Origin of the sequence: Streptomyces virginiae, assembly GCF_040638905.1 — a bacterium.
Lineage (GTDB): Bacteria > Actinomycetota > Actinomycetes > Streptomycetales > Streptomycetaceae > Streptomyces > Streptomyces virginiae_B.
Genome location: NZ_JBEZYV010000003.1, coordinates 1 through 57,671 on the forward strand (window position 1 = coordinate 1; position 57,671 = coordinate 57,671).

Consider the following 57,671-nt stretch of genomic DNA (forward strand, 5'->3'; position numbering starts at 1 on the left):
TCAAAGGAACCTCATCCACCGAAGTGGACGGGGTATCAACTTCTGGCGTTGATTTTTGGCACGCTGTTGAGTTCTCAAGGAACGGACGCTTCCTTTGTACTCACCCTCGCGGGCTTTCCTCCGGGCTTTCGTTCTGCTGTCTTGCGTTTCCGACTCTATCAGACTCTTTCGTGTCCGATTTCCTCGGCGCTTTCCAGGTTCCCGCTTTCGCGTTTCCCTTTCCGGCGGCTCCAACCTTACCAGACCATTTCCGCGTCCTGCTTCTCGAAGGTCGCAGTCGGTTCGGAATTGAATTCGGCGGCCGTTGGAAGGCCTTTCCCTTTCGGGCGGATCAGACTTTATCAGGTCTCCCCGGTCTGATTCCCACCCGCCCGCATGACTCGGCCCGGACACACGTGTGTGCCTGGGTGTCTTGCGGGGTGGAGACGTAAACGTACTGGAGCGGGGCCCCCGGATGCAAATCCGGTTGCCCCGCTCCGGTGACGGCGCTACGGCGAGGGCTGGATCAGACCTCGACGACGACCGGGAGGATCATCGGACGCCGGCGGTAGCTGTCCGAGACCCACTTGCCCATCGTGCGGCGGATGAGCTGCTGGATCTGGTGCGGCTCGGCCACGCCGTCGGCCGCCGCGCGGGCGATGGCTTCCTCGATCTTCGTGATGACCGGGCCGAAGGCCCCGTCGTCGATGCCGGAGCCGCGGGCCTGGATGTTCGGGCCGCTGACCACCTTGCCGGTGGTGCTGTCCACCACGACGTAGACCGAGATGATGCCCTCGTCGCCGAGGATCCGGCGGTCCTTCAGCGAGGACTCCGTGACGTCGCCGACCGAGAGGCCGTCCACGTACACGTAGCCAGCCTGCACCTTGCCGGAGATCCGGGCCTTGCCGTCGATCAGGTCGACGACCACGCCGTCCTCGGCGATGACGATCCGGTCCTTCGGGACGCCCGTCAGGGCGCCGAGTTCGGCGTTGGCGCGCAGGTGGCGCCATTCACCGTGGACCGGCATCAGGTTCCGCGGCTTGCAGATGTTGTAGAAGTACAGCAGCTCGCCGGCCGAGGCGTGGCCCGAGACGTGCACCTTGGCGTTGCCCTTGTGCACGACGTTCGCGCCCCAGCGGGTCAGGCCGTTGATCACGCGGTAGACCGCGTTCTCGTTGCCCGGGATCAGGGACGACGCCAGGATCACGGTGTCGCCGGGGACGATCCGGATCTGGTGGTCGCGGTTGGCCATGCGGGACAGGGCCGCCATCGGCTCGCCCTGCGAGCCCGTGCAGACCAGGACGACCTCGTGGGGCGGCAGGTCGTCGAGCGTCTTGACGTCCACGACGAGTCCGGGCGGGACGCGCAGGTAGCCCAGGTCGCGTGCGATGCCCATGTTGCGGACCATCGAGCGGCCGACGAAGGCGACCCGGCGGCCGTACTCGTGGGCGGCGTCGAGGATCTGCTGGATGCGGTGCACGTGGCTGGCGAAGCTGGCCACGATGATCCGGTGGTGGGCGTTGGCGAAGACGTTCCGCAGGACGCCGGAGATCTCGCGCTCCGGCGGGACGAAGCCCGGGACCTCGGCGTTCGTCGAGTCCGACAGCAGGAGGTCGATGCCCTCCTCGCTCAGACGCGCGAAGGCGTGCAGGTCGGTGAGGCGCCTGTCCAGCGGGAGCTGGTCCATCTTGAAGTCACCGGTGGCGACGACCATGCCCGCGCCGGTGCGGATCGCGACGGCCAGCGCGTCGGGGATGGAGTGGTTGACCGCGATGAACTCGCAGTCGAAGGGGCCCAGGTTCTCGCGCTCGCCCTCCTTCACCTCAAGGGTGTAGGGGCGGATGCGGTGCTCCTGGAGCTTGGCCTCGATGAGGGCCAGCGTCAGCTTGGAACCGATCAGCGGGATGTCCGGCTTCTCCCGCAGGAGGTACGGAACGGCGCCGATGTGGTCCTCGTGACCGTGCGTGAGCACGATGCCCTCGACGTCGTCGAGGCGGTCCCGGATGGACGAGAAGTCCGGCAGGATCAGGTCGATGCCCGGCTGCTCCTCTTCGGGGAAGAGGACGCCGCAGTCGACGATCAGGAGGCGGCCGTCGTACTCGAAGACCGTCATGTTGCGGCCGATCTCACCGAGGCCACCCAGGGGGGTGACCCTGAGGCCGCCCTTGGGCAGCTTCGGCGGCGGACCGAGTTCCGGATGCGGATGGCTCAAAAGTGTCTCCTCACCACGCACGCCACGTACCCGGAAGGCACGTGGCGCGCATGTCATTCGTGCACTTGCTGTTGCTCTGTATTTGTTCGGTCATGCTTATTGAGTTGTGAAGTCTGTTGTCAGAGCTGTACCCCGCCCGCAGCAAGATCGATCTTGAGCTGGGCCGTCTCTTCGTCGGTCAGTTCGATCAGCGGGAGCCGGAGCGGGCCGGCGGGCAGGCCCTGCAGGCCCAGTGCGGCCTTGGTGGTCATCACACCCTGCGTGCGGAACATACCGGTGTAGACGGGCAGCAGCTTCTGATGGATCTCGGCGGCCTTCTGGACGTCCCCGGCGAGGTGGGCCTCCAGCATGGCGCGCAGGTCGGGGCTGACCACGTGGCCCACGACGGAGACGAAACCGACGGCGCCGACCGACAGGAGCGGCAGGTTCAGCATGTCGTCGCCGGAGTACCAGGCAAGGCCGCTGCGCGCGATCGCCCAGCCGGCGCGGCCGAGGTCGCCCTTGGCGTCCTTGTTGGCCACGATACGGGGGTGCTCGGCCAGCCGGACCAGGGTTTCGGTCTCGATCGGGACACCGCTGCGGCCGGGGATGTCGTAGAGCATGACCGGCAGCTCGGTGGCGTCGGCGATCGCCGTGAAGTGCCGGTAGAGGCCCTCCTGCGGCGGCTTGCTGTAGTACGGGGTGACGGCGAGCAGGCCGTGGGCGCCGGTGCGCTCGGCCTCGCGGGCCAGTTCGAGGGTGTGCCGGGTGTCGTTGGTACCGATGCCGGCGACCACGTGGGCGCGGTCTCCGACGGCTTCGAGGACGGCTCGTACGAGGTCGTTTTTCTCCGCGTCGGTGGTGGTGGGCGACTCACCGGTGGTGCCGTTGACGATCAGGCCGTCGTTGCCTGCGTCCACCAGGTGGACGGCGAGCTGCTGCGCGCCATCGAGGTCGAGTGCGCCATCCGCCGTAAACGGCGTGATCATGGCGGTGAGGACCCGCCCGAAGGGGGTCTGCGGAGTCGAGATCGGAGCCATGGGTAACACGCTACTCGCTGCCATGCTCGCGGTGTCCCCTCGGGGGACGTCAACGGGGTGTTGGACGCCGGCACTGCCTGCTCGGGGGTTCAAGCAGTGCCGGGTCCGTTTGATCAGCCTAGATGAAGTTTCCGAAACGCCGCAATACGGACACTTCGGACTTGAGTCCGTACATCTGTACGCCGCGGGTGTAACGGGCCTTACGGGGCAACGCGACCGTTGGCGTTGTAGGCCGCGTACGTCAGCGGCATGAGCTTGGCCCAGTGCTGCTCCATCTTCTCGCCGACCATCTCGATCTCCCGCTGCGGGAAGGAGGGGACGGCCGCGAGCTCGTGCTGGGTGCGCAGGCCCAGGAAGTGCATGAGCGAGCGGGCGTTGCAGGTGGCGTACATCGAGGAGAAAAGGCCCACCGGCAGGACCGAACGGGCCACCTCGCGGGCGACGCCCGCGGCGAGCATCTCCTGGTAGGCCTCGTAGGCCTGCACGTAGGAGTCCTCCATGACGCGGCCGGTCAGCTCCTGCTGCGCGCTGGTGCCCTCGACGAAGACGTACTTGCCGGGGCGGCCCTCCTGGACGAGCTTGCGCTCGGTGTCGGGGACGTAGAAGACCGGTTCGAGCTCCCTGTAGCGGCCCGACTCCTCGTTGTACGACCAGCCCACGCGGTGACGCATGAACTCCCGGAAGACGAAGATCGGGGCGCTGATGAAGAAGGTCATCGAGTTGTGCTCGAACGGGCTGCCGTGCCGGTCCCGCATCAGGTAGTTGATCAGGCCCTTGGAACGCTCCGGGTCCTTCTGGAGCTCGTCCAGGGACTGCTCGCCGGCCGTGGAGACGCGGGCCGCCCACAGTACGTCGGAGTCGGCGGCGGAGTGCTTCACCAGCTCCACCGTCACGTCGCTGCGGAAGCTGGGTTTCAGATCTGAAGCGGCGGTCTCGCTCACCGGGGGTCCTTCCAAAATCGCGTCCTGGGGCGCGCCCACTCTACGGCGCGCCTCGCGGGTCCCCGCGCAAGCCGCCCTGCCGCCCGGGCCTCCGCACGGCTGCCGTGCAGCTGACGCACAGCCATGTTTTTTGGGTAATGTCCCGAAATCCGGCACCGATTGAAGGTCCCGTACGTCCTACAGGACAGAACGCACCCGCATCGAGCCCGAGGAGATTCGCTCTCATGTTTCGCCGGCGCGAACCCGTTCCGTTCGCCTTCGTCGCCGAGGCCGACCGTTTCCGCAGCAACGTCACCCCACCGCCGCGCGAACGGCTGGGCAAAGCCCAGTTGGCCGCCCGTAGTCTGGTCGGGCTGACCGTGGTCGCGGGGCTGGCCGGCTCGCTGCTCTTCGGCATACCGGCGCTGCAGCCGAACAAGGCACCGGAGAAGTCGCAGCAGTCGACTGCGTCCGAGGGGCGGTAGCCTCACGGGCACAGCCCAACCGAACGTGCATGTGAGTGAGGTCCAGCCGTGCCCCTGCCCTTCCTGACGGCCGACGGCGTGTCCGATGCGGATGACGTCGGCGACGAGGTCCTGGCCCATGCCGACGACGACCACGACCGCTGGCGGCGGCCCTACCGGCCCGGCCCCTGGCGCGTGGCCATCTCCGCGGTGCTGCTCCTGCTGTCCGCCTTCATGCTCCTGGCCACGATGATCATCGCCTTCGCCGGCGGGGGCTGGGCCGGAGCGGGCGCCTGCCTGGTCGCCGCTCTCGCCGTCCTCGCGTCGGCGCTGCAGATGCTGCGCGTGGGCGTGTGGGTCAGCCGTACGGGTCTGCGCCGGATCGGGTTCTTCGTAACCCGCACAATCCCGTGGAACGAGGTCACCGAGATCCGCACGGTGCAGCAGCCGGTGCGCTGGCTCGGACTGCCGAGGACCGTGCAGGGGCAGGCGCTGACGGTGTCGGCCCGCGGCGTCGAGGAACCGCCGGTGCTGCTGACCGACCACAACGCCGATTTCCTGTCGCGGGCGGAGGCCTTCGACCGGGCCGCCGACACGGTCGAGGCATGGGCCGAGGAGTACCGGCCCGTGCCCGCCTGACACCGCCCCGGGTCCCGGCGTGTGACGGGACGCGCCACGGTGAGCCCGTACAGGTGTCAGACCTGTACGGGCTTCTTGTCGTGGAGGGCGATCGCCCGCTGCATGGCCTTGCGCGCCCGCGGGGTGTCCCGGGCGTCGTGGTAGGCGACGGCGAGCCGGAACCAGCTGCGCCAGTCCCCCGGCGCGTCCTCGGTCTCGGCCTTGCGGCGTGCGAAGACCTCGTCGGCCGAGTCCCGCAGGATCCGGCCGTACTGGTCGCGCTCCAGCTCGTCCACGGGCAGCCCGCCCTCGGCCTCCAGCTCGCCGGCGAGCTGGTTGGCCTTGGTGACGAACTGCGTGTTCTTCCACAGGAACCAGATGCCGATGAGCGGCAGGATCAGCACGGCCACCCCGAAGGTGACGGTGAGCAGGGTTCCCTGCTGGATCAGCAGCAGGCCCCGGCTGCCGACCAGGACGAAGTAGACGACCAGGACGGCGGCCGTGATGAAGTACGTGATCTTCGCGCGCATCGTGAATCAGTCCGGTCAGCCCAGGTCGAGGAAGTTTTCCAGGCCGAAGGTGAGGCCCGGGGTCTGCGTCACGCGGCGCGCGCCGAGCAGGATGCCCGGCATGAAGCTGCTGTGGTGCAGGGAATCGTGACGGATGGTCAGGGTTTCGCCCTCGCCGCCGAGGAGTACCTCCTGGTGCGCGAGCAGGCCGCGCAGGCGGATGGCGTGGACGGGGACGCCGTCGACGTCCGCGCCGCGCGCGCCGTCCAGCGCGGTGGCGGTGGCGTCGGGCTGCGCGCCGAGGCCGGCCTCGGCGCGGGCGGCCGCGATGAGCTGCGCGGTACGGGTCGCGGTGCCGGAGGGGGCGTCGACCTTGTTGGGGTGGTGCAGCTCGACGACCTCGACGGACTCGAAGTAGCGGGCGGCCTGGGCGGCGAACTTCATGGTGAGGACGGCGCCGATGGAGAAGTTCGGCGCGATGAGCACACCGGTCTGCGGAGAGGCGGCGAGCCAGGAGTCCAGCTGGGCGAGGCGGTCCTCGGTCCAGCCGGTGGTGCCGACCACGCCGTGGATGCCGTGGCGGACGAGGAACTCCAGGTTCTCCATCACCGAGGCGGGGGTGGTCAGCTCGACCGCGACCTGGGCGCCGGACTCGGCCAGCGTCTCCAGCTTGTCGCCGCGGCCGAGCGCCGCGACCAGCTCCATGTCCTCGGCGGCCTCGACCGCCTTGACCGCCTCGGAGCCGATGCGGCCCTGGGCGCCGAGGACTGCCACGCGCAGCTTGCTCATAGTCACTTCCTTACCTACGTACGGAATCAAGGGGTGTCTTGTCGATCAGGCGGATCAGGGAGACACCCCCTAGGCGACGACCTCGTCGAGGCGGGCGGCCTGCTTCTCCTTCAACGGGCCGATCACCGCCAGCGAGGGCCGCTGGGCCAGTACATCCTGTGCGACCGAGCGGACGTCGTCCGGGGTGACCGCGGCGATTTGGGCCAGCATGTCGTCGACCGACATCTGGTCGCCCCAGCACAGCTCGCTCTTGCCGATGCGGTTCATGAGCGCGCCGGTGTCCTCCAGTCCGAGGACGGTGGAGCCGGAGAGCTGGCCGACGGCCCGCTTGATCTCGTCGTCGCCGAGCCCGTCGGTGGCGACCTTTTCGAGCTCGTCGCGGCAGATCCGCAGCACGTCGTGGACCTGGTTGGGGCGGCAGCCCGCGTACACGCCGAAGAGGCCGGTGTCGGCGAAGCCTGAGGTGTACGAGTACACGCTGTAGGCGAGCCCGCGCTTCTCCCGGACCTCCTGGAAGAGGCGGGAGGACATGCCGCCGCCCAGAGCGGTGTTCAGCACGCCGAGCGCCCAGCGGCGCTCGTCGGTGCGGGCGAGGCCGGGCATGCCGAGGACCACGTGGGCCTGCTCGGTCTTGCGGCTCACCAGGTCGACGCGGCCGGAGGTGCGGATGCGGCGGGTGCCGGTGCGCGGGCCGATCGGCTCGGCGTCGGTGTGCGTGAGGGCCCCGGCCTTGTCGAAGGCGGCGCGGACCTGCCGTACGACCTTGTTGTGGTCGACGTTGCCGGCCGCGGCGACCACCAGGTGGCGAGGGTCGTAGTGCTTCTTGTAGAAGCGGCGGATCCGGTCGGCGCCGAGGGCGTTGATCGTGTCGACGGTGCCGAGGACGGGGCGGCCCAGCGGGGTGTCCCCGTACATGGTCTGCGCGAACAGGTCGTGGACCATGTCGCCCGGGTCGTCCTCGGTCATCGCGATCTCTTCGAGGATGACGCCGCGCTCGGCGTCGACGTCCTCCTCGCGGATCAGCGAGCCGGTGAGCATGTCGCAGATCACGTCGATGGCGAGCGGCAGGTCGGTGTCGAGCACCCGGGCGTAGTAGCAGGTGTACTCCTTCGCCGTGAAGGCGTTCATCTCGCCGCCGACCGCGTCGATCGCGGAGGAGATGTCCAGGGCGCTGCGCTTGTGCGTGCCCTTGAAGAGGAGGTGCTCCAGGTAGTGCGTGGCGCCGTTCAGCGTGGGCGTCTCGTCGCGGGAGCCGACGTGTGCCCAGATGCCGAAGGTGGCGGAGCGGACCGAGGGCAGCGTCTCGGTGACGACGCGCAGTCCGCCGGGCAGGACGGTGCGGCGGACGGTGCCGATGCCGTTCTGCCCCTTGAGCAGGGTTTGGGTACGGGCGACGGCCCGCCCCTCCGAAGAGGGGCGGGCCGTCACACGGGAACTACGCGACGTCACTTGTCGGAGTCGTCCTTGTCCGCATCGGCGTCGGCGGTCTCGCCCTCGATCACGGGGACCAGGGAGAGCTTGCCGCGCTGGTCGATCTCGGCGATCTCGACCTGCACCTTGGTGCCGACCGCGAGCACGTCCTCGACGTTCTCCACGCGCTTGCCACCGGCGAGCTTGCGGATCTGCGAGATGTGCAGCAGACCGTCCTTGCCGGGCATGAGGGAGACGAAGGCACCGAAGGTGGTGGTCTTGACGACCGTACCCAGGTAGCGCTCGCCGACCTCCGGCATGGTCGGGTTGGCGATCGAGTTGATCGTCGCACGGGCGGCCTCGGCGGCCGGGCCGTCGGAGGCACCGATGTAGATGGTGCCGTCGTCCTCGATCGTGATCTCGGCGCCGGTGTCCTCCTGGATCTGGTTGATCATCTTGCCCTTGGGGCCGATGACCTCACCGATCTTGTCCACCGGGATCTTGACGGTGATGATCCGCGGGGCGAACGGGGACATCGCGTCCGGCGTGTCGATCGCTTCCATCATCACGTCGAGGATGTGGAGGCGGGCGTCGCGGGCCTGCTTGAGGGCGGCGGCCAGGACGGAGGCCGGGATGCCGTCGAGCTTGGTGTCCAGCTGGAGCGCGGTGACGAACTCCTTGGTGCCGGCGACCTTGAAGTCCATGTCGCCGAAGGCGTCCTCAGCACCGAGGATGTCGGTGAGGGCGACGTAGTGGGTCTTGCCGTCGATCTCCTGGGAGATCAGGCCCATGGCGATACCGGCGACGGGGGCCTTGAGGGGCACACCGGCGTTCAGCAGCGACATGGTGGAGGCGCAGACCGAGCCCATGGACGTCGAACCGTTGGAGCCGAGGGCCTCGGACACCTGGCGGATCGCGTAGGGGAACTCCTCGCGGGTCGGCAGGACCGGCACGATCGCGCGCTCGGCGAGCGCGCCGTGGCCGATCTCGCGGCGCTTCGGCGAACCGACGCGGCCGGTCTCGCCGACGGAGTACGGCGGGAAGTTGTAGTTGTGCATGTAGCGCTTGCGGGTCACCGGGGAGAGGGTGTCCAGCTGCTGCTCCATGCGGAGCATGTTGAGGGTGGTGACGCCCAGGATCTGGGTCTCGCCACGCTCGAACAGCGCCGAGCCGTGCACGCGCGGGATGGCCTCGACCTCGGCGGCGAGGGTACGGATGTCCGTGATCCCGCGGCCGTCGATGCGGACCTTGTCCTTGATGACGCGCTCGCGCACCAGGGCCTTGGTCAGGCTGCGGTAGGCGGCGGAGATCTCCTTCTCGCGGCCTTCGAAGGCCGGGAGGAGCTTCTCGGCGGCGATCTCCTTGACGCGGTCCAGCTCGGCCTCGCGGTCCTGCTTGCCCGCGATGGTCAGCGCCTGGGAGAGCTCGCCCTTGACGGCGGCCGCGAGGGCCTCGTACACGTCGTCCTGGTAGTCCAGGAAGACCGGGAACTCGCCCTCGGGCTTGGCGGCCTTGGCGGCCAGGTCGGCCTGCGCCTTGCAGAGGACCTTGATGAACGGCTTCGCGGCGTCGAGGCCGGCGGCCACGACCTCCTCGGTCGGCGCCTCGGCGCCGCCCTTGACGAGGGCGATGGTCTTCTCGGTGGCCTCGGCCTCGACCATCATGATCGCGACGTCGCCGTCTTCGAGGGTGCGACCCGCGACGACCATGTCGAAGACGGCGTCCTCGAGCTCGGTGTGCGTCGGGAAGGCGACCCACTGGCCGCGGATCAGCGCGACGCGGACGCCGCCGATCGGGCCGGAGAAGGGAAGGCCGGCGAGCTGGGTGGACGCGGACGCGGCGTTGATCGCGATGACGTCGTACAGGTGGTCCGGGTTGAGCGCCATGATCGTGGCGACGACCTGGATCTCGTTGCGCAGGCCCTTCTTGAAGGACGGGCGCAGCGGGCGGTCGATCAGGCGGCAGGTGAGGATCGCGTCCTCGGAGGGACGGCCCTCACGGCGGAAGAAGGAGCCGGGGATCTTGCCGGCCGCGTACTGCCGCTCCTCGACGTCCACCGTCAGGGGGAAGAAGTCGAGCTGGTCCTTGGGCTTCTTCGACGCGGTGGTGGCGGACAGCACCATCGTGTCGTCGTCCAGGTAGGCAACGGCGGAGCCGGCGGCCTGGCGGGCCAGACGGCCCGTCTCGAAGCGGATGGTGCGGGTGCCGAAGGAACCGTTGTCAATGACGGCCTCGGCGTAGTGGGTCTCGTTCTCCACTAGCGTTTTCTCCATTTTCGTCGTCTCCGTCCGCCGCCCGTGTGGCGGAGGACGGTTGCGGAGAAGCGCTCCTGGCGTGCTGGCCGGTCTTCGATCGAAGCACCCGGTTCGTTGCCCGTGCGGGGCATTCCGGGTGCCACTACCGAGGACCGGCGGCGTGGGAGGGCGCTCCTCCTCTTCAGTTGTGCACGTCTCGTCGTCGGACGTACACGTGCGTCCGTTCCAGACTACAAAGGGACCGGTCCGTATCGCACGTACAGCAAAGGGAGCGGCCCCCGGATGTGGGAACCGCTCCCTTCACGGCGTCTTACTTGGCGCCGGCCGCACCGCGGCGGATGCCGAGGCGCTCGACCAGCGTACGGAAGCGCTGGATGTCCTTCTTGGCCAGGTACTGCAGCAGGCGGCGACGCTGGCCGACCAGGATCAGCAGACCACGACGGGAGTGGTGGTCGTGCTTGTGGGTCTTGAGGTGCTCGGTCAGGTCCGAGATGCGGCGGGAGAGCATCGCGACCTGGACCTCGGGGGAGCCGGTGTCGCCCTCCTTGGCACCGAACTCGGTGATGATCTGCTTCTTCGTAGCGGCGTCGAGCGGCACGCGTACTCCTCGTTTTGGTCTTCGTTGCCACCGAGTGCCCCAGGTCTGAGTCTCTGGGGAGCTTCCGTTACTCGGGAGGCGGGGTCCGCTGAGCGCAGTCCACAGACCCTTCGAAGGGATCCGGGGGACGCGTACACAAACGGCCGTCACACAGCGTACCAGGCTGCCGCTCCGCCCCGTCTCAGCTGGTGAGAGCGCGGGCCCGGGCGTAGACGTCGAGCACGGCCAGGGTCAGGGGCACCAGGCTGAGCAGGACCGCCGCCTCGGTGAGGTCGAGCAGCCTTCCCCAGAAGGGTGACAGGCCCTTGCGGGGAATGACAAGCGCAATTCCCGCGAGGAGTGCCGCGCCGGCGGCGACCGCGGCGGTGAGCCAGATCGTACGGAGGTCCAAGCCGCTGCGGTCCTGCTCCAGGACGAGGGCTTCGAGCAGGGCCTGCGGCGGGTGCAGGGAGAGGCCCAGGATCAGCAGCGCGACGGCGGCGAGGCCGGCGGCCAGGGCGCACACCACTTGGGAGGTGTAGCGGAAGAGGCGGGCGCGCAGCAGCATGGCGAGGCCGGTGGCCAGGGCCAGGAGGCGGCCCCAGGTGTTGTCGGAGAAGCCGAGGACGGCGGCGGCTCCGACGGCGACCGCGGCGCAGCCGCCGACCAGGCCGAGCAGCATCTCGTGGCCCCGGCGGGCCTGGGCGGCGATCGCCTCGGCGTCGAGCGGGGCGCCCTGCTCGTTCTGGTCGGCGCCGGGCTGGTCACCGTACGGCTCGGTCTCGTAGCGGTCCGGGGTCTCGTAATCCTCGATGGCGCTCTGCGGGGCGGCGTAGCCGATGGGCAGCCGGGCGAAGCGGGCGGAGAGGCCGGGGAGGAAGGCGACGAGGCCGATCGCGACGGGCGCGCAGACGGCTGCGGTGGAGGTCGCGGAGGCTTCGGCGGCGATCGCGGCGAAGGTGGCGAGGGTGCCGGTGGCGGCGACGAAGGTGGCCGCGACGAAGGGGGCGTCGCCGCTGGGGGTGAGCGCGACCAGGGCGACGGAGGCGACCAGGACGCAGACGCAGCCCAGGAGGAACTGGAGCCGGCCGGGGCCGTCGCCGACGGCGGGGCCGACGATCCCGGATCCGGCGATCAGCAGGTGCGGGAGGGCGCCGAGGCCCAGGGCCACGGCGGAGAGGCGGTCCCGGTAGACGCGGGCGCGCACCCCGGCGACGGCGGTGAGCAGGACGCCGACGGCACCGGCGATGATCCCGGGCAGGCCGTGCATGTCGTGGCGGACGGGGTCGGCGTACCAGAGGACGAAGCCCAGCATGACGAGCAGCACCGCGGCGCCGGCCAGCCCGGCGCCGCGCAGCATGTCGTCGCTCCAGCGGTGCCGGTCGCGGACGACGGCGGAGGCGACGGCGTCGGACACGTCGTCGAAGACGGCCGGCGGCAGGGACTCGGCGAAGGGGCGCAGGCTCAGCACCTCGCCGTCGAGGACCTGCTGGGCGGCGAGGGTGCGGGCCCCGTCGAGGACGGTCCCGGAACGGCGTACGAGGTGGAAGCCGGTCGGGGCGCCGACGGGCTGGGTCTGGCCGGTGAGGCGCAGCAGCTCGGGGTAGACGTCGGCGACCGCGATGTCCTCGGGGAGGGCGACGTCGATGCGGCTGTCGGGGGCCACGACGGTGACCCTGCAGAAACCAGTCGTCCCGGCCGTACTCACCTGCGTGACCCCCTTGGTTGGTGTCCGCGCCCGTGCTCGATTCGCGGATGCGCATGCTGCGCGCGACACCCTACCGGGCGTATGAGCGACAGTCGGCAAGTAGGATCACCGTCGCGTGAGGGATACCCCCTTCGCGCCCGGGACTTGGGGGCGCCGGTTGCGACGTCCCGTCCGTTTTCGAGGGATTGATGCTCCGGTGAGCCAGATCGTCGTCAAACGCCCGCCGCGGTCCCTGCCGCCCGAGGTTCCCTCGGAGGAGCTGAGGCTGGAAGCTCCTCCCGAACTGCCGCGCGGGCAGCAGGAGGGCATGCTGATGCAGCTCCTGCCGATGCTCGGCATGGGCTCTTCCGTCGTCTTCTTCTTCATGCCGGGCGCGGCCCCTTTCATGCGCATCATGGGTGTGCTGATGCTGGCGTCGACGGTGGGCATGGTCGTGGCGCAGCTGGTGCGCTTCCGGCGCGGTACGCAGGGGCAAATGGCCGACGTGCGCCGGGACTACCTCAAATACCTCGCCCAGACGCGCCGTCAGGTGCGGCGGACGGCGCGGGCGCAGCGTGACGCACAGCTGTATCTGCACCCGTCCCCCGAGCAGTTGTGGTCGGTGGTGGCGGACGGTTCGCGGCTGTGGGAGCGGCGGGTCGGCGACCCGGACTTCGGTCAGGCCCGGCTGGGGCTGGGCGCGCAGCGGCTGTCGACCCCGCTGGTGGCGCCGGAGACGGCGCCGGTGGACGAGCTGGAGCCGCTGACGGCTGGTGCGATGCAGCGCTTCCTGAAGGTGCACTCCTCGCTGGACGGGCTGCCGATGGCGGTCTCGATGCGGGCCTTCTACCACGTGGCGGTTTCCGGGGAGCCGGAGTCGGCCCGCGGCGCGGCGCGGGCGCTGGTCGCGCAGCTGGCGACGCTGCACTCCCCCGAGGACCTGATGGTCGCGGTGGTGGCCTCACCGGGTGCGGTGCCCTCGTGGGACTGGACGAAGTGGCTGCCGCACACGCAACTGCCGGGGCAGGTCGACGGGGCCGGTACGAAGCGGCTGTTCGGCGACGACCTCGCCGAGCTGGAGGGGATGCTGGCGTCCCGGCTGGAGGGGCGTCCGCGGTTCAGCCGCGACGTGTCGCCGGTGCTGGACCAGCCGCACCTGGTGGTCGTGCTGGACGGCGGCATGGTGCCCCCGGACTCGGTGTTCGCGGCGGCCGAGGGCCTGCAGGGCGTCACCATCATCGAGGTGGTCGCGGGCGAGCTGGACGAGCCGCGCGGCGGTCTGTCGGTCGTGGTGCGGCCGGGCCGGCTGCGGCTGGAGTCGGGCGGCGGGGTCGCGTACGAGGGTGTGCCGGACACCCTGTCGCTGCCCGCGGCGGAGGCCCTCGCCCGGCAGCTGGCGCCGCTGCGCACGGGCGGCGGGGACGACGACGAGCCGCTGCTGGCGAACCTGGACTTCACGGACCTGCTGAACCTGGGCGACGCGGCCGCGGTCGACGTGGCGCGTACCTGGCGGCCGCGGTCCGCCGGTGAGCGGCTGCGCGTGCCGATCGGCGTCGGCGAGGACGGGGCGCCGGTCATGCTGGACCTCAAGGAGGCCGCGCAGGAGGGCATGGGCCCGCACGGCCTGTGCGTGGGTGCGACCGGTTCCGGCAAGTCGGAGCTGCTGCGCACACTGGTGCTGGGTCTGGCGGTCACGCACACCTCGGAGACGCTGAACTTCGTGCTCGCCGACTTCAAGGGCGGTGCGACCTTCACGGGCATGGGCCAGATGCCGCACGTCGCGGCCGTCATCACCAACCTCGCGGACGACCTCACGCTCGTGGACCGCATGGGCGACTCCATCCGCGGCGAGCTGCAACGCCGCCAGGAGCTGCTGCGTTCGGCGGGCAACTACGCGAACATCCACGACTACGAGAAGGCCCGTGCGGCCGGCGCCCCGCTGGAGCCGCTGGCGTCGCTGGTGCTGGTGATCGACGAGTTCAGCGAGCTGCTGACGGCGAAGCCCGACTTCATCGACATGTTCATCCAGATCGGCCGCATCGGCCGTTCGCTGGGCGTGCACCTGCTGCTGGCCTCGCAGCGGCTGGAGGAGGGCAAGCTGCGCGGGCTGGACACGTACCTGTCCTACCGGATCGGTCTGCGGACCTTCTCGGCGGCGGAGTCGCGGACGGCGATCGGTGTGCCGGACGCCTACCACCTGCCGTCGGTGCCCGGTTCGGGCTACCTGAAGTTCGGTACGGACGAGATGGTGCGCTTCAAGGCGGCGTACGTGTCGGGCACCTACCGTTCGGGCGGGCCGGACCTCTCAGTGGGGCAGTTCCCGGTGGAGCGGCGTCCCGCGCTGTTCACGGCGGCGCCGGTGCCGGTGGTGTACGCGGCCCCGGACCCGGCGTACCTGGCCGCGCGCTCGTCGCGGGAGGACGACGCGCTCGCGGACACCGTGCTGGACGTGATCGTGAGCCGGCTGGAGGGCCAGGGCGTGCCGGCGCACCAGGTGTGGCTGCCGCCGCTCGACCAGGCCCCGCCGCTGGACCAGCTGCTTCCGGCGCTGGCGCCGAGCGCCGAGCGCGGGCTGCACGCGGACGGCTACACGCGTCCGGGCGGGCTGGTCGTGCCGCTCGGTCTCATCGACAAGCCGTTCGAGCAGCGGCGCGAGGTGCTGTACCGCGACTTCTCGGGCGCGGCGGGCCACATGATGGTGGTGGGCGGTCCGCAGTCGGGCAAGTCGACGCTGATGCGGACGCTGATCTCCTCCTTCGCGCTCACGCACACCCCGCGCGAGGTGCAGTTCTACGGGCTGGACTTCGGCGGTGGCAGCCTGTCGGCGGTCTCGGACCTGCCGCACGTGGGCGGTATCGCCTCGCGTCTGGACCCGGAGCGGGTGCGGCGCACGGTCGCGGAGGTCGGCGGGATCCTCAACCGCCGCGAGGAGTTCTTCCGCGCGAACAACATCGACTCGATCGGTACCTACCGGCGCCGGCGGGCGGCGGGCGACCTGCCGCACGAGCCGTGGGGCGACGTGTTCCTGGTCGTCGACGGCTGGGGCAACTTCCGCGGTGAGTACGAGGTCCTGGAGCAGGTCGTCACGGACATCGCCGCGCGGGGTCTGGGCTACGGCATCCACGTGGTGATCACCGCGGGCCGGTACATGGAGGTCCGGGCGGCGCTGAAGGACCAGATGCTCAGCCGGCTGGAGCTGCGGCTGGGCGACACCATGGACTCGGAATTCGACCGGAAGGTCGCGGCGAACGTCCCCACGGGGATGCCGGGCCGCGGCCAGGTCGCGGAGAAGCTGCACTTCCTGGGCGCGCTGCCGCGGATCGACGGCTCGCACGAGGCCGATGACCTGTCGGAGGCCACGGCGTCCTTCGTGGAGGCGGTCCGGCAGAACTGGTCGGGGCCCGCGGCTCCGGGCGTGCGGCTGCTGCCGCGGCTGCTCCACTCCGACCAGCTGCCCAAGGGCGGGGAGTTCCCCCAGCGCGGGATCGCGATCGGCATCGACGAGACCGATCTGGAGCCGGTGTTCGTCGACTTCGAGAGCGACCCCTTCCTGCTGGTCTTCGGCGAGAGCGAGTCGGGCAAGACGAACCTGCTGCGGCTGATCGCCAAGCAGATCGCGGAGCGGTACACGCCGGACCAGGCGCGTCTGGTCGTCGGCGACTACCGGCGGACCCTGCTCGGGGCGCTGCCGGAGGAGCACCTGCTGGAGTACGCGCCGATGGCGAGCTCCCTGCAGATGCACATGGAGGCGCTGGGCGGGGTGTTCTCGCGCAGGCAGCCTCCCGCGGACGTCACTCCGCAGCAGCTGCGCGACCGCAGCTGGTGGACGGGCCCGGACGTGTTCATCATCATCGACGACTTCGACCTGGTGGCGACGAGCCAGGGCAATCCGCTGGCGCCGCTGGTGGAGTACCTGCCCTTCGCCCGCGACACGGGCGTCCGCTTCATCATCGCGCGCAGCTCGGCGGGTGCCTCCCGCTCGATGTACGAGTCGTTCATGCAGCGGATCAAGGAGCTGGGCGCGCAGGGTGTCGTGCTGTCCGGGGATCCGGCGGAGGGCGATCTGGTGGGCACCGTCCGGCCGCGTCCGATGCCGCCGGGCCGGGGTTACTTCGTCACGCGGCGGCGGGGCACGTCGCTGGTCCAGCTCGGCCGGATGCCGGGCGGCGTGTGAGCCGGTGCCGGGGATCACGGACCTGGCCTCGGGCATCGGCCGGAAAACCGTCCCACGTGGCGGCGCAGCCCCGATAATCGGCGGGGAAGACCGCACCACCGAGGGAAAGGCCGCTCATGGGCACCCAGCAGGAGAAGGACGAGCTGTACGCGCTCGACATCAGCGGTGTGGAGTGGGAAGGGCCGCCGGGGACCAGCCCGGACGAGGAGCGGGTGGAGATCGCGCGGCTCCCCGACGGGGCGGTGGCGATGCGGTCCTCGCTGGACCGGGAGACGGTGCTGCGCTACACGGCCGCCGAGTGGGAGGCCTTCGTACTCGGTGCCAGGGACGGTGAGTTCGACTTGGACCGCCACCAGCCCTGAGGGGCGGCAGGAGACGCGGAAGGGGCGCGCCCGGTACGGGTGCGCCCCTTCCGCGTTTCGGGACCCGGGGGACCCGGGTCCCCGCCGGGCTCAGTAGGCCTCGGTGAAGAGGGTCGAGGCCCGCTTGTCGGTGGCGCGGTAGTCGTCCTTGCCGCGCTCGATGAGCTTGGCGACCTTCTCCAGCTCCGCGTGCATGGTGTCGGCCTTGGCCTTGTACTTCTTCTGGAGGTTGACGTACTCCTGGTGCGCCTCACCGTCCCAGGTGTCCGTGACGACCTTCACGGCCTGCTCCATCTGGTCCAGGTCCTTGAGGATGTTCCCGGAGACGACCCGGATGCGGTCCGCCATCTGCTGAACGGTCTCGTACCGGACCCGGGTCCCGTCGTTCGCCGTCATGTTCTTCTCCTTCTCGCTGCGGCCGAAGTGGAAAGGGGCGTCGATCAGACGCCGTCGAGCGCGGAACGGGGGCCGGGAGCCGGGGCCGACGTCGCCTGGACGGCCTGGTTGAACGCGGCGAGCACCTCGTCGTCCTGGGCGTTGGTGAGGTTCTTCGTCTGCGCCACGGCGTTGTGCAGGACGCCGAGCAGCCGGCGGATCTCGTCGTGGCTGTCGTTGAGCGTCGTCTGCGCCTTGACGAAGCCCGAGGCGCCGACACCGGTCCAGCCGGCGCTCACGGTGGCGATGATGTCGGCAAGCTCGCGGGCCTGCCGGGAGACGGCGGCTCCCGTCTCCTGGATCCTGTTCTTCGCCTTGACGACCGGATCGTCCGCAAGTCCGAAGGTGTTCGTGCTCATCGAAGCTCCTCACTTCTCAATTCGCCGGCAGAACCGACGGATTGCGCAGCGGGGCGGGCGTACCTGGCGCGGATGTTGTGCCACGCGCTCCGGGCCGTCCCCCTCCGCTTCACGCGATCCCCCGATCACACTCGTGAAGCCTGGTGTCACTCTAGTCAGTTCGTGAAGCAGTCCCAACACCGGTGGGCCGCTTCCTTAGACGAACTGTGACTGTTCACTGCAAACGACGTCGGCGGCTCCGGGCATCACGGACGACCGTGGCCGTTCCCGCGATGACGGCGATCAGGACGGCGCCGATGCCCAGAGCGTACGTGCCGTAGCGCTCCTGCCGTTCCTGGGCCGTCTCGGTGAGCGCGAGGGGCGCGGCCTGCGGTGCCGTCGCCGGGGGCGGACCCGGGTCCGGGACGGGGGCCCTGGGGGCCTCCTGGTCCTGGCTGATGGCGCGGACCGGGTCGACGACGCCCCAACCGACGTAGTCGTCACGGCCGTTGACGGCGCGCTCGGCCGTGTTCTGGATCTGCCAGACGATCTGCTGCGCGGACCAGTCCCCGTGCTCGGCGCGCAGCAGGGCCGCGAGCCCGGCGACGTAGGGCGCGGAGAAGCTGGTGCCGTTGTCGATGCACTGGCCGAAGCCCGGGACGGTGGAGACCATGTCCACGCCGGGCGCCGCCACTGCGATGAAGTCGCCCGGCTGGGAGAAGACGGCGCGCTCGTTGTTGCGGTCGGAGGCGCCGACGGCCAGGACGCCGGGGAAGGCGGCCGGATAGGTCTTGCGCTTCTGGCCGCTCATGCCGTCGTTGCCCGCCGAGGCCACGACCACGATGTTGGCGGCGACGGCCTTCTGGACGGACTTGCCGAGCTCGGAGTCCGCGGACAGCTGGACGTCGGTGTCCTGCGAGATGTTGATGACCTGGGCGCCCTTGGCCACCGCGTGGTCGATCGCCTGGCTCAGGGTGAGGGCGTTGCCCTTGCCCTGCCCGTCGTTCTGCCGGATGGGGATGACGGTGGCGTCAGGGGCCAGGCCGACGAAGCCGGTGCCCTCCTGGGGGCGGGCCGCGATCAGCCCGGCGACCTTGGTGCCGTGCCCGACGGTGTCGGTCGTGCCGTCGCCGCCCTTGGGGTCGACGAAGTCCTTGCCCGCGCCGACGTCGAGGGCGCCGCTGAGCTGGGGGTTCGTCCGGTCCACACCGGTGTCGATGACGGCGACCCGGACGCTCGCGCCGTTCTTGTCCTTGCCCTTGGTCTGCGCCCACAGCTCGTCGAGCAGGAGGCGCTGGAGGGCCCAGGGGCGGTCCGCGATCTGCTTCTTCATGGGGAAGGTGCACTCCCCCGCCCCGTCGAGGCGCAGGGCGTACGGGGCGTGCGGCGCGGCGGCGGCAGCGGAGCCCGTACCGGCCGCGCCCGCGGCGGTCAGCGTGAGGGCGAAGGCGGCGGCCAGGAGTGCGCGCCGGGGTTCGCGGTAGGGGGACATCGGCGGCCTCCTCACGAACCCTGGGGCTGACGCGCGGAGTTGGTGTCCAGCCGGGGGCCCTTGGAGAGGAACTCCGACCACGCGATGGGCACCATGGCCGGGGCGACGCCGCCGTAGCCGAGCCTGACCTGCGCCTGGCTGGCCTCGGGCCGGCCGTCCCCACCCGTCTTGGACTGGTCGGGGGCGCCGATCTTGGACTGCTCGCTGTCGCTGTCGCCGTTGGCCTGGACCGCGTAGCGCAGGCCGGTGTCGGTGACCAGGAAGAGGGAACCGCCGGCCGTGGTCTGCTTGCCCTGCACCTGGGTGTAGAGCAGGCCGGAGCCCGGGGTGACGTACGCGCTCGTGCCGCTGGCGGTGATGTCGACGGGGTAGCCGGTGCCGGCCCACGTGCTCAGCGTCTGGTTGCCCTGGCCGTCGACCGAGCGCAGGACGTTGCAGACGGTGTCGCGGTTGTGGGAGCCGCTCGCCCCGGTGCCGGCGGGCGGAGTCGTCTGGTTGATCCGCTCGGTCTTCTTCTGCGGCCACTTGACCTCGCCGGCGAACGGGGTGGCGTCCGGGTCGAGCGACTGGAGGTCGACCTCGCGGGCCTTGCCGTGCATGTTGAGGCCGTCGGTCGCGGGCGCCGAGATCAGAAGCCAGGCGACGAAGTCGGAGACCGGCGCCACCTTGCCGGGGAGGACCACGTAGTGCTGCGTGCCGGAGCCGGTCTGGGCCTTGAGCACCATGCCGACCTTGTTGTCGGCGGTGGACAGGCCCTTGACGTCGGCGTTGGCGCCGGCCTTGCCGGGGATCGCCGGGAAGGACAGGTCGTCGCCGGAGTTGAGGGTTCCGAGCCATTGCGGGCCGACCTGCTGCGCAGTGGCCCCGGTGCCGACCAGGGCGTTGGTCATCGTTCCGGCGGCCGGGGTGCCCTCGGGGAACTTGTACTTGGTGCCGGTCGCGTCGACCAGATAGCGCTCCTTGCCCGGCCCGGTGCTCTCCACGTAGAGCGCCTGGGTGTCGGTGAGCCTGCGGGCGTCGTCCGTCACGGACGCCTCGCGGTCCGCGAGGACGAAGGTGGCGCTCTGCACGCCGCGGCCGTTGCCGCCCGGCTGCTGGCAGACCGCCCAGCGCTTGGCCTTGGCCGCCTCGGCCTTGGAGGGGAGCCGGTCGGGGGCGTACGGGATGCCGATGATGGGGCCGCGCGGCGGCTTGCCCGCGTCGAGGACCTTGTCCTCGACCTGTACGACCTTGAACTTCTGCGGATCCAGGAGGAGTCGGGCGGAGGCGAGGTTCAACACCGGGTGCAGGCGCGTCTGGTCCTTGCCGCCCACCTTCGTCGTCAGGACCACGTAGCGGGTCGTCGACTCCTTGCCGACGATGACCTTCGTACCGGGCTCGTCCCAGCCCTTGGGGGCGGTGGGCTTGAACATGCCCCAGGCACCGAACCCGGCGAGCACGAGGGCTCCCACGACCACCCCCGGGAGGACCGCGCGCAGCGGGCGGGGCGCGCCCTCTTCGGTACCCGTGGCGGAGGGCTGGAGGAACGCGGCCACCGTCCGCCGCTTCGCAAAGGTGTACGCGTTGAGCTCATCACGTCGTGATGCCATGACCGTCTGCTTCTCCCCGCACGGCCCGGCCGGTGAGTACGGTCCCCGGGCCTCGATTGTCGGACCGGGCACCTACTATGCCTCTTGACGAACGGTATGCAGGGGCCGGGTAGGGTGAGGCAGCCGCTCAGGGCCTTCCACACCGGGGTAATCAGGGCTTGTTGGGGTGGATTGGGGAGATTCCGGGGTCCCGCGACGGGTGTCGCGCAGCGCCGGAACTCAGGAGGTCTGACCCTGGAGAGGGGAAGTGCGCGAGTGATGGCCACGGCGACGGAGCCGCAGACCGGCGCGCCCGCACCCGCACGCGGCGGGGTGACGCCGCACCCGAAGTCGAGCCCGGGCCGCTTCGGTCCGTTCCGACTGCAACAACTCGTACTGCTCCAGGTCGCGGCGGCCGGGCTGCTCGTGGCGTGGGTGGTCGAGCCGCTGCTCCTGGTCCCCGTCGGCGTGCTCGCGCTCGTCCTGGTGGTCCTCGCGGTCGTACGCCGCCACCAGCGCTCCCTGCCGGAGTGGATCGGCAGCGCGCTGTCGTTGCGCGCACGGCGCCGCCGGGCCGCCTCCGGCGCCGTGCCCGCGGGCACCGAACCGGGGCTCGCGCCGCTGGTCGAGGCCGATCCGGCCCTGCGCACCCTGACCTTCAGCGACCGCGACCGGCGCCCCGTCGGAATGGTCGGCGACGGGACCTTCCTGACCGCGGTGGTCCAGGTGGACACGGACGCCACCGCGCTGCGGCCCGACCGGGCGGCGCGGCCGCTGCCGCTCGGCGTCGTACGGGACATCCTCGAAGTGGACGGCATCCGGCTGGAGTCCGCGCAGCTGGTGCAGCACACGCAGCCGGCGCCGGCGCCGCACCTGCCGGAACGGGCGATGGCCGCGCGCAACTACGCCCCGCTGCAGGCCCGTACGGGCACGCCCGCGGTGCGGCTGACCTGGATCGCGCTCAAGCTGGACCCGGAGCTGTGCCCCGAGGCGGTCACTGCCCGCGGCGGAGGGCTGGCGGGCGCGCAGCGGTGCGTGGTGCGCGCCGCGGACCAGCTGGCGAGCCGGCTGACCGGCGCCGGGTTCAAGGCCACCGTGCTCACCGAGCAGGAGCTGACGGCGGCGCTGGCCACGTCCTCGTGCGCGAACCCGATGGCGATCACCCAGGCCGGCCGGTCGGCCAGCACCGGGCGGCGCACCGAGGAGACCTCGCGGACCTGGCGCTGCGACGACCGCCGGCACACGACGTACTGGATAGGCCGCTGGCCGCAGCTGGGCGGCGCCGGGGCGGCGGCGCTGCCGCAGTTCGTGGCCCTGCTGACCTCCCTGCCCGCCCTCGCCACCAACTTCAGCCTGACGATGGCCCCTGCGGAGCGGCAGGGCGTGACCCTGACCGGACACGTACGGGTGACGGGCCGCAGCGACGAGGAACTGGTCGCGGCACGGCGGGAGTTGGAGAGGACGGCGCGGGGCGTCAAGACCGGGCTGGTCCGGCTCGACCGCGAACAGGTTCCGGGGCTGCTGGCTTCGCTGCCGCTGGGAGGTGCGCGATGAGGGGCGGATTCGGGCTGGTCGGCCCGCGGCGGGAGCGGCACGTGGTGCCCGCGGCGGACCTGGACGCGCTGGCGGTGCCCGTCGGGGACGACGGGGTCGTCATCGGCGTGGACGCCGAGGGCCGCTCGGCGGTGCTCGGCATCAACCGGCCGACGCCGTACGAGGTGACGCTGATCGGCGGCCTGTGGACGGCGCAGGTGCTTGCGCTGCGCGCGGCGGCCACGGGTGCGCGGGTCGCGGTGGAGACCGGGCGCGGGCAGGTGTGGTCCGGGCTGGCCCAGGCCGCGGGCGGCGGGCAGCAGTGCGTGACCCTGCACGAGGTGGGTCGGATACCGCCGCAGGGCGCGTCCGCGGGCAGCCCGGTACTGGTGATCCGCGACTGCGGCATGCGGCCGCCGCGCGGTCGCGTGGTGGCCGGGCCGTGGCAGTCGGTGCTGACCCTGCTGCCGTATCTGAGCCCCACGGCGCCGCGGTTGCTCCAGCAGTCGTCGCTGGTGGGCGTTCAGCGCGTGTCCCCGGACGAGGCGGAGCAGATCGGCCGCCTGATGCGGCTGCCGCGTCAGGCCGTGGGCTCGCTACCGACCCTGGGCGACGGGGTGACCTTGTGGTGCACCCCGCGGGACCGGCAGTTCGTGATGACCCAGGGGACCGAGGCGGAGACCGGCCTGCTGGGCGCGGCGCGCCGCATCGACTGACGCGCCGCGCGCCCTCCCCGTGGAACGGGACGCGGCGGACAGGGGCGACGCGCCCCGATTAGGCTGGACGTCGGCGCGGCGTGGGTGGGCGCCGGAGCAGTGTTCGACATACCAGGAGGACCAGTGAACGGCGATCGGAACGAGAGGCGCGGCGGGACGTGGGACGTCCCGACGGACGATCAGTCCGACGCGGAGCCCGAGATGACGGGCGAGTTCACCATCGACTACACACCGCCGGCCTGGTACACGCAGAGTGCGCCGCCGGCCGCGGCCGCGCAGGTGCCGGGGCTGCCGGAGGGGAGCGGCTTCGAGCCGCACCGCCCGTCGGACCTGGAGTCGCCCTCGACGATGCGGATCGCTCCGCCGGCGCCGCGGACCCCGTCCGACGGTGCGGGCACGGCCCCGCCGTTCCCGCTCGCGGCCACGCCCGACACGGCCCTCCCGGCCCCCGCTCCGTCCCCCGAGCCGCCGTACGCGGCTCCGGCCCCGACGCCGACCGCCGAGCCGATCGTGGCCCCCGAGCTGCCGTACGCGGCCGTCGCCCCTGCCCCGGCTCCGGCCGACGAGCCGCCGCAGGCAGCACCCGAGCCGATCGCGGCGCCCGAGCTCCCGTACGCGGCTGCTGCTCCTGCCCAGGCGCCGGCTCCGGCTCCGTTCGAGCCCGCCCCTGCGGCGCCCGAGGCGTCGGCGCCGGTCGGGGCTCCCGAGCTGCCGTACGCCCCTGCGGTCCCGGCTGCGGCTCCCGCGCCCGCTCCTGCCGACGCGGCCCCTGCGGCGGCCTCGCCCGAGCCCGCCCCGTTCGACGCCGTACCCCCGGCTCCCGATGCGCCGGCGCCGGTCGCGTCGTTCACGGCGGCCGCCGAGGCTGCCGCCCCCGAGCCGGCCGACGCCGCGCCCGCACCGTTCGCGGACCTGCCGCCCGCTCCCGAGCCGCTCCCCGCCACTCCCCCGGCCGAGGCCGAGGCCTCCTCCGCCGGTTGGGCGGGCCCGCGGGCCACCCCCGCCGAGGGGGTCCCCGTGCCGCCCGCCGCCGAGCAGCCGGTGGCTCCGGCCTCGACGGAGAGCCCGTTCGGGGCGCCTCCCGGTGAACTTCCGCCGCTGCCGCCCGCGTTCGCCAACCAGGGCTACGGCTTCCCGCCGCCGGCTCCCGCGCCCGCCCCGCAGCAGTCCCAGCCTCCGCAGCCGCAGCCGCAGTACGACCCGCGCGCCGGCGGGCAGTGGGGCGCGGGCCCCGGTCAGCAGCAGCCTCCCCAGCCCCAACCGCAGCCGCAGCCGCAGCCGCACGACCCCCGGTACGCGGCCGCGCCCACCGGCGCAGGCGCGCCGCTCGGCTACACCGCCGCCGTCGAGCTGTCCTCTGACCGGCTGCTGCGCAACAAGCAGAAGCCCAAGAGCAACAACAACGGCGCGGGCGGCGGCCTCTTCCGCTTCGGCGGCAAGGCGGCCGACGCCGAACGCCGCCGCAAGCTGGAGCTGATCCGCACCCCGGTGATGTCCTGCTACCGCATCGCCGTCATCAGCCTCAAGGGCGGCGTCGGCAAGACCACGACCACGACCGCCCTCGGCGCCACCCTCGCCACCGAGCGCCAGGACAAGATCCTGGCCATCGACGCGAACCCGGACGCCGGCACCCTCGGCCGCCGCGTCCGCCGCGAGACCGGCGCGACGATCCGGGACCTGGTCCAGGCGATCCCGTACCTGAACTCGTACATGGACATCCGCCGGTTCACCTCGCAGGCACCCTCCGGCCTGGAGATCATCGCCAACGACGTGGACCCCGCGGTCTCCACGACCTTCAACGACGAGGACTACCGCCGCGTCATCGAGACGCTGGGCCGCCAGTACCCGATCATCCTCACCGACTCGGGCACCGGTCTCCTCTACTCCGCCATGCGCGGCGTCCTCGACCTCGCCGATCAGCTGATCATCATCTCGACCCCGTCGGTGGACGGTGCCAGCAGCGCCAGTACCACCCTCGACTGGCTCTCCGCCCACGGCTACGCGGACCTGGTCTCCCGTTCCCTCACCGTCATCTCGGGGGTGCGCGAAACGGCCAAGATGATCAAGATCGAGGACATCGTGCAGCACTTCGAGACCCGCTGCCGCGGTGTGGTCGTGGTGCCCTTCGACGAGCACCTCGCGGCCGGCGCCGAAGTCGACCTCGACATGATGCGGCCCAAGACCCGCGAGGCGTACTTCAACCTCTCCGCCCTGGTGGCCGAGGACTTCCTGCGGGCCCAGCAGCAGGCCCCGCAGAACCACTGGGGAGCACCGCAGCAGCCGCACCAGCCCCACCAGCCGCAGCACCACCAGCCGCAGCCCCAGCCCCAGGCGTACGGTCAGCCGCAGGGCCCGCCCCCGTACCAGCAGCCTCCGCAGCAGCCGGGACCCTACGGGCAGCCCTACCCCCAGCCGGGCCAGCCCTGGCAGCAGCCGCCGGCCGCCCCGCCGCAGCAGCCCCAGCAGCCGCCGCGCGACCCGCGCCTCGGCTGACGGCCGCCGCACCGAGCAGCACAACGGGCGAGGGCCCGTACCACCCGCGGGTCCGATCCGGATCCGGGGCGGTACGGGCCCTCGCCCGTACTCGCGTCAGCGCTTGGCGTCGTACGTGTCGGTCAGCACCCGCGCCCGCTTCACGTCGTCCGCGATGGCCTCCAGCAGCCCGTCCAGCGATTCGAACTTCGCCATCCCGCGCACGTACGCGAGGAAGTCGACGGCCACGTGCTTTCCGTACAGGTCCAGCCCGAGCCGATCGATCGCGTACGCCTCCACCGTCCGCTCGGTCGCGTCGAACTGCACGTTCGTCCCCACCGAGATGGCCGCGGGCATCCGCTCGCCGTCCGCCGTCAGCCAGCCCGCGTAGACCCCGTCGGCCGGGATCGCCGTGTGCGGAGGCGTCTCGACGTTCGCCGTCGGGTAGCCGAGCTCACGTCCGCGCTGCGCTCCGCGCACCACCACGCCTTCGACGCGGTGCGGGCGGCCCAGGACCTCGGCGGCACCCTCCATGTCGCCCTCGGCGACCAGCCGACGCGCCAGCGTCGAGGAGAACGGCACGCCGCCGCCCGCCGTGCCGCGCTCCACCAGGTCCACGACCTCGACCTGGTAGTCGTACGTGGAGCCCAGCTCGCGCAGGAAGTCGACGTTCCCCGCGGCCCGGTGGCCGAAGCGGAAGTTCGGGCCCTCGATGACGGCCCGGGCGTGCAGCTTGTCGACGAGCACCTTCACGATGAAGTCGGCCGGGGACAGCTGCGAGAACTCGGCGGTGAACGGCAGGATCAGCAGCGCGTCCACGCCCAGCCCGGCCATCAGCTCGGCGCGCCGGTCGTACGGAGCCAGGATCGGCGGGTGGCTGCCGGGGCGGACGACCTCGCTCGGATGCGGGTCGAAGGTGACGACGACGGACGGGACGCCGAGCTCGCGTGCCGTGGCCACGGCCCGTCCGATGATCAGCTGATGTCCCCGGTGCACGCCGTCGTAGGAGCCGATGGTGACGACGCTGCGTCCCCAGTCCTGGGGGATGTCCTCCAAGCCACGCCAGCGCTGCACTGTGACCGCTCCTCGCCCGAACCCGCTTGGTCCTTGAACTGATTGCCGATTGCAGGTCTAAGACTGCCATGCCGGAGGCCGGTGCCACGCATCGGCATCCGGGCCGGAGGGGCCCGCCGGGCCGCCAGCGCGGATCTTCAGGCCACTTCCGCGGCGGCCCTGCTGAGGGTCTCCACCGTCCGCCGCTCGAAGACCGCCGGGCCGCCGGGGGCCCGCGGCCGCTGCCGCCCGGTGCGGCGCAGCGGCTCCCGCGTACGGCCCTCCGGGCGCGTCGATGCCCCCGCCGCGACCGCCCCGAGGAACGCGTCCGGCACCAGCGGATCGGTCTCCTCGCGCAGCAGCACCTCGGCCGGATCACCGCGCAGCGCGTAGGAGGGCTCCCCGGCCGGCGCGCCCAGTACGGCGGCGAGCTCGGCCCGTACCCCGGCCGGCGCGGTCCGCATCAGGTCCAGCACCAGCGGGCGCAGCGCGGCAACCCGCGGCCGGCCCCTGCTCCAGCCGCCGGTCCACGAAGGCGGCGCCGTGCGGCGCGCCCCCGGGGCGCGTGCGAGGTGCTCGCGTACGAACCCGGCCGCGCGCCGGGCCGGCTCCGGCGTCGTCGGTGCGGCCAGGGCGCGGAGCACCTCCCCGTCGGCTCGGGCCCGCAGGGCGGCGAACACCGCGTCCTGGTACGGGAGTACGGGCAGGGTCGCAACCAGCGCCGCGGCGGGCAGCCGGGATCGGAATCGGGATCGGCGAAGGACGCGAGGGCGTCGGGGAGGTAGCGGGCTGGGTGACGTCCGCGGGCCGGGCGAGCAGCTCCCGGTCGGCGGCGGTGCGTACGCGCGGGGCGGTGGCGAGACCGTAGGCGGCGGCCGCGACCCGGCGCCCGGGCCGTTCGTCGTGGGCCCAGCGGTCCACGGCACGGCACGGGGCGGAGGGCTCCTCCTCGGCGAGTACGGCGAGCAGCTCGTCGGCGCGGGGGTGCGCGGCGATGGCGCCGGGGCGGCCGCCCAGCCGGCGGCCGGAGCCGAACCAGGCGCAGAGCAGCGGCTGCGCAGTCGTACGTAGGTCCCCGGTTCGATCGCCTCGCGCTGCGCCACCGGCGTCGCACCCCGAGCCTGTCCGTGCGGACGAGGGCCAGCGCCGGATGAGCCAGTGCGCCAGCACCCGGGCCAGGCCGACGACGGCCTCGTGACCGGTGACTGCTGACTGGTGACTGGTGACGACCGTTGCGTGGTCGTCCGCGACGAAGCCGCTGCCGCGCCCCCGCCCGACCGGATCGCAGATCCTGACGAATTCCCGAGAAGCACATGCGGCGAACGCGCCCCCTTACGCTCCCTCCATTCACTCCGAGCGCCTGCTCGGACGGGTGAAAAGCGGGGTCCGGGTGGATAGAGACCTATCCGAGGGGGGTCGTGGAGCGGTGAGCGGCACGGCAGGTGCGCTCACCGCTCCACGTCAACGGTCAGACGAAGACCGCGAGGGACTTCGCCTTCCCGTTCTTGCTCTCGACGAGCCCGAGCAGCTGGCCCTGCGGCCCGAAGACCGCGACCGTGCGGCCGTCCCCGTACTCCTCCGGCATGTCGATCCGCACGCCGTTGGCGAGCAGCGAGGCCCTCCGGGCGTCCAGGTCCCAGCGAGGGAAGGCCGCGGCCGCCGCCTCGCCGATCGGCATGACGGTCAGCTCCTCCTGGAGCTGGTCCAGGGTCCGCGCGCGGTCGAGCTTGTACGGGCCCACCCGCGTGCGGCGCAGCGCCGTCAGGTGTCCGCCGACGCCGAGGTCGGCGCCCAGGTCGCGGGCGAGGGCTCGGATGTAGGTACCGCTGGAGCAGACGACGGAGACGACGAGGTCGACGACCTTGGTGCCGTCCTCGGCCTCCGCCTCCCGCATGTCGTACACCTGGAAGGACGAGACGGTCACCGGCCGGGCCGGGATGTCGAAGTCCTCGCCGTCCCGTGCGCGCTTGTAGGAGCGCACTCCCTTGATCTTGATGGCGCTGACCTTGGACGGGACCTGCATGATCTCGCCCGACAGCTTGGCGACGCCCGCGTCCACGGCTTCCCGGGTGACCCCGGTGGCGTCCGTGGACGAGGTGATCTCGCCTTCGGCGTCGTCCGTCAGGGTGTTCTGGCCCAGACGGATCGTGCCGAGGTACTCCTTCTCTGTGAGCGCGAGGTGGCCGAGGAGCTTGGTGGCCTTCTCCACTCCGAGGACGAGCACGCCCGTCGCCATCGGGTCGAGGGTGCCGGCGTGGCCGACGCGGCGGGTCTTGGCGATCCCGCGCATCTTGGCGACCACGTCGTGCGAAGTGAAGCCGGACGGCTTGTCGACGATGACAAGGCCGTCCGGAGTCTTCCCTGCGTTGGTGCTCATTCCGCGGCTGCGTCCTCGTCGTCGTCCTCACCGGGCTTCTTGTACGGGTCGGCGTCGCCGGCGTACTGGGCACCGGAGGAGACCTCGCGGACCTGGGCGTCGGAGGTCCGCGCCTTCTCGAGGAGGTCCTCGATGGTCTTGGCGTTCTCCGGGAGGGCGTCCGCGACGAAGGTCAGGGTGGGCGTGAACTTGGTGCCCGCCGCCCGGCCGACCGCGGAGCGCAGGACGCCCTTGGCGCTCTCCAGGCCCGCTGCCGCGCTGGCGCGGTCCTCGTCGTCGCCGTAGACCGTGTAGAAGACCGTGGCCTCCCGCAGGTCGCCGGTGACCCGGGTGTCCGTGATGGTCACGTGCGTACCGAGGCGGGGGTCCTTGACACCGCGCTGCAGCTTCTCCGCCACCACCTCCCGGATGAGGTCCGCCAGCTTCTTCGCCCGCGCATTGTCGGCCACTGGTCCGTCTCCTTCTTTTCTTGCAGACAAGCAATCAGTCTTCATCACCGTGGAGGCGCCGTCGTACGGACAGCAGCTCCACTTCCGGACGTGCCGCGACCAGCCGCTCGCAGCGGTCCAGTACGTCCGAGAGGAACCCCGGGTCCCCACTCACCAGCGCGACCCCTATGCGGGTCCTGCGGTGCAGATCCTGGTCGCCCACCTCTGCCGCGCTCACGGAGAACTTTCGCTGGAGCTCGGCGACGATGGGCCGGACGACGGAGCGTTTCTCCTTCAGCGAGTGGACGTCGCCGAGGAGCAGGTCGAAGGACAGAGTCCCCACGTACATGCAGTTCCGGATATCCCGCCGGTGCGGGTTCGGTGGCCTGCCGGGCCGTCGCCCGGCAGGATCACCCGGCGCTCGCGCGGCCGGGTCACCAGAACCGTACACGCAACGGCCGGGGCCGATCGACGGATATTCCGCCGACCGGCCCCGGTGTTACGAGTTACGACACGGTGCGAACCGCCTCGCGCTTACGCGCGGGGCTTCTCGCGCATCTCGTACGTCGCGATGACGTCGTCGATCTTGATGTCGTTGAAGGAGCCGAGGTTGATACCACCCTCGAAGCCCTCGCGGATCTCGGTGACGTCGTCCTTGAAGCGGCGCAGACCGGAGATGGTGAGGTTCTCCGCGATGACCTTGCCATCGCGCAGCAGGCGCGCCTTGGTGTTGCGCTTGACCTCGCCGGACCGGATGAGGACACCGGCGATGTTGCCCAGCTTGGACGAGCGGAAGATCTCGCGGACCTCCGCCGTACCGAGCTCGACCTCTTCGTACTCCGGCTTGAGGAGACCCTTCAGGGCCGCCTCGATCTCCTCGATGGCCTGGTAGATCACCGAGTAGTAGCGGACGTCGACGCCCTCGCGGTCCGCCATCTGCGCGGCGCGGCCGGCAGCACGGACGTTGTAGCCGATGACGATGGCGTCGGAGCCCATCGCCAGGGCGATGTCGGACTCGGTGACCGCACCCACACCGCGGTGCAGGACCCGGATGTCGACCTCTTCACCGACGTCGAGCTGGAGCAGCGAGGACTCGAGAGCCTCGACCGCACCGGACGCGTCGCCCTTGATGATGAGGTTGAGTTCCTGGACCAGACCGGCCTTGAGCACGGAGTCGAGGTCCTCGAGGGACACGCGACGGACGCGCTTGGCGAAGTTGGCGTTGCGCTCACGCGCAGCACGCTTCTCGGCGATCTGGCGGGCCGTGCGGTCCTCGTCGACGACGAGGAAGTTGTCGCCGGCGCCGGGGACGTTGGTGAGACCCAGGACCAGGACGGGGGTCGAGGGACCCGCTTCCTCGACGTTGTTGCCCTTGTCGTCGAGCATGGCGCGCACTCGGCCGTAGGCGTCGCCCACGACCATCGTGTCGCCGACGCGGAGGGTACCGCGCTGGACGAGGACGGTGGCGACGGCACCGCGGCCGCGGTCGAGGTGGGACTCGATCGCAATACCCTGAGCGTCCTGCTCCGGGTTGGCGCGCAGGTCGAGGGAGGCGTCGGCGGTGAGGACGACGGCCTCCAGCAGGGAGTCGATGTGCAGACCCTGCTTCGCGGAGATGTCGACGAACATCGTGTCGCCGCCGTACTCCTCGGCGACCAGACCGAACTCGGTCAGCTGACCGCGGACCTTGGTCGGGTCAGCACCCTCGACGTCGATCTTGTTGACCGCGACGACGATCGGGACGCCGGCGGCCTTGGCGTGGTTGAGCGCCTCGATCGTCTGCGGCATGACGCCGTCGTTGGCCGCGACCACGAGGATCGCGATGTCGGTCGACTTGGCACCACGGGCACGCATGGCGGTGAACGCCTCGTGACCGGGGGTGTCGATGAAGGTGATGCGACGCTCTTCGTCGTTGACCTCGGTGGAGACCTGGTACGCACCGATGTGCTGCGTGATGCCGCCGGCCTCGCCCGCGACGACGTTCGTCTTGCGGATGGCGTCGAGCAGTCGGGTCTTACCGTGGTCGACGTGACCCATGACGGTTACGACCGGCGGACGCGGCAGCAGGTACTCCTCGCCGCCCTCGTCCTCGCCGAACTCGATGTCGAAGGTCTCGAGGAGCTCGCGGTCCTCCTCCTCCGGGCTGACGATCTGAACCTGGTAGTTCATCTCGCCGGCGAGGAGCTGGAGGGTCTCGTCGGAGACGGACTGCGTGGCAGTGACCATCTCGCCGAGGTTCATCATGACCGCGACCAGCGACGCCGGGTTGGCGTTGATCTTCTCCGCGAAGTCGGTGAGGGACGCACCGCGCGACAGGCGAACGGTCTCGCCGTTGCCGCGGGGCAGCATCACGCCGCCCACGGACGGGGCCTGCATGGCCTCGTACTCCTGGCGCCTCTGACGCTTCGACTTGCGGCCGCGACGGGCCGGACCGCCGGGACGGCCGAAGGCACCCTGCGTACCGCCACGGGCACCGGGACCGCCGGGACGGCCACCGAAACCGGGACGACCGCCGCCACCGGCGCCGGCCGGGCCGCCGCCGAAGCCGCCGCCACCCGGACGGGGACCGCCGAAGCCGCCGCCGCCCGCGGGACGCGAGCCGGGACCGGCCGGACGGCCGGCGAAGCCGCCGCCGCCGGGACGACCGGCACCACCGGGACGGGGACCACCCGCACCGGGACCACGGCCACCGGGGCCGCCGCCGGGACGGGGACCGGGACCACCGGCAGCGGGACGCTGCGGCATCATGCCCGGGTTGGGACGGTTACCGCCGGGAGCACCACCGGGACGCGGGGCACCGCCCTGCGGACGGGGCATGCCGCCCGGGGTCGGACGGGCGCCGCCGGGACCCTGCGGACGCGGAGCGCCGCCGGGGCCGCCCTGCGGACGGGGAGCACCCTGGCCGCCGCCGGCGCCGGGGGCACCGGGACGCGGGGCGCCGGCCGGACGGGGCGCCTGCGGGCGCGCCATGCCGGTGGAGCCACCAGAGGTGAAGGGGTTGTTGCCCGGACGGGGACCGGCCGGACGGGCGCCCTGCGGACGCGGGGCCGCGCCACCGGGGCGCGGGGCCTGGGCACCGGGAGTGGCGCCGGCCGGACGCGGTGCGCCGGGACGGGCGCCGGCCTGGCCACCCTGGGCCGCCGGACGCTGCTGCGCCGGACGGGGGCCGGGAGCCGCGGCGGGACGCTCGGTGCGCGCCGGGGCGGCCGGAGCCGCCGGAGGCGCGGAGAACTCGGTCGCCACAGGCGCCGCCGGAGCGGGCTTCGGGGCGGCCGGAGCCTTCGGGCCGGGACGCGGGCCGGGGGCGGCCGGCGTCACGGGTGCTGCGGCCGGGGCCTCGGCAGCGGCCGGCTTGGGGGCCGGTGCGCCGGGCTTCGGGGCAGCAGGACGTGCCGCAGCGGCCGGGGACGGCGCTGCGGGCTTGGCGGGCGCGGCCTTGCGGGGCGCGCCGGGCTTTGCAGCGGACTTGCCGGCGTTGCCGCCGGGCCCCTGCAGTGCGTCAGTCAACTTGCGTACAACCGGCGCCTCGATCGTCGAGGACGCCGAACGGACGAATTCACCGAGTTCTTGGAGCTTGGCCATGACGACCTTGCTCTCCACCCCGAACTCCTTGGCGAGTTCGTATACCCGGACCTTAGCCACTTCGCTCCTTTTAGGTCCGGGTTACGCCGGACCGTCGCTACTTCATGGGCGTACTCATCGCGTACTCATCGAGTGCTCATCGCAATCTCGACCTACTTCCAACTCGCGAGGTACCTGACCGCACGGGGTATCCGTGCCGTACTACTTCTTTACGCTGTGGTCCCGGCTTTCCCGGCCACGGCTTTGCGCAGGTTCGCCGTGTCGAGCGCTCCGGCGGACCTGAGGGCCCGGGGGAACGCCCGGCGGCGGACCGCCTGGTCGAGGCAGACCACGGCGGGGTGCACGTACGCACCCCGGCCGGGCAGCGTACCGCGAGGATCGGGGACGCATTCGTCCTCGATCGCCACGATCCGCAGCAGATCGCTCTTGGCCGCTCGCTCCCGACACCCCACACAGGTGCGTTCGGGGCATGCGCGGGCTTGCGTCCGGCCAGACACGCCTAAGTCTACCTCCCCGTACCGACCTCTCCCCCGACGAGTGCCGGAGTAAAGATCGAACGGCTGCTGTGTTGTCTTGATCCGCTGCCCTCGGCAGCGGCCGTGTGGATCCTGTCTACCGTCGGGGTAGCCCCGGCCGGTACCGGTTTATTCCCCGTCCCGGTCCCGGTCCGCGTCCGGGGACGCCTCGGTGTCGGGACGGATGTCGATGCGCCAGCCGGTGAGCCGCGCGGCGAGGCGGGCGTTCTGGCCCTCCTTGCCGATGGCCAGGGACAGCTGGTAGTCGGGCACGGTCACCCGGGCGGAGCGGGAGTCCCAGTCGACGACGTCGACCTTGCTCACCCGGGCGGGTGACAGCGCGTTCGCGACCATCTCCGCCGGGTCGTCCGACCAGTCGACGATGTCGATCTTCTCGCCGTGCAGTTCGGCCATCACGTTGCGCACACGGCTGCCCATCGGGCCGATGCAGGCGCCCTTGGGGTTCAGACCCGAACGGGTGGACCGGACGGCGATCTTGGTGCGGTGACCAGCCTCACGTGCGATCGCCGAGATCTCGACGCTGCCGTCGGCGATCTCCGGGACCTCCAGCGAGAACAGCTTCTTCACCAGGTTCGGGTGGGTGCGCGAGAGGGTCACGGACGGGCCGCGGACGCCCTTCGCCACACGCACGACGTACGCCTTCAGGCGCAGACCGTGCGGGTAGTCCTCACCGGGGACCTGCTCCTGCACCGGCAGGATGGCCTCCAGCTTGCCGATGTCGACGAGGACGTTCTTGGGGTCCTTGCCCTGCTGCACGACGCCGGTGATGACGTCGCCCTCACGGCCGGCGAACTCGCCGAAGGTCAGGTCGTCCTCGGCGTCGCGCAGACGCTGGAGGATCACCTGCTTGGCAGTCGTCGCGGCGATCCGGCCGAAGTCCGACGGCGTGTCGTCGAACTCCTTGGGCTCCTGGCCCTCTTCGAGATCCCTCGGGTCTTCCGTCGCCCACACGACCACGTGACCGTTGGTGCGGTCCAGCACGACGCGGGCGCGGCGGAAGCTCCCCTCGGTCCGGTGGTACGCGATGAGGAGGGCCGACTCGATCGCCTCGACGAGCAGGTCGAAGGAGATCTCCTTCTCCCGGACCAGACCCCGCAGGGCACTCATGTCGATGTCCACGGCTACGCCTCCTCTTCCTTCTTGTCCTTGCGGTTGAACTCGATCTCGACACGCGCCTTGGCGATGTCGGTGAAAGCAATGCGGCGGGCGGTGGCCTTGCGGCCCTTCACGCCCGGTACTTCGAGGTCCATGCCCTCGTCGTCGACGTCGAGGATGCGGGCGACCAGTTCCTCGGCGCCCTTGCCGTCCTCGGCGGACAGCTGGAACTTCACGAGACGGCCGATGGCCCGTACGAAGTGACGGTGCTCGGACAGCGGGCGGTCGGCGCCCGGGGAGCTCACCTCGAGGACGTACTCGTCCTCGCCCATCACATCGGATTCGTCGAGCTTGTCGGAGACCTCACGGCTCAGCTCGGCACACGCGTCCAGCTCCACGCCCTCGTCGGAGTCCACGATGATCCGCAGCATCCGGCGCTTGCCCGCCCGCGACAGCTCGATCTCTTCGAGGTCCAGGCCCTTGGCGGCGACGAGCGGCTCCAGCAGTCCGCGCAGCCTGTCGCTCTGGGTCGTGCTCATCCGGGTGACTCCTCGGCCGCGTGTGCTGTTGTGGTTTCCGTCGCGTGTCAGGTCAAAGGGTATCCGGTGTCAGGGGGTGTTGCCGTCCGCCCTCCGAGCAGGGCCCCGGGTACCGTGATCACACCCTGCCCCGCCCCACACCCCCTAGGACGACGCCGTGCCCTGGACTCCGCCTTCGAGACCTTCGCGCAGGAGCCTGCTCGCCGGGGCCGCCGGCGCGGCCGGTGCCGCGCTGCTCACCGGGTGCACCGACGACCGTTCAGCGGCCTCCGACCCGGCGATTTCACTCGAACGGCGGATGCGGGAGGCGGCCGTTCGTGACAGTGCGCGGCTGCTGGAACGTTACGACGCCACGGCCGCCGCCCATCCGGACCTGGCCGCGCGGCTCGCTCCCCTGCGCGCCGCCGTCGCCGCGCACACGGCGGCCCTGTCCCCCGCCGCCGCGTCGGGCTCGCCCTCCCCCGCCGCGTCGCCGTCCGGCGGTACGGGGGCCGCGGCGCCCGCGGCCAGCGGCGAGCCGGTGTCCGCCAATCCCGCCGAAGCCCTCACCGCCCTCGCCGACGCAGAGCGGAGCCTGTCCGAGGCCCGGACCATCGACCTGGCCGGGGCGCCGGGGGAACTGGCCCGGATGCTGGCCTCGGTGGCCGCCTGCGGCGCCGTGCACGTGTACCTGCTGACCTCGACTCCCGGAGCCAAGCCGTGAAGCCCGACCCCTCCCCCGCCGGACGGGCCCTGGAGGCCGCCCAGGCGGCCCTCGCCGCCGAGCACGCGGCCGCGTACGGGTACGGGGTGATCGGCGCGCGCAGCACCGGCGCCCGCGCCACGGAGGCCCGGGAGGCGTACGGCAGCCACCTCGCCCGGCGTGACGCGCTGGCCCGGACCGTGCGCGAGCTGGGCGGCGCGCCCCGGCCCTCTGAGGCCGCGTACGCCCTGCCGTTCGAGGTGCGCAGCCCCGCCGACGCCGAGCGGCTGGCCGCGGTGGTCGAGGACCGGGTGGCCGGTGCGTACTCCGATCTGGTGCGGGCGGCGGAGGGCCCGCTGCGCCGCGAGGCGGCCGACGCGCTGAGCGCCGCGGCCGTGCGCGCGGCACGCTGGCGCGGTGTCGGCGTAGCCTTCCCAGGGCTCACGGAACGCGCATAGCGAGCCCTCACCAGCTGAAAGGGACCACGCACGCATGGCTTTCGAACCGCCGCAGCGGCTTGTACGGGCGCTCGGCGAGATGCCGGGAACGGCGCAGGACACGGACTGGCTGGGGCAGTTGCCCGGGCTCACCGAGGCCGCGCTCTCCCGGCGGGGCCTACGGGCCCAGCGGGTGCAGGCCCCGGGCGGCCGCAGCAGTCTGGTCGTCCTCGTCACCTACGCGGACGGGACCCCGGCCGCTCTGAAACTCGCGCCCCCGCACGCCCGGCCCGACCGGGAGCTGGCCGCGCTCGCTCACTGGGGCGGCTTCGGCGCCGTACGGGTACTCGACACCCGCCACCACGAGGACGACGGGGCCCTGCTGCTGGAGCGGCTGCACCCGGAGGTGTCGCTGCGGTCCCTGCCGGAGGCGAAGGCGCTGCTGGAGGCGAGCGGCACGCTGCGCCGGCTGTGGGTGGCGCCGCCCGCCGGGCACGGGTGGGAGACGGTGGCGGAGCGCACCGGCGCCCAGTCGGCGGCGCTGAAGGCTGCCCCGGCGGAGGTGCGGACGCTGGCCGACACGGCCCTGGCGGCGCGCGAGGAGCTGGTGGCGGCGCCGCCGGAGGACCTGCTGCTGCACGGGAACTTCCGCCAGGGCAAGGTGCTGGCGGGCGAGCGGGCACCGTGGCTGACGGTGGGACCGGACCCCCTGGTCGGCGAGCGGGCGTATGACCTGGCGCGGCTGGTCCGGGACCGGCTGGAGGACCAGATGGCCTCCTCGGCGGGGGCGGCGGGCGCCCGGCGCCGGGTGAACAAGCTGGCGGACGCACTGGAGGTCGACCGGGACCGGCTGCGGGGCTGGACCCTCTTCCGGGCGGTGGAATCGGGCAACCGCGCCCTGGCCGCGGGGCGCCGCCGGGACGCGGAGCTCCTGCTGGAGTTCGCGGCCTGGCTGTAGGCGGCCTGATCGACCGGACCCTCCCGTGGGCATACCGTAAAGAGGTAGGTATGTCCGGCAGGGGGCCGTCATGGTCGAGGAACTGCTGACAGCAGTGGTCGCCGCAGGCGTGGGCGTCGCGGTCTACATGGGCGCCGCCGCCCGGGTGGTGAAGCAGTACGAGCGGGGCGTGGTCTTCCGCTTCGGCAGGCTGCGGGAGGAGATCCGGCCTCCCGGCTTCACGGTGATCGTTCCCGTGATCGACCGGCTCCGCAAGGTCAACATGCAGATCGTGACGCTGCCGGTACCCGCGCAGGAGGGCATCACCCGGGACAACGTCACGGTGCGGGTCGACGCGGTCGTGTACTTCAAGGTCGTCGACCCGGCGAACGCGGTCGTGGCGGTGGAGGACTACCGCTTCGCCGTCTCGCAGATGGCGCAGACCTCGCTCAGGTCGATCATCGGAAAGTCCGACCTGGACGATCTGCTGTCCAACCGGGAGATGCTCAACCAGGGCCTGGAGCTGATGATCGACAGCCCGGCGGTGGGCTGGGGCGTGCAGATCGACCGGGTCGAGATCAAGGACGTGTCGCTGCCGGAGACGATGAAGCGGTCGATGGCGCGGCAGGCGGAGGCCGACCGCGAGCGCCGGGCCCGCGTGATCAACGCGGACGCGGAGCTGCAGGCCTCGCACAAGCTCGCCGAGGCGGCGGAGGTCATGTCCGAGCAGCCCGCCGCGCTTCAGCTGCGCCTGCTGCACACGGTCGTGGCCGTCGCCGCCGAGAAGAACTCCACGCTGGTGCTGCCGTTTCCGGTGGAGCTGCTGCGTTTCCTGGAACGCGCCGCCCCACCGCCTCCGGCGGCTGCCGCGCGGGAGGAACCGGCCTCGGCCGGCCCGGCTTCCGAAGGCCCCGGGCCGGCCGAGGTCGACGCCGCGGAGGCGCCGGCCGCCGTCGACACCGCGCAGGCGCCGGCCGAGGTCGACGCCGCAGGGTCGGACGGCGGGCCTTCGGCCCTCGACCGGGCGGCGGAGGAGCGAGCCCTCGGGGCCGCCGAGCCGCCGCCGTACCCGGACGAGTCCCCGCCGTAGCCGCTGCGCGGGGCCTTCTCCCCGCCCCGCCCCTTTCACCGTTTCCCCAGGGCTCCGCCCTTGGCCCCGCGCCTCAAACGCCGGCGGGGCTGAGGGAGCCGGGCTCCGCCCGGACGCGCGCCTCAGGCGCCGGCGGGGCTGAAATGGCCAGGCTCCCCGCGCCTCGAACCCGGCGGGGCTGAGGGGAAGTCGGGGCGGTTACGGGCTGCGTGCCTCAGGCGCCGGCGGGGGCGGCTTCGCGCAAGCGGGCGAGGGCTTCGGTCAGGGGGAGTTCCTCGCGGGTGCCCGTGGCGCGGTTCTGGAGTTCGACGACCTCGTCGGCCGAGCGGCGGCCCGCCACCAGGATCCACGGCACGCCGATCAGCTCCGCGTCCGTGAGCTTCACGCCCGGGGAGAGGCCCGGCCGGTCGTCCAGCAGGACCCGGAGCCCCGACGCGGCCAGGGCCGTCGCCGCCTGCTCGGCCAGAGCCAGGGGTACCGCCTTGCCCGCCGCGACGACGTGGACGTCGGCCGGGGCGACCGCCGCGGGCCAGCACAGGCCGCGCTCGTCCGCCGTCTGCTCGGCGAGTGCGGCCACCGCGCGGGAGACGCCGATGCCGTAGGAGCCCATCGTGACCCGCACCGGCTTGCCGTCGCGGCCCAGCACGTCCAGCCCGAAGGCGTCCGCGTACTTGCGGCCGAGCTGGAAGATGTGCCCGATCTCGATCGCGCGGTCGAGCCGCAGCCCGGCGCCGCATGAGGGGCAGGGGTCGCCCGGCTCCACGACCACCACGTCCAGGTACCGGTCCACCTCGAAGTCACGGCCGCAGACCACGTTGCGGGCGTGCGTGTCGGGCTTGTTGGCGCCCGTCACCCAGGCGGTGCCCGGAGCGACCCGCGGGTCGGCCAGGTAGCGGACCTTCTCCAGGCCCTGCGGGCCCACGTACCCGCGGACGAGGTCGGGCCGGTCGGTGAAGTCCTCGGCGGTGACGAGCTCGACGACCGCGGGGGCCAGGTGCTCGCCCAGCTTGCCGAGGTCCACCTCCCGGTCCCCGGGCACGCCCACGGCGACGATCTCGCCGTCGACCTTCACCAGGAGGTTCTTCAGCGTCGCCGAGGCGGGGACCCCCAGGTGCGCGGCGAGGGTCTCGATCGTCGGGGTGTCGGGGGTGTCCACCTCCTCCAGGGGCGGGTGCTCCGCGGACACGGGGGCCGCCGGTGCGAAGGTCACGGCCTCGGTGTTGGCCGCGTAGTCGCAGGAGGGGCAGTCCACAAAGGTGTCCTCACCGGCCCCGGCCGGGGCCAGGAACTCCTCGGACGCCGACCCGCCCATCGCCCCCGACACCGCCGAGACGATGCGGTGGTCCAGGCCCAGCCGCTCGAAGATGCGGACGTAGGCCTCGCGGTGGAGCCGGTAGGACTCCTCCAGCCCCTCGTCGGACACGTCGAAGGAGTACGAGTCCTTCATCTGGAACTCGCGGCCGCGCAGCACGCCCGACCGGGGCCGGGCCTCGTCGCGGTACTTGGTCTGGATCTGGTACAGCATGACCGGCAGGTCCTTGTACGAGGTGCACTGGTCCTTCACCACCAGGGTGAAGATCTCCTCGTGGGTGGGGCCGAGCAGGTAGTCCGCGCCCTTGCGGTCCTTGAGCCGGAACAGCAGGTCGCCGTATTCCGACCAGCGGCCGCTCACCTCGTACGGCTCCTTCGGCAGCAGGGCCGGGAGCAGCACCTCCTGGGCGCCGATGGCGTCCATCTCCTCGCGGACCACGCGGCTGACGTTGTCCAGGACCCGCTTGCCGAGCGGCAGCCACGCCCACACACCGGCGGAGCTGCGCCGGACGTATCCGGCCCTGACCAGGAGCCGGTGGCTGAGGGTTTCGGCGTCGGCCGGGTCCTCGCGGAGGGTCTTGGCCATGAGGCGGGACATGCGCTGTACGTGATGTGTGGACATGCCCGGGAGGTTACCGGGGGCCCGTGGACCCCGAAAACCATTTCAGGCCCTGGTCAGCGGCAGTGGGGCGCCCATGACGGCGTACGGGAGGCTCGCGCTCGGGAAGTGGACCTGGCGCGCAAGGTCGACGTAGCCGAGGGCACGGTAGAGCCCGCGGGCGGGGCTCTCGGTGTCGATGGCGGAGAGGATCGAGCGGGGCTCGGCGGCGGCGTCGGTGATGGTGGTGATCAGGGCGCGGCCGACGCCGTGGCCCTGGAAGCCGGGGTGGACGTGCAGTTCGGTGATGACGAAGGAGTCGTCCAGCCAGTCCTCGTGCCCGCCGGACCGCAGGTACGGCTCGACGATGGTGGACCACCAGTGGGTGCGGTCGTTGGGCATCCCGTACACGAATCCGGTGAGCGCGCCGTCCTCGGCGAAGGCCCCGAGGGCGCGGGCGCCCCTGCAGGTCATGTGGCGCTTGACGATGTAGCGCCGGATGCCGACCTCCTCCTCGCTGAGGCCGAAGGCGACGGCCTGCACGCGCAGGGCCTCGTCCACGCGGGCGGCGAGGTCGAGGGGGCCGATACGGACTCCGGAAGGCAGCATGCGGCGACCTTACTTCGGGGTCAGGGTGTGCCGGAATGCCGCGTCCGAGTCGTCCGGCGGTTCAGAACAGCACGCTCATGAACGCGCCGACCTCACGGAAGCCCACCCGGCGGTAGGCGGCCCGCGCCGCGGTGTTGAAGTCGTTCACGTAGAGGCTGACCACGGGCGCCACGTCGCGCAGCGCGTACTCGACGACGGCGGCCATCCCGGTCTCCGAGTGGCCGCGGCCGCGGAACTCGGGGGCCACCCAGACGCCCTGGATCTGGCAGGCGCGGGGGGTGGCGGCGCCGATCTCCGCCTTGAAGACGATCTTGCCGTCCTCGACGCGGGCGAAGGAGCGGCCGCCCGCGACGAGCTCGGCGACGCGGGCCTGGTACAGCAGTCCGCCGTCTCCGGCCATCGGCGAGACGCCGACCTCCTCGGTGAACATGGCCACGCAGGCGGGCATGATCAGGTCCATCTCGGTCTTGCGGATCCGGCGGACCAGCGGGTCCGCCTCGACCGTGGTGGAGGGACGGTCGATGACCATGAGGGGCTGGTGGGCGCGGACCTCGCGGGCCGGGCCCCAGCTGGGTTCCAGGAGCTGCCACAGCCGCCGGGTGGGCTCGGCGGGGCCGACGATGGAGGAGCAGCGGCGGCCGGTGCGGCGGGCCCGGTCGGCGAAGGCCCGTACGGCGTCGGGCTCGGCGCAGACGGGCACGAGGTTGGCTCCGGCGTAGCAGAGTGAGCGGAGCTCGCCGCCGGCGTACCAGCCCCACATCTCGCCGCCCAGGCGCCAGGGGTCGAGTCCGGCGACTTGGACCCGGGAGGTGACGAAGGCGTTCTCGACCGGCTCGCGTCCGAGGATGTCGAGCGCGGCGTCGAGATCACTGGGCTCAAGGACCCGGGTGGTGGTCTGCGTCAACACTGGGGCCTCACCATGCAAGTCTGCTGATCTCCGCACTGTACCCGGCGGCGCCGGGCGATGCCGCGTCCACAGGTCACGAAAAAGCCCCGGCCCCGCTCCCGAACTGCGGGAACGGGGCCGGGGCCGAGTGCCGGTGGCCGGATGGCTCAGACGCCGATGGCGACGGTCGGCTCGCCGCTGGTGATGCCGTCGGCCTCCATCTGCGCCGCGATCTTCATCGCCTCTTCGATGAGGGTCTCGACGATCTTCGACTCGGGGACGGTCTTGATGACCTCGCCCTTCACGAAGATCTGGCCCTTGCCGTTGCCGGAGGCCACGCCGAGGTCGGCCTCGCGGGCCTCGCCCGGGCCGTTGACGACGCAGCCCATGACGGCGACGCGCAGCGGGACCTCCATGCCCTCCAGGCCCGCCGTGACCTCTTCGGCCAGCTTGTAGACGTCGACCTGGGCGCGGCCGCAGGAGGGGCAGGAGACGATCTCCAGGCGGCGCGGCTTGAGGTTCAGCGACTCCAGGATCTGGATGCCGACCTTGACCTCCTCCGCCGGCGGTGCGGAGAGGGAGACGCGGATGGTGTCGCCGATGCCCTCGGAGAGCAGGGCGCCGAAGGCGACGGCGGACTTGATGGTTCCCTGGAAGGCGGGCCCGGCCTCGGTGACGCCCAGGTGCAGCGGGTAGTCGCAGGCGGCGGCCAGCTGGCGGTAGGCGTTGACCATGACGACCGGGTCGTTGTGCTTGACCGAGATCTTGATGTCGCCGAAGCCGTGCTCCTCGAAGAGGGAGGCCTCCCACAGCGCGGACTCGACGAGGGCCTCGGGGGTGGCCTTGCCGTACTTCTTCAGCAGTCGGGCGTCGAGGGAGCCGGCGTTCACACCGATGCGGATCGGCGTGCGCGTCTCGTTCGCGGCCTTCGCGATCTCCTTGACCTTGTCGTCGAACTGCTTGATGTTGCCCGGGTTCACGCGGACCGCGGCGCAGCCGGCGTCGATCGCGGCGAACACGTACTTCGGCTGGAAGTGGATGTCGGCGATGACCGGGATCTGCGACTTCTTGGCGATCACGGCGAGCGCGTCGGCGTCGTCCTGCGTCGGGCACGCCACGCGGACGATGTCGCAGCCGGAGGCGGTGAGCTCGGCGATCTGCTGGAGCGTCGCCCCGATGTCGGAGGTCCTGGTGGTGGTCATCGACTGCACGGAGATCTGTGAGTCGCCACCGACGGCCACCTTGCCGACCTGGATCTTGCGGCTGACCCTGCGGTCGGCAAGCTTCGTCGGCACGGCCGGCATTCCGAGAGAGATGGCAGTCATCTGCTGTGCAACCCCAAGGTGTGGATCAAGGTCCCGAGATCGGCGGGCTCCAGGCTTCGAGATTACGCCAACCCAGGGGCGGGCCGTGCATCCGAGGGGGTGCGCCACCCGAACGTAGGGAGCCGGGCACGATCCGTGCCCGGCTCCGGTACGTCTGGGATACGGCCCCGCAAACTAGGTGATCTTGATGGGGTTCACCACGTCGGCCACCATCACCAGCAGGGTGAAGCAGATGAACAGGCCCGCGACGACGTACGCGACGGGCATCAGCTTCGCCACGTCGAACGGGCCGGGGTCGGGGCGGCGGAAGATCCGTGCCACGCCCCGCCGGAGCGACTCCCAGAGGGCGCCGGCGATGTGCCCGCCGTCGAGGGGGAGCAGCGGCAGCATGTTGAAGAGGAACAGCGAGAGGTTGAAGCCGGCCAGCAGGTTCAGGAAGAACACCAGCTGGTGCTGGGCGGGGATGTCGAGGGTGAAGATCTCACCGCTGACGCGGGCCGCGCCGACGACGCCCATCGGGCTGTCCTGCTTGCGCTCGGCCCCGTTGAAGGCCGCGTTCCACAGGTCCGGGACCTTGGACGGCAGGGCGACCAGCGACTGCACGCCGGCCTCCATCATCTCGCCCATGCGCTCGGCGGACTGGCCGAAGGACTGCGGTACGTAGCCGGAGGCGGGTGCGAAGCCGAGGAAGCCGGCGGTGACGTACTCGTCCTTGACGTATGTGCCGCTGCCGTCCGTCTTGGCGACCTTGTTCTCGATCAGGTTCGCCTTGAGGTCGAGGCGCTCGCCGGCCCGGACCACGGTGATCGTGGCGGGGCCGACGGTGGCGCGGATGTCCTTCTGGAGGGCGGACCAGTCGTCGACCTGGCGGCCGTTGAAGGCGACGATCTTGTCGCCGGCCTTGAGGCCCGCCGCCCTCGCGGGTGCGGCCGGGTCGCCGGGCCGGCACTTGTCGCGCTTCTCGCTCTGCTGGATGACGCAGTCCGAGACGGTGGCGACCGAGGTGGTCTGGGTGTTCAGCCCGAAGGTCATCAGGGTGGTGAGGAAGATCGCCACGGCCAGGACCAGGTTCATGAACGGGCCGGCGAACATCACGATCACGCGCTTCCACGGCTTGCGCGTGTAGAAGAGCCGGGTCTCGTCGCCGGGCCGGAGCTCCTCGTACGCCGCCGAGCGCGCGTCCTCGATCATCGACCGGAACGGCGAGGTGGACCGGGCGGTGACCTTGCCGTCCTGGCCGGGCGGGAACATCCCGATCATGCGGATGTAGCCGCCCATGGGGATGGCCTTGATCCCGTACTCGGTCTCGCCCCTCCTGCGCGACCAGACGGTCGGGCCGAAGCCGACCATGTACTGCGGCACGCGGATGCCGAAGAGCTTGGCCGTGGAGAGGTGCCCCAGCTCGTGCCACGCGATGGAGACCAGCAGGCCGACCGCGAAGATCACGATTCCGAGCACCGTCATCAGAAGTGTCATGCGCGCGCCTCCGCGGCGGCCCGAGCCGCCATCTCCCGCGCCCGGGCCCTGGCCCAGGCCTCTGCTTCAAGGACGTCCTGGACGGTCAGGGAGGTTCCCGACTCCGGCGTCCCGTGCTCATCGACCACGGCAGAGACCGTATCCATGATTGCTGTGAACGGCAGCCGACCGGCCAGGAACGCCTCGACGCACTCCTCGTTCGCCGCGTTGAACACGGCGGGGGCGGTGCCGCCGAGGGCGCCCACGTGCCGGGCGATGCCGACGGCGGGGAAGGCCTCGGTGTCCAGCGGGAAGAACTCCCAGGTGGACGCCTTGGTCCAGTCGAAGGCGGGGGCCGCGTCCGCGATCCGCTGGGGCCAGCCGAGGCCGATCGCGATGGGGCCGCGCATGTCCGGCGGGGTGGCCTGGGCGAGGGTGGAGCCGTCGGTGAACTCCACCATCGAATGCACGTACGACTGCGGGTGGACCACGACCTCGATCTGCTCGAACGGGATGTCGTAGAGCAGGTGCGCCTCAATGACCTCCAGGCCCTTGTTGACCAGGGTCGCCGAGTTGACGGTGATCACCGGGCCCATGGCCCAGGTCGGGTGCGCGAGCGCGTCCTCGACGGTGACGCGTGCCAGCTCGGCGCGGGTGCGGCCGCGGAAGGGGCCGCCGGAGGCGGTCACCACGAGCTTGCGCACATCGGCGCGGGTGCCGGCGGCCAGCGCCTGGAAGAGCGCGGCGTGCTCGGAGTCCACGGGGATGATCTGGCCGGGCTTCGCGAGGGCCTTGACCAGCGGGCCGCCGACGATCAGCGACTCCTTGTTGGCCAGGGCCAGGGTGCGGCCGGCCCGCAGCGCGGCGAGGGTCGGCGCGAGGCCGATGGATCCGGTGATGCCGTTGAGGACGGTGTGGCACTCGGAGGCGGCGAGTTCGGTCGCTGCCTCCGGCCCGGCCAGGATCTCGGGCAGCGCCTCACCCGGCCCGTACTCGGCGCCGAGCGCCTCCTTCAGGGCCGGTACGACGTCTTCGCGGGCGACGGCCACCTTCTCGACCCGCAGCAGCCGGGCCTGCTCGGCCAGCAGCGCCACCCGGCCGCCGGCGGCGGACAGTGCGGTGACCCGGAAGCGGTCCGGGTTGCGCAGGGCGAGGTCGATGGCCTGGGTGCCGATGGAGCCGGTGGACCCGAGGATCACGATGTCCCGGCGGCCGGCCGCGGCGTCGAAGAGGAGGTGCGGGTCGGCGAGGGGGGCTGGACGGTCGCTCATGCCCCCCATTGTTGCCGCAAGTCAGGGGCGGCCCGACACGGAGCCCCCTTCCGTGACCCGCAGGAGGAGGTGCGGGAGCGTTCCGGCGAAGTCGGGGAGCGTGCGGGCGGTCCGCCACCAGGCCTCCGGGTCCTCGCCGAGGGCCACGGTGAGCAGCCGGTACGCCTCCGCGTGGGCGGCGAGGACGGCGCCTGCGTGGTCGTGCCGGTCGGGGTGGTCGACGTCGCCGAGCCAGTGGTCCTCGTCGAGGGCCCAGCAGGCCGGCAGCTTGTGCCGGATCACGTCGATGCCGGTGAGCAGGCCGCGGTCGAGGCAGTCGCGCACCCAGCGGATGTCCTCGTCGACGCTCTCCATGGGCACGGCGAGGCTCGCGAGGGCCAGTTCGCGCTCGACGTCGCCGGTCGGCTCGGCGGCGGTCGGGGCCAGGTGGCGCACGGCCCGGGTGAGCTCGGGGTCCGCCTCCCCCCCGCCGTCCGGTTCGGGCAGGGTCCCGTCGACGACGCCCGCAACCAGTGCGGGCAGCGGCCCCGGGTGGCGGGCGGCGTGCCGCAACAGCTCCGCCCACAGCCGCGGGTCGTCCCCCAGGGGGCGCAGGGCCCGCATCACGGCGGTCTGCATGCCGGCCTGCTCGGGCAGGGTCCAGCGCAGGGAGCGGCGGGCGGGAAGGTGGCCGAGGAGCAGGGTGTGGCGGGCGGGGGCGACGTGGGTGACGAGTTCCTCGTGGGTGAGTCGGCCCATGCGGACGGCGCGGACGGCCGGCCGGTGCCAGGAGTGGGCGGCCGCCGGCGCCGCGGCGGTGGCGAGCAGCCCGCCGACGGTCTCCCGGGGCAGGTCGGCGACGAGCAGCAGGGCCTCGACGGAGCCGGCCGGCAGAGGCAGGCGGGAGTGCTCGGCGATCAGCTGCTCCGGGGCGAGCTCGTGGGGCAGCGCCAGGATGTCCAGGGGGACCCGCGGTCCGCGCCGGCCGTGCCGGCGCAGCAGGCCGAGCGTCTCGGCGGTGGTGAGGGGTTCCGCGCCGGGGTCGCGGCCCAGCTCGGCGCGGAGCACGGGCAGGAGTTCCGGCGGCGTGCGGCGGCGGGCGTAGCGGGCGGGCCCGGGCAGGCCGGGCAGGGGCCGTCCCACGACGCGGGGGTTGCGGGCTATGTAGCCCCGGTCGGCCGCGCCCGCGTGGCGCAGCAGCAGGGTGACGGTGGAGGCCGCCAGCCATTCGTCCCGGCAGAGGTATTTGAGGGTCGGCCCGTCGAGCCGGCGGGTCAGGTCGACGACGACGTGGTCCGGTGCGTGGCGCAGCAGGTGCGCCACGCACCAGGCCAGCCGTCGGCTGGTGCGGTCTTGCTCGGCCGTCGGCATCGTTCTCGTCCGCCTCGTGCTGTGCTCGTACGCGTACCGGTTCCGTACGCGTACTCATCCTCGTACGTCTGTCCGACGTGCGGCGATGATCGCAGGTCAGCGGATGGGGCGGTGCACGTTTTTCCGGGTCGAGGCGCCGGGGGCGGCGTCCGCGATCCAGGGGCCGTCGCCCGACGGGTCGAGGACGCCCTCCTCCAGCCAGGCGTAGGTCCCGGACAGGACGCCCGCGACCACCTTGCGGTCGAGGTCGTCGGTGTTGGACCAGAGCCGGCCGAAGAGCTCCTCCACGCGCAGCCGGGACTGCTCGCAGAAGGCGTCGGCCAGCTGGTAGGCCTCGCGGCCGTGCTGTCCCGAGGCGCGCAGGTGCTCGGCGCGGACGCAGGCCGCACTCATCGCGAAGAGTTCGGCGCCGATGTCGACGATCCGGCCGAGGAAGCCCTGCTTGGTCTCCATGCGGCCCTGCCAGCGCGACATCGCGTAGAAGGTGGACCGGGCGAGTTTGCGGGCGCTGCGCTCCACATAGCGCAGGTGGGTGGAGAGGTCGGGGTGGCCGCCGGGGTGGAAGGCCCGGTAGGTGCCGGGGACGTGGCCGGGGCCGGTGGCCAGCTTGGGCAGCCAGCGGGCGTAGAACCCGGCGGCGCGGGCGCCGGCCCTGGCCTTGTCGCCGAGGTCCTTGTCGGGGTCGATGAGGTCGCCGGCCACCGACAGGTGGGCGTCCACGGCCTCGCGGGCGATCAGGAGGTGCATGATCTCGGTCGAGCCCTCGAAGATCCTGTTGATGCGCAGGTCGCGGAGCATCTGCTCGGCGGGAACGGCGCGCTCGCCGCGGGCGGCCAGGGACTCGGCGGTCTCGAAACCCCGTCCGCCGCGGATCTGGACCAGTTCGTCGGCCATCAGGCAGGCCATCTCGGAGCCGTAGAGCTTGGCGAGGGCTGCTTCGATGCGGATGTCGTTGCGGTCCTCGTCGGCCATCTGGGAGGCGAGGTCGACGACCGCTTCGAGGGCGAAGGTGGTGGCGGCGATGAAGGAGATCTTGGCGCCGACCGCCTCGTGCCGGGCGACCGGCCGGCCCCACTGCTCGCGCACGCCGGACCACTCGCGGGCGATCTTCAGGCACCACTTGCCGGCGCCGACGCACATGGCGGGCAGGGAGAGCCGGCCGGTGTTGAGCGTGGTGAGGGCGATCTTGAGGCCGGCGCCCTCGGCGCCGATGCGCTGGTCGGCGGGCACCCGCACCTGGTGGAAGCGGGTGACGCCGTTCTCCAGGCCGCGCAGGCCCATGAAGGCGTTGCGGTGCTCGACGGTGATGCCGGGCGAGTCGGCCTCGACGACGAAGGCGGTGATCCCGCCGCGGTGGTTCTCCGACTTCGGCACCCGGGCCATGACCACGAGCAGGTCGGCGACGACCCCGTTGGTGGTCCACAGCTTCACCCCGTCGAGGACGTAGGCGTCGTCGCCGTCCGGGACGGCGGTGGTGGCCAGGCGGGCCGGGTCGGAGCCCACGTCGGGTTCGGTGAGCAGGAAGGCGCTGATGGCGGTGGTGGCGCAGCGCGGCAGGTAGGCGTCCTTCTGGGCCTGCGTGCCGAACATCTTCAGCGGCTGGGGCACGCCGATCGACTGGTGGGCGGAGAGCAGGGCCCCGATGGCCGGGCTGACCGAGCCGACGAGGGCGAGCGCCTTGTTGTAGTAGACCTGGGTGAGGCCGAGGCCCCCGTACTTGGGGTCGATCTTCATCCCGAGGGCGCCGAGCTCCTTGAGCCCGCGCACGGTCTCGTCGGGGATCTTCGCCTCGCGCTCGATGAGGGCGCCGTCGATACGGGTCTCGCAGAACTCGCGCAGCCGGGCGAGGAAGGCCTCGCCCCGGCGGACGTGCTCGTCGGCGGGGAGCGGGTGGGGATGGATCAGGTCGAGCCTGAACCGTCCCAGGAAGAGCTCCTTGGCGAAGCTGGGTTTGCGCCAGTCCTGTTCCCGGGCCGCTTCAGCGACCTGTCGTGCCTCGCGCTCGGTCACCTTGGGCTGTGTGCCGCTGGGCTGTACGGGCTGTGTTGCGGACATGCGGGGACTCACCTCGCCGCCGGAGTCGGTGGTGCCGGCCCACTGGCCGGTGCTACCTGTGAGTCGTACCCCGCCCGGCCGCGCGGGAAAAGCCGGGGCGGACCAGTCGGGGGAACCGCCCGGCCCGGGGGCCGGACCCGGCCCGGAAAAGGGGGACGGCCGGAGCCCCCGCACAGTGGGCTCCGGCCGTCGGCTCTTCGGCCGTACGAGATCAGATGTCGAGGCCGGTCAAAACCAGGACCCGCTCGTACGTGTAGTCGTCCATCGCGTAGCGGACGCCCTCGCGGCCGACACCGGACTGCTTGACGCCGCCGTACGGCATCTGGTCGGCGCGGTAGGACGGCGCGTCGCCGATGATCACGCCGCCGACCTCGAGCTCGCGGTGGGCACGGAACGCGGTCTGGACGTTGCGGGTGAAGACGCCGGCCTGCAGGCCGAACTTCGAGTCGTTCACCGCGGCGAAGGCCTCGTCGGTGTTCTCGACCCGCAGCAGGGTGAGGACCGGGCCGAAGACCTCCTCGGTGGCGAGCTTGACGCCTTCGGGTACGTTCGCCAGGACGGTCGGCTCGTACGAGGCACCCTCGCGCTTGCCGCCGGTGAGCAGCTTGGCGCCGGCGGACACGGCCTCGTCGACCCACGACTCGACGCGCTCGGCGGCGGCCTGGGAGACCAGGGGGCCGACGTCGGTGGCGTCGTCGTTCGGGTCGCCGGTGACCTGCGCCTGGACCTTCGCGACGACCTTCTCGACGAGACGGTCGTAGACGGAGGCGTCGGCGATCACGCGCTGCACGGAGATGCAGGACTGGCCGGCCTGGTAGTTCGAGAAGGTCGCGATGCGGGTCGCGGCCCAGTCGAGGTCGGCCTCGGAGGACCAGTCGTCCAGGACCACGGCCGCGGCGTTGCCGCCGAGCTCCAGGGTGCAGTGCTTGTGGGGCACCGACTGCTGGATGGCGTAGCCGACGGTGTCGGAGCCGGTGAAGGAGATGACGGGCAGGCGCTCGTCCTTGACCAGGGCGGGCATCTTGTCGTTCGCGACCGGCAGGACCGACCAGGAGCCGGCCGGGAGGTCGGTCTCGGCGAGCAGCTCGCCCAGGATCAGGCCGGACAGCGGGGTGGCCGGGGCCGGCTTGAGGATGATCGGCGCGCCGACGGCGATGGCCGGGGCCACCTTGTGGGCGCACAGGTTCAGCGGGAAGTTGAACGGCGCGATGCCGAGGACCGGACCCTTGACGAAGCGGCGGGTCAGCGCGAGACGGCCGACACCGCCGGCGTCGGTGTCGAGGCGCTGGGCCTCACCGCCGTTGAAGCGGCGGGCCTCCTCCGCTGCGAAGCGGAACACGGACACCGCACGGCCGACCTCACCGCGGGCCCACTTGACGGGCTTGCCGTTCTCGGCGGAGATCAGCTGGGCGATCTCCTCGGTGCGCTCGACGAGCCGCTTGGACACGTGGTCCAGGGCCGCGGCCCGTACGTGGGCGGGGGTCGCGGAGAACTCCGCCGTCACGGCGTACGCCGCGGCCACGGCCTCTTCGACCTGCTCGTCGGTGGGCACGCTGACCGTGCCGACCAGGCGGCCGTCCCACGGGGAGTGGACGTCGAAGCTGTCCTCGCCGGTGGCCTGGCGGCCGGCGAGCCAGAAGGCGTGGGTGGAAGTCATGCGAATCCCGGCCCTTCGGAAGTGTGCGGTGGGTCCTGACCCCTCCACCGTAGGACTCCCCGGGGGATTCGGCGTTTATCCGGGGTGTAGTACCTGCCGTCGGGGTCGCGCCGGTTTGTCACTGTCGCAGCCGGGCGGGCCCCTCGCGGCTCACTGGCCGGCGGCGGAGGTGGCCTTGAGGGCGAGCCACAGCTCCATGCGGACGTCGGGGTCCTCCAGGGAGCGTCCGAGGATCTCCTCGACCCGCTTCATCCGGTAGCGCAGGGTGTGCCGGTGCACGCCGAGGTCGGCGGCGGCCGCGTCCCACTGGCCGTGGCGGGAGAGCCAGGCCTGCAGGGAGGCGACGAGGTCGCCGCGGCCCGTCGCGTCGTGCTCCCGCAGGGCGCGCAGGGTGCCGTCCGCGAAGGCCCGTACCGCGTCGTCGGCCAGCAGCGGCAGGACCGAGCCCGCCGCCATGTCCTCGTGCTCCACCATCGGGCGGCCGCGCCGGCGGGCCACGGCGAGGGCCTGGTCGGCCTGCTTGAGTGCCGCCGCGACGCCGCCGGGTCCGGCGGGCGCGGACAGCCCGACCACCAGTTCGTCCGGCTCGGGGCCGGCCGCGTCCCGGCCGCGCCGGGCCTCCAGGGCTTCCGCGTGGTCCGTGCACGCCTGTACGGCCGAGCCGGCGTCGGAGGCGAGGACCACGAGCCGTCCCGGCTCCGGGACCACCAGCAGCGCCTCCCCGGTGCGGGCGGCCGCCGACTCCACGGTGTCGGTCAGCAGCGCCAGCCCCTCCGGCTGCGCGGTTCCCGCCAGCGCCGGCTCGGCCACGATCAGCCGGAACGGCGCGTCCAGCAGGGACCCGTACAGGTCCCCGGCCACGGCCCGGGCGTGGTCGGGCTCCCCCGCCAGCAGCATCCGCAGCACCGCCGCCCCCAGCCGGGACTCGGCGTCGTGCAGCGAGCGCGACCGCTCGGTGGTGAGCGTCAGCAGCGCGACCGCGGAGTGCACGGCGTAGCGCTCGGCCGTGCCCAGCGGGGCGCCGGTACCGACGGCGAGCGCGCCCCGCGCCCGCCGGCCGGTGCCCAGGGACTGCAGCTCGACGCGGTCCTCGGAACCTCCTACCACGGCGCTCGCGGGCGCCGGCCGCTCCCGCAGCCGCTCCACGTCCGGGGTCAGCCGGGCGGCGCGGCGCGCGGCCCATTCGGGGGCGGCCGCCACGACCGCGCCGGAGGTGTCGTAGAGCGCCGCCCAGCCGTGCACGTGCGCCGCGAGCTTCGCCAGCAGCTCGGCGGGCCCGTCGGCGGAGAGCGCGGCGCGCGTCAGTTCCCGCTGCGCCTCGAAACCGGCGGTCACCGCCCGGTACTGGTCCGCCGCGAGCGCCGCGGAGACGGCCTTGCTGATCGCCAGGAAGGGCGTCCGGCGCGGCACCTCCAGCAGCGGCATGTCCTCGCTCCGCGCGGCGTCGACGAGCGCGTCGGGGATCGCTTCGTAGTTGACGCCGATCGCGAAGCCGATGCCGACCACCCCGGCCGCGGCGAGGCGGCGTACGTAGCGGCGCATCTCCTCGGGGTCGTCGGCGTCCAGCTTCATCGCGGTGATCAGGAGCAGTTCCCCGCCCTCCATATAGGGGACGGGGTCGGCCAGCTCGCTGACGTGGGCCCAGCGCACGGGGGTGTCCAGGCGGCTCTCCCCCGCCCGGACGCTGAGCTTGAGCGCCGAATGCTGGACGAGTGAGGCGAGGGTCAGCGGCATCGGTTACCAGGGGCCTTAGCGGGAGGGAGCGGGAGGGGAAGCGGGGAGGAGCCGCCGACGCTTTTCGCCGTGTCGTACGAACGACTCCCCTCGATTCTGCCACCTCGTACGGGTCGGGGCGCGGGTCAGGCCGTTCCGGCCAGGCGGACCAGCAGCGGGGCCGCCCGTTCCCCGCTGACGGAGGTCAGCGACAGCACCGCGTGCCCGGGCGGCACGGCGTGCGCCAGGTCCGAGGCGGACCACCGCTCCCGTTCCACCTGCCGCACCGTCACCGCGTCCGTGGTGACCGCCTTGCCGGTGACGAGCTTGCGGAAGGCGTGGATCGCCCGGGTCAGCGGCTGGTCGGCGAAGACCGTGCGGTGGGTGACGTCGCGCGTCTCCACCCATTCGGTTCCCCAGGCCTCCGCGAAGCGCTTGCCGTCCCAGGTGGTGACCCCGGCGAAGGCCATCCGGCAGCCGACCGCCCCCAGCAGGGGCGTGCGCAGTGCCTCCGGTACGTCGTCCAGCGTGCGCAGCGTGAGCAGTACGCCGGCGTGCGCCGAGCGCAGCCGCTGGACGCCGCGCACGGTCTCCGCGGTCAGGGTGTGGGAGGCGTCGTCGAAGGCGAGGAAGGCGAAGAGGGAACGGTCGACGCGGGCGGTCGCGGCGGCGTTGAACTGGGCGAGCAGCAGCCGGGCCAGCATCCGGGAGGCGTCGGCGTGCCCCCGCTCGGGGAGGTCGACGCGGACCCGGATGGGGTGCTCCAGGGCGCGCAGCGAGAAGGGCCGGCCCTGGCCGGTGGTGTCGAAGAACCCGGCGAAGGCGGGCCGGTCCAGCAGAGCCACCCGGTCGGCGAGGGCCGGTCCGGGGTCCCCGTGCGCCCCGTGCTGGCGGGTGCGGGCGTCGAGTTCGCGCAGCATGGCGTGCCGCGCGGCGCCGTCGGCGGCGAGCTCGCGGCGCAGGGCGTCGAAGGCGGCCGGGACCTGGTCGAGCAGCTCGCGCAGCTCGGGCACGGCGGGGAAGCGGCCGTACGCGGCCCGGAACGGCCCGAGGAGCTGGGCGAGGGCGGTCGCCGCACGGCGTACGTCGATCCCGGGGACGTCTCCGACGAAGGCTTCGGCGAGCAGGGTCGCGGCCTCGTCGGGGTCGGTGGCCCCTCCGTAGAGGTCGAGGTCGTAGACGGAGGCGGGGTCGCCGATGCGGACCACGACGTCGTAGGCGGCGTCCGGCCCGAGCTGGGCCCCGGCGGCGCCGACGGCGACGACGGCGGCCTGCCCGGCGAGCGCCTGGAGGGCGAGGGACTCCACGACGGGCCGCACCAGGCGCTGCGTCTTGCCGGTGCCGGATGGGCCGACGGCGAGCAGGGAGGTGCCGAGCACGTCGGGGTCGAGCGCGAGGGATGTGCCGCGGCGGGCGTACGGGTTGCGGACGCCGTCCTCGACGGTGCCGAGGAGCACCTGTCGGGCCAGGAGGTCGTGCCGGGCGGCCCGCACGGGCAGGTCCCGGTCCCCGGAGGGGTGCACGCAGGCCCCGGCGCCCTTGTCGCGGACGGAGTCGGCGAAGGCGCGCATGCGGGAGGGGTCGACGCGCACGGATTCCCAGGCGCGGCGGATGCGCGCGTAGTCCACGTCGTTCATCCGCCCGCCCCCGGCCTCCCCTTCGAGCCGATCGGCCGCCTCCACCAGCCCGGCCCCCCGCAACTGCGGCCACCGCACGGGATCGTCGGCGCCCCCCGCCTCGGGGCGGGGCGGTGCGGCGGAGTGCAGCGGACGTGCGGCCCGGCCTCGTAGCAGCCGGACCAGCAGCTCGGGCCACCGGCCGAGGCGCCCGAAGCCGACGATCAGGATGGTGGCGACGATGGCGTACCAGATGTACGAGGCCGCGACGGAGGGGAAGGTCCCCGCCCAGGAGTCGGGCGTGAACATGTAGAGGGGCCACAGCCAGAAGCCGCCGAGGTAGCCGTTCCACAGCAGGGACCAGAGCAGCAGGCCTGCCAGCAGTGCGATCAGGGCTCCGCTGACCAGCTGGCGGGTGGGGGTCACCTCGGGCTCCTCCGCGGCCCGCGGCACGTGTCCGTACGTCCACACGCCCGGCCCGTCGGAGGAGCGTGGGAAGCGCAGCCAGTCCCCCAGTGCCGGCCCGGCCGTCGGCGCGTGGGTCGGCTTCGGCGGGGTGGCCGGTCTCGGAATGTGCCCCGTACGGCCCGTGCGCGTCTCGTGCGTGCCGTCGGTGTCCATGAAACCCCTGCCCCCTGACCGTGCCTGCGGTGCTGCGTCGCTCAATGTAGTGGTCGCCGGCGCCCGGTGGGTGTACCCAAGTCGTGTTCGCGGCAGCGGTCATGACACTCAGTCGGGACCGCGGCAGGCACGGGGGCTTTCGAGGACGGGATGATCACCCGGTGACCTTGCGGAACCGGGCGCGATCAAGGGCTGCCGGCCCGGTGTGCGGCCTGGAGCGTCCTTGCGCGGGCCGCGCCGAGGAAGGTGGACGACGGAGCTCTATGGCCGTGGCGGACAAGGACACGCTGAGATCACTACCGAACGGAGCATGCAGGACCCCCGCTCCCGGGCCTAGCCTGCGGACAAAGACACAAGTGCGTCCGAAAACACCCCCCAGGAGCCCTCTATGACCGCTGTCCCGCAGGAGCGCAAGATCGTCACCGCGATCCCCGGCCCCAAGTCGCAGGAGCTGCAGGCCCGGCGCCTGCAGACCGTGGCCGGCGGCGTGGGCTCCGTGCTGCCCGTCTTCACGGCCCGCGCGGGTGGCGGCATCATCGAGGACGTCGACGGCAACCAGCTGATCGACTTCGGCTCCGGCATCGCCGTGACCTCCGTCGGCGCCTCCGCCGAGGCCGTCGTGCGCCGCGCCTCCGCGCAGCTCGCGGACTTCACCCACACCTGCTTCATGGTCACCCCCTACGAGGGCTACGTCGAGGTGTGCGAGGCCCTCGCCGAGCTGACCCCGGGTGACCACGCCAAGAAGTCGGCGCTGTTCAACTCCGGTGCCGAGGCCGTCGAGAACGCCGTCAAGATCGCCCGCTCGTACACCAAGCGCCAGGCCGTCGTCGTCTTCGACCACGGCTACCACGGCCGTACGAACCTCACGATGGCGCTGACCGCGAAGAACATGCCGTACAAGCAGGGCTTCGGCCCGTTCGCCCCCGAGGTCTACCGCGTCCCGGTCGCCTACGGCTACCGCTGGCCCACCGGCGCCGAGAACTGCGGCCCCGAGGCCGCCGCCCAGGCGATCGACCAGATCACCAAGCAGATCGGCGCCGAGAACGTCGCCGCGATCATCATCGAGCCGGTCCTCGGCGAGGGCGGCTTCATCGAGCCGGCCAAGGGCTTCCTGCCGGCGATCGTGCAGTTCGCCAACGACAACGGCATCGTCTTCGTCGCCGACGAGATCCAGTCCGGCTTCTGCCGCACCGGCCAGTGGTTCGCGTGCGAGGACGAGGGCATCGTCCCGGACCTGATCACCACCGCCAAGGGCATCGCGGGCGGTCTGCCGCTCGCCGCCGTGACCGGCCGCGCCGAGATCATGGACGCCGCTCACGCGGGCGGTCTGGGCGGCACCTACGGCGGCAACCCGGTGGCGTGCGCCGGTGCGCTCGGCTCCATCGAGACCATGAAGGAGCTCGACCTCAACGCCAAGGCGAAGAAGATCGAGTCCATCATGAAGGCCCGCCTGACGGCCATGCAGGAGAAGTACGAGATCATCGGCGACATCCGCGGCCGCGGCGCCATGATCGCGATCGAGCTGGTCAAGGACCCGGTCTCCAAGACCCCGTTCCCGGAGGCGGCCGGCGCGCTCGCCAAGGCCTGCCACGCCGAGGGCCTGCTCGTCCTCACCTGTGGCACCTACGGCAACGTGCTGCGCTTCCTCCCGCCGATCGTGATCGGCGAGCACCTCCTGAACGAGGGCCTGGACCTGATCGAGGCGGCGTTCGCGGCCATCGGCACGGAGATCTGAGCCACGCCGGTACGACACCCGCTCGAACGACTAGAACGTCCGAGCGCAGTGCCCGCCCCCCGTACCGACGGTAACGGGCGGGCACTGTGAAGAAGCTGTGGGGGGCCGATGGCGGGAGCGCGTTCCTGCTGTCGGTCCCCCTTCCGCTGCCGTACGGTTTCTGCAGATGAGTGAAACAGCCCGCTCCGGGGAAACCGGGGGCGATACCAGTACCGGGCTTCCCCAGCGCCGTACTGGGCATGCGTTCGCGCACACTCCTCACCGATCGGACGGCCGACCGCCCCAAACCCCCCGGGGCGTCCGGCAACCCGGTCCGGGCGGCCGTCCCGGAACCATCCCCCCTGTTCCGGGACGGCCGGCCACCCCTTACGGCGAACTCGCCGCCTGCGCGCTCTGCGCGCTCCTCTTCGCCCTGATCACCTGGCAGGTCCTGGTGCGGGGCCCTCTGCTGTCCTGGGACGCCCGGCTGAGCGGCGCGCTGGTGCGCACCGTCCCCGACCCGGCCACCGAGGGCCTCTCCGACCTCGGGAACATCCCGGTCGCCCTGCCCGTGCTGCTCCTCGCCGCCGCGTACGCCGCCCTGCGCGGGAACCGCCGCGGCGCCGTGGCCGCGGTCGCGGCGATGGCCCTGGTGCCGGCCCTGGTCGTCCCGCTGAAGGAGTGGACCGCCCGCCCCGGCCCGCTGGAGCCGTGGGCCGCGGGCTATTTCCCCTCGGGCCACACCGCGACGGCCTTCGTGGCGTACGCGGGCGCGGCCCTGCTGCTGCGGCCGCACCTGGGCCGGTGGTGGCCGGCGGCCGCCGCCCTCGTGCTCACGGGGGCGACAGCCGTCGGGCTGGTGCTGCGGGGGTTCCACTGGCCGCTGGACGTGCTGGCCAGCCTGCTGATGTGTACGCCGCTGCTGCTGGCGGTCAGGCGGTCCTGCCGCAGCACGCCTCGAAGTTCCGGCTGAACTCCCGGCCGCCGAAGCGGTCCCCTTGTCAAGGGCTCCGGCACTCCCCGACCAGCGCGCGTGCGGCGGCCTCGTGCATGGCCAGCTCCAGCAGGACCGGGTCCGTGAGGGTCCCCTCCCCGTCCGGGAGCACCGTCCAGCGCACTCCGGCGGTCGCCCGGCCCGGGTACGGGACCTCGATCCATGCCCCGCGCCCGGCCCCCCGTACGCCGGTGCCGATCCAGTGGGAGGC

Annotated in this window: 46 protein-coding genes and 1 pseudogene (1 of these 47 running past the window's edge); 13 read left to right on the forward strand and 34 right to left on the reverse strand. The window is 72.1% G+C overall.

All coding sequences use genetic code 11. From position 1 onward, the window contains the following. Positions 1-505: 505 nt before the first annotated feature. The 3 genes from AB0F82_RS05885 to thyX form a co-directional block, all read right to left on the reverse strand. Entirely contained in the window at positions 506-2,191 is a 1,686-nt protein-coding gene (locus AB0F82_RS05885; RefSeq protein ID WP_362624446.1) for a ribonuclease J, read from the reverse strand. Between the two features lie 119 nt (positions 2,192-2,310). Next, the gene (gene dapA / locus AB0F82_RS05890; RefSeq protein ID WP_356814327.1) at positions 2,311-3,210 is read right to left on the reverse strand and encodes a 4-hydroxy-tetrahydrodipicolinate synthase; all 900 of its coding nucleotides are present in this window, start codon (positions 3,208-3,210) and stop codon (positions 2,311-2,313) included. Positions 3,211-3,410: 200 nt separating this feature from the next. Next, positions 3,411-4,151, reverse strand: a complete 741-nt coding sequence (gene thyX / locus AB0F82_RS05895) for an FAD-dependent thymidylate synthase (protein ID WP_362624449.1) — start codon at positions 4,149-4,151, stop codon at positions 3,411-3,413. A 224-nt stretch (positions 4,152-4,375) separates the two neighbouring features. Here thyX and AB0F82_RS05900 point away from each other — a divergent pair, with 224 nt between their 5' ends. Further along, positions 4,376-4,615 (forward strand): hypothetical protein, encoded by a 240-nt coding sequence (locus AB0F82_RS05900; RefSeq protein ID WP_030651221.1) that lies wholly within the window; start codon positions 4,376-4,378, stop codon positions 4,613-4,615. Positions 4,616-4,663: 48 nt separating this feature from the next. Further along, positions 4,664-5,233 (forward strand): hypothetical protein, encoded by a 570-nt coding sequence (locus AB0F82_RS05905; RefSeq protein ID WP_356814330.1) that lies wholly within the window; start codon positions 4,664-4,666, stop codon positions 5,231-5,233. A 56-nt stretch (positions 5,234-5,289) separates the two neighbouring features. Here AB0F82_RS05905 and AB0F82_RS05910 read toward each other — a convergent pair whose 3' ends face one another. The 6 genes from AB0F82_RS05910 to eccD all read right to left on the reverse strand — a co-directional run bounded on the left by AB0F82_RS05910 (position 5,290) and on the right by eccD (position 12,460). Further along, on the reverse strand, positions 5,290-5,742 hold the full coding sequence (locus AB0F82_RS05910) for a hypothetical protein (protein WP_362624451.1): 453 nt from the start codon (positions 5,740-5,742) through the stop codon (positions 5,290-5,292). A 15-nt stretch (positions 5,743-5,757) separates the two neighbouring features. Beyond that, positions 5,758-6,510: a 4-hydroxy-tetrahydrodipicolinate reductase gene (dapB, locus tag AB0F82_RS05915; RefSeq protein WP_356814334.1), complete on the reverse strand. Its 753-nt coding sequence runs from the start codon at positions 6,508-6,510 to the stop codon at positions 5,758-5,760. 69 nt (positions 6,511-6,579) lie between these two features. After that, a complete protein-coding gene (locus AB0F82_RS05920; RefSeq protein WP_362624453.1) occupies positions 6,580-7,959 on the reverse strand; it encodes a M16 family metallopeptidase in 1,380 nt (459 codons plus the stop codon). Further along, positions 7,956-10,178, reverse strand: coding sequence for a polyribonucleotide nucleotidyltransferase (locus AB0F82_RS05925; RefSeq protein WP_356814368.1), 2,223 nt, complete (start codon positions 10,176-10,178; stop codon positions 7,956-7,958). The genes AB0F82_RS05920 and AB0F82_RS05925 overlap by 4 nt, the downstream gene beginning before the upstream one ends. A gap of 307 nt (positions 10,179-10,485) precedes the next feature. Beyond that, the gene (gene rpsO, locus AB0F82_RS05930; RefSeq protein WP_030011220.1) at positions 10,486-10,773 is read right to left on the reverse strand and encodes a 30S ribosomal protein S15; all 288 of its coding nucleotides are present in this window, start codon (positions 10,771-10,773) and stop codon (positions 10,486-10,488) included. Positions 10,774-10,954: 181 nt separating this feature from the next. Then, positions 10,955-12,460 carry a type VII secretion integral membrane protein EccD gene (gene eccD / locus AB0F82_RS05935; protein ID WP_362624455.1) on the reverse strand — a complete coding sequence of 502 codons (1,506 nt, stop codon included), beginning with the start codon at positions 12,458-12,460 and terminating at the stop codon, positions 10,955-10,957. A 196-nt stretch (positions 12,461-12,656) separates the two neighbouring features. Between eccD and eccCa the strand changes: the two genes are divergently transcribed. Both eccCa and AB0F82_RS05945 read left to right on the forward strand, forming a co-directional pair. Next, positions 12,657-16,613, forward strand: a complete 3,957-nt coding sequence (eccCa, locus tag AB0F82_RS05940; protein ID WP_362624457.1) for a type VII secretion protein EccCa — start codon at positions 12,657-12,659, stop codon at positions 16,611-16,613. Between the two features lie 116 nt (positions 16,614-16,729). Next, a complete protein-coding gene (locus AB0F82_RS05945) occupies positions 16,730-16,975 on the forward strand; it encodes a DUF397 domain-containing protein (protein WP_030767305.1) in 246 nt (81 codons plus the stop codon). A gap of 90 nt (positions 16,976-17,065) precedes the next feature. Here the strand turns inward: AB0F82_RS05945 and AB0F82_RS05950 are convergent, their stop codons facing one another. The 4 genes from AB0F82_RS05950 to eccB form a co-directional block, all read right to left on the reverse strand. Then, positions 17,066-17,371 carry a WXG100 family type VII secretion target gene (locus tag AB0F82_RS05950; protein WP_356814342.1) on the reverse strand — a complete coding sequence of 102 codons (306 nt, stop codon included), beginning with the start codon at positions 17,369-17,371 and terminating at the stop codon, positions 17,066-17,068. Between the two features lie 44 nt (positions 17,372-17,415). Then, on the reverse strand, positions 17,416-17,769 hold the full coding sequence (locus tag AB0F82_RS05955; RefSeq protein ID WP_356814344.1) for a WXG100 family type VII secretion target: 354 nt from the start codon (positions 17,767-17,769) through the stop codon (positions 17,416-17,418). A gap of 214 nt (positions 17,770-17,983) precedes the next feature. Further along, positions 17,984-19,240 carry a type VII secretion-associated serine protease mycosin gene (gene mycP / locus AB0F82_RS05960; RefSeq protein ID WP_362624460.1) on the reverse strand — a complete coding sequence of 419 codons (1,257 nt, stop codon included), beginning with the start codon at positions 19,238-19,240 and terminating at the stop codon, positions 17,984-17,986. 11 nt (positions 19,241-19,251) lie between these two features. Next, complete coding sequence (gene eccB / locus AB0F82_RS05965) at positions 19,252-20,829, reverse strand: type VII secretion protein EccB (RefSeq protein ID WP_362624462.1); 1,578 nt, start codon at positions 20,827-20,829, stop codon at positions 19,252-19,254. A 258-nt stretch (positions 20,830-21,087) separates the two neighbouring features. Here eccB and eccE point away from each other — a divergent pair, with 258 nt between their 5' ends. The 3 genes from eccE to AB0F82_RS05980 all read left to right on the forward strand — a co-directional run bounded on the left by eccE (position 21,088) and on the right by AB0F82_RS05980 (position 25,550). Then, entirely contained in the window at positions 21,088-22,362 is a 1,275-nt protein-coding gene (gene eccE, locus AB0F82_RS05970; RefSeq protein ID WP_362624464.1) for a type VII secretion protein EccE, read from the forward strand. Further along, a complete protein-coding gene (locus tag AB0F82_RS05975) occupies positions 22,359-23,057 on the forward strand; it encodes a hypothetical protein (RefSeq protein WP_356814352.1) in 699 nt (232 codons plus the stop codon). The genes eccE and AB0F82_RS05975 overlap by 4 nt, the downstream gene beginning before the upstream one ends. Before the next feature lie 123 nt (positions 23,058-23,180). Continuing rightward, on the forward strand, positions 23,181-25,550 hold the full coding sequence (locus AB0F82_RS05980; RefSeq protein ID WP_362624466.1) for an SCO5717 family growth-regulating ATPase: 2,370 nt from the start codon (positions 23,181-23,183) through the stop codon (positions 25,548-25,550). 96 nt (positions 25,551-25,646) lie between these two features. On the opposite strand, the gene AB0F82_RS05985 is transcribed toward AB0F82_RS05980, so the two are convergent. The 9 genes from AB0F82_RS05985 to rimP all read right to left on the reverse strand — a co-directional run bounded on the left by AB0F82_RS05985 (position 25,647) and on the right by rimP (position 35,139). Next, the gene (locus AB0F82_RS05985) at positions 25,647-26,603 is read right to left on the reverse strand and encodes a bifunctional riboflavin kinase/FAD synthetase (protein WP_356814356.1); all 957 of its coding nucleotides are present in this window, start codon (positions 26,601-26,603) and stop codon (positions 25,647-25,649) included. 137 nt (positions 26,604-26,740) lie between these two features. After that, entirely contained in the window at positions 26,741-27,262 is a 522-nt protein-coding gene (locus AB0F82_RS05990) for a hypothetical protein (RefSeq protein WP_362624469.1), read from the reverse strand. Positions 27,263-28,050: 788 nt separating this feature from the next. Beyond that, the gene (gene truB / locus AB0F82_RS05995; protein ID WP_356814358.1) at positions 28,051-28,959 is read right to left on the reverse strand and encodes a tRNA pseudouridine(55) synthase TruB; all 909 of its coding nucleotides are present in this window, start codon (positions 28,957-28,959) and stop codon (positions 28,051-28,053) included. Next, a complete protein-coding gene (rbfA, locus tag AB0F82_RS06000; protein WP_031148855.1) occupies positions 28,956-29,408 on the reverse strand; it encodes a 30S ribosome-binding factor RbfA in 453 nt (150 codons plus the stop codon). Before rbfA ends, truB begins: the two co-directional genes overlap by 4 nt. Before the next feature lie 34 nt (positions 29,409-29,442). Next, the gene (locus AB0F82_RS06005; RefSeq protein WP_356814360.1) at positions 29,443-29,736 is read right to left on the reverse strand and encodes a DUF503 domain-containing protein; all 294 of its coding nucleotides are present in this window, start codon (positions 29,734-29,736) and stop codon (positions 29,443-29,445) included. Between the two features lie 185 nt (positions 29,737-29,921). After that, positions 29,922-33,029 (reverse strand): translation initiation factor IF-2, encoded by a 3,108-nt coding sequence (infB, locus tag AB0F82_RS06010; RefSeq protein ID WP_362624472.1) that lies wholly within the window; start codon positions 33,027-33,029, stop codon positions 29,922-29,924. Positions 33,030-33,178: 149 nt separating this feature from the next. Continuing rightward, positions 33,179-33,466 (reverse strand): YlxR family protein, encoded by a 288-nt coding sequence (locus AB0F82_RS06015; RefSeq protein WP_030823921.1) that lies wholly within the window; start codon positions 33,464-33,466, stop codon positions 33,179-33,181. Between the two features lie 147 nt (positions 33,467-33,613). Beyond that, entirely contained in the window at positions 33,614-34,624 is a 1,011-nt protein-coding gene (gene nusA, locus AB0F82_RS06020; protein ID WP_356814362.1) for a transcription termination factor NusA, read from the reverse strand. Between the two features lie 2 nt (positions 34,625-34,626). Next, entirely contained in the window at positions 34,627-35,139 is a 513-nt protein-coding gene (gene rimP / locus AB0F82_RS06025) for a ribosome maturation factor RimP (RefSeq protein ID WP_362624474.1), read from the reverse strand. A 157-nt stretch (positions 35,140-35,296) separates the two neighbouring features. On the opposite strand from rimP, the gene AB0F82_RS06030 reads away from it, so the two are divergent. The 4 genes from AB0F82_RS06030 to AB0F82_RS06045 all read left to right on the forward strand — a co-directional run bounded on the left by AB0F82_RS06030 (position 35,297) and on the right by AB0F82_RS06045 (position 38,285). Then, positions 35,297-35,842 (forward strand): hypothetical protein, encoded by a 546-nt coding sequence (locus AB0F82_RS06030; RefSeq protein WP_362624476.1) that lies wholly within the window; start codon positions 35,297-35,299, stop codon positions 35,840-35,842. Next, on the forward strand, positions 35,839-36,279 hold the full coding sequence (locus AB0F82_RS06035; RefSeq protein WP_356814365.1) for a ferritin-like domain-containing protein: 441 nt from the start codon (positions 35,839-35,841) through the stop codon (positions 36,277-36,279). Before AB0F82_RS06030 ends, AB0F82_RS06035 begins: the two co-directional genes overlap by 4 nt. 34 nt (positions 36,280-36,313) lie before the next feature. Then, positions 36,314-37,216, forward strand: coding sequence for an aminoglycoside phosphotransferase family protein (locus tag AB0F82_RS06040; RefSeq protein ID WP_362624478.1), 903 nt, complete (start codon positions 36,314-36,316; stop codon positions 37,214-37,216). Positions 37,217-37,286: 70 nt separating this feature from the next. Beyond that, the gene (locus AB0F82_RS06045; RefSeq protein WP_362624480.1) at positions 37,287-38,285 is read left to right on the forward strand and encodes a slipin family protein; all 999 of its coding nucleotides are present in this window, start codon (positions 37,287-37,289) and stop codon (positions 38,283-38,285) included. 214 nt (positions 38,286-38,499) lie between these two features. Here the strand turns inward: AB0F82_RS06045 and AB0F82_RS06050 are convergent, their stop codons facing one another. The 11 genes from AB0F82_RS06050 to AB0F82_RS06100 form a co-directional block, all read right to left on the reverse strand. After that, positions 38,500-40,218, reverse strand: a complete 1,719-nt coding sequence (locus AB0F82_RS06050; RefSeq protein ID WP_362624482.1) for a proline--tRNA ligase — start codon at positions 40,216-40,218, stop codon at positions 38,500-38,502. Positions 40,219-40,260: 42 nt separating this feature from the next. Next, positions 40,261-40,803 (reverse strand): GNAT family N-acetyltransferase, encoded by a 543-nt coding sequence (locus tag AB0F82_RS06055; protein ID WP_362624484.1) that lies wholly within the window; start codon positions 40,801-40,803, stop codon positions 40,261-40,263. 61 nt (positions 40,804-40,864) lie between these two features. Then, positions 40,865-41,710 carry a GNAT family N-acetyltransferase gene (locus AB0F82_RS06060; protein ID WP_362624486.1) on the reverse strand — a complete coding sequence of 282 codons (846 nt, stop codon included), beginning with the start codon at positions 41,708-41,710 and terminating at the stop codon, positions 40,865-40,867. A gap of 146 nt (positions 41,711-41,856) precedes the next feature. Further along, on the reverse strand, positions 41,857-43,014 hold the full coding sequence (ispG, locus tag AB0F82_RS06065; RefSeq protein ID WP_030651122.1) for a flavodoxin-dependent (E)-4-hydroxy-3-methylbut-2-enyl-diphosphate synthase: 1,158 nt from the start codon (positions 43,012-43,014) through the stop codon (positions 41,857-41,859). 174 nt (positions 43,015-43,188) lie between these two features. Continuing rightward, positions 43,189-44,490 (reverse strand): M50 family metallopeptidase, encoded by a 1,302-nt coding sequence (locus tag AB0F82_RS06070; protein WP_362624489.1) that lies wholly within the window; start codon positions 44,488-44,490, stop codon positions 43,189-43,191. Beyond that, complete coding sequence (gene dxr / locus AB0F82_RS06075; RefSeq protein WP_356813325.1) at positions 44,487-45,740, reverse strand: 1-deoxy-D-xylulose-5-phosphate reductoisomerase; 1,254 nt, start codon at positions 45,738-45,740, stop codon at positions 44,487-44,489. The genes AB0F82_RS06070 and dxr overlap by 4 nt, the downstream gene beginning before the upstream one ends. Positions 45,741-45,761: 21 nt before the next feature. Then, complete coding sequence (locus AB0F82_RS06080) at positions 45,762-47,090, reverse strand: hypothetical protein (protein WP_362624490.1); 1,329 nt, start codon at positions 47,088-47,090, stop codon at positions 45,762-45,764. A gap of 96 nt (positions 47,091-47,186) precedes the next feature. Next, a complete protein-coding gene (locus AB0F82_RS06085; RefSeq protein WP_362624492.1) occupies positions 47,187-49,145 on the reverse strand; it encodes an acyl-CoA dehydrogenase family protein in 1,959 nt (652 codons plus the stop codon). Between the two features lie 211 nt (positions 49,146-49,356). After that, positions 49,357-50,802, reverse strand: a complete 1,446-nt coding sequence (locus AB0F82_RS06090) for an aldehyde dehydrogenase family protein (RefSeq protein WP_030037191.1) — start codon at positions 50,800-50,802, stop codon at positions 49,357-49,359. 150 nt (positions 50,803-50,952) lie between these two features. After that, positions 50,953-52,536 carry a PucR family transcriptional regulator gene (locus tag AB0F82_RS06095; RefSeq protein ID WP_362624494.1) on the reverse strand — a complete coding sequence of 528 codons (1,584 nt, stop codon included), beginning with the start codon at positions 52,534-52,536 and terminating at the stop codon, positions 50,953-50,955. A gap of 125 nt (positions 52,537-52,661) precedes the next feature. Beyond that, a complete protein-coding gene (locus AB0F82_RS06100; RefSeq protein WP_362624496.1) occupies positions 52,662-54,752 on the reverse strand; it encodes an ATP-binding protein in 2,091 nt (696 codons plus the stop codon). A 388-nt stretch (positions 54,753-55,140) separates the two neighbouring features. Here AB0F82_RS06100 and gabT point away from each other — a divergent pair, with 388 nt between their 5' ends. Together gabT and AB0F82_RS06110 are read left to right on the forward strand one after the other, a co-directional pair. Next, positions 55,141-56,487 carry a 4-aminobutyrate--2-oxoglutarate transaminase gene (gabT, locus tag AB0F82_RS06105; protein WP_356813330.1) on the forward strand — a complete coding sequence of 449 codons (1,347 nt, stop codon included), beginning with the start codon at positions 55,141-55,143 and terminating at the stop codon, positions 56,485-56,487. A 433-nt stretch (positions 56,488-56,920) separates the two neighbouring features. Then, complete coding sequence (locus AB0F82_RS06110; RefSeq protein ID WP_362624498.1) at positions 56,921-57,439, forward strand: phosphatase PAP2 family protein; 519 nt, start codon at positions 56,921-56,923, stop codon at positions 57,437-57,439. Between the two features lie 28 nt (positions 57,440-57,467). Here the strand turns inward: AB0F82_RS06110 and AB0F82_RS06115 are convergent. Then, positions 57,468-57,671, reverse strand: a pseudogene (locus AB0F82_RS06115) (hypothetical protein) (its annotated part continues 75 nt past the right edge of the window); the annotation flags it as partial.

Excerpts from the sequence above, each read along its gene's own strand:
- AB0F82_RS06055 (WP_362624484.1), bottom strand. The coding sequence starts at position 40,803 with ATGCTGCCTTCCGGAGTCCGTATCGGCCCCCTCGACCTCGCCGCCCGC.
- AB0F82_RS05910 (WP_362624451.1), bottom strand. The coding sequence starts at position 5,742 with ATGCGCGCGAAGATCACGTACTTCATCACGGCCGCCGTCCTGGTCGTC.
- AB0F82_RS06005 (WP_356814360.1), bottom strand. The coding sequence starts at position 29,736 with ATGTACGTGGGGACTCTGTCCTTCGACCTGCTCCTCGGCGACGTCCAC.
- AB0F82_RS05955 (WP_356814344.1), bottom strand. The coding sequence starts at position 17,769 with ATGAGCACGAACACCTTCGGACTTGCGGACGATCCGGTCGTCAAGGCG.
- AB0F82_RS05975 (WP_356814352.1), top strand. The coding sequence starts at position 22,359 with ATGAGGGGCGGATTCGGGCTGGTCGGCCCGCGGCGGGAGCGGCACGTG.
- ispG (WP_030651122.1), bottom strand. The coding sequence starts at position 43,014 with ATGACTGCCATCTCTCTCGGAATGCCGGCCGTGCCGACGAAGCTTGCC.
- AB0F82_RS06085 (WP_362624492.1), bottom strand. The coding sequence starts at position 49,145 with ATGTCCGCAACACAGCCCGTACAGCCCAGCGGCACACAGCCCAAGGTG.
- AB0F82_RS05950 (WP_356814342.1), bottom strand. The coding sequence starts at position 17,371 with ATGACGGCGAACGACGGGACCCGGGTCCGGTACGAGACCGTTCAGCAG.
- dxr (WP_356813325.1), bottom strand. The coding sequence starts at position 45,740 with ATGAGCGACCGTCCAGCCCCCCTCGCCGACCCGCACCTCCTCTTCGAC.
- mycP (WP_362624460.1), bottom strand. The coding sequence starts at position 19,240 with ATGTCCCCCTACCGCGAACCCCGGCGCGCACTCCTGGCCGCCGCCTTC.
- rimP (WP_362624474.1), bottom strand. The coding sequence starts at position 35,139 with ATGAGCACGACCCAGAGCGACAGGCTGCGCGGACTGCTGGAGCCGCTC.
- AB0F82_RS06040 (WP_362624478.1), top strand. The coding sequence starts at position 36,314 with ATGGCTTTCGAACCGCCGCAGCGGCTTGTACGGGCGCTCGGCGAGATG.
- dapB (WP_356814334.1), bottom strand. The coding sequence starts at position 6,510 with ATGAGCAAGCTGCGCGTGGCAGTCCTCGGCGCCCAGGGCCGCATCGGC.
- AB0F82_RS06090 (WP_030037191.1), bottom strand. The coding sequence starts at position 50,802 with ATGACTTCCACCCACGCCTTCTGGCTCGCCGGCCGCCAGGCCACCGGC.
- AB0F82_RS06070 (WP_362624489.1), bottom strand. The coding sequence starts at position 44,490 with ATGACACTTCTGATGACGGTGCTCGGAATCGTGATCTTCGCGGTCGGC.
- AB0F82_RS06095 (WP_362624494.1), bottom strand. The coding sequence starts at position 52,536 with ATGCCGCTGACCCTCGCCTCACTCGTCCAGCATTCGGCGCTCAAGCTC.
- AB0F82_RS06080 (WP_362624490.1), bottom strand. The coding sequence starts at position 47,090 with ATGCCGACGGCCGAGCAAGACCGCACCAGCCGACGGCTGGCCTGGTGC.
- dapA (WP_356814327.1), bottom strand. The coding sequence starts at position 3,210 with ATGGCTCCGATCTCGACTCCGCAGACCCCCTTCGGGCGGGTCCTCACC.
- AB0F82_RS05900 (WP_030651221.1), top strand. The coding sequence starts at position 4,376 with ATGTTTCGCCGGCGCGAACCCGTTCCGTTCGCCTTCGTCGCCGAGGCC.
- AB0F82_RS06100 (WP_362624496.1), bottom strand. The coding sequence starts at position 54,752 with ATGGACACCGACGGCACGCACGAGACGCGCACGGGCCGTACGGGGCAC.
- AB0F82_RS05945 (WP_030767305.1), top strand. The coding sequence starts at position 16,730 with ATGGGCACCCAGCAGGAGAAGGACGAGCTGTACGCGCTCGACATCAGC.
- eccB (WP_362624462.1), bottom strand. The coding sequence starts at position 20,829 with ATGGCATCACGACGTGATGAGCTCAACGCGTACACCTTTGCGAAGCGG.
- AB0F82_RS06045 (WP_362624480.1), top strand. The coding sequence starts at position 37,287 with ATGGTCGAGGAACTGCTGACAGCAGTGGTCGCCGCAGGCGTGGGCGTC.
- AB0F82_RS06050 (WP_362624482.1), bottom strand. The coding sequence starts at position 40,218 with ATGTCCACACATCACGTACAGCGCATGTCCCGCCTCATGGCCAAGACC.
- truB (WP_356814358.1), bottom strand. The coding sequence starts at position 28,959 with ATGAGCACCAACGCAGGGAAGACTCCGGACGGCCTTGTCATCGTCGAC.
- eccE (WP_362624464.1), top strand. The coding sequence starts at position 21,088 with ATGGCCACGGCGACGGAGCCGCAGACCGGCGCGCCCGCACCCGCACGC.
- gabT (WP_356813330.1), top strand. The coding sequence starts at position 55,141 with ATGACCGCTGTCCCGCAGGAGCGCAAGATCGTCACCGCGATCCCCGGC.